General features: G+C 70.8%; 47 protein-coding genes, 2 rRNA genes and 1 riboswitch (2 of these 50 cut by a window edge). Of the genes, 25 read left to right on the top strand and 24 right to left on the bottom strand.

Annotated features, from left to right (window positions below; all coding sequences use genetic code 11):
• Both HS041_RS01760 and rrf read left to right on the top strand, forming a co-directional pair.
• Window positions 1–1,845 (top strand): 23S ribosomal RNA (locus HS041_RS01760); it begins 1,289 nt to the left of the window's first position.
• 90 nt (window positions 1,846–1,935) lie between these two features.
• Window positions 1,936–2,052, top strand: a 5S ribosomal RNA gene (gene rrf, locus HS041_RS01755).
• 295 nt (window positions 2,053–2,347) lie between these two features.
• Here rrf and HS041_RS01750 read toward each other — a convergent pair.
• Window positions 2,348–3,139: a PhzF family phenazine biosynthesis protein gene (locus tag HS041_RS01750; protein WP_196438767.1), complete on the bottom strand. Its 792-nt coding sequence runs from the start codon at window positions 3,137–3,139 to the stop codon at window positions 2,348–2,350.
• Window positions 3,140–3,333: 194 nt separating this feature from the next.
• Here HS041_RS01750 and HS041_RS01745 point away from each other — a divergent pair, with 194 nt between their 5' ends.
• The gene (locus HS041_RS01745; RefSeq protein WP_196438766.1) at window positions 3,334–3,729 is read left to right on the top strand and encodes a cell division protein SepF; all 396 of its coding nucleotides are present in this window, start codon (window positions 3,334–3,336) and stop codon (window positions 3,727–3,729) included.
• 40 nt (window positions 3,730–3,769) lie between these two features.
• On the opposite strand, the gene HS041_RS01740 is transcribed toward HS041_RS01745, so the two are convergent.
• The 4 genes from HS041_RS01740 to HS041_RS01725 all read right to left on the bottom strand — a co-directional run bounded on the left by HS041_RS01740 (window position 3,770) and on the right by HS041_RS01725 (window position 8,873).
• Complete coding sequence (locus HS041_RS01740; RefSeq protein WP_196438765.1) at window positions 3,770–5,131, bottom strand: hypothetical protein; 1,362 nt, start codon at window positions 5,129–5,131, stop codon at window positions 3,770–3,772.
• A gap of 186 nt (window positions 5,132–5,317) precedes the next feature.
• Window positions 5,318–7,051, bottom strand: coding sequence for an arginine--tRNA ligase (argS, locus tag HS041_RS01735; protein WP_196438764.1), 1,734 nt, complete (start codon window positions 7,049–7,051; stop codon window positions 5,318–5,320).
• 67 nt (window positions 7,052–7,118) lie between these two features.
• On the bottom strand, window positions 7,119–8,225 hold the full coding sequence (plsX, locus tag HS041_RS01730) for a phosphate acyltransferase PlsX (protein ID WP_196438763.1): 1,107 nt from the start codon (window positions 8,223–8,225) through the stop codon (window positions 7,119–7,121).
• Window positions 8,226–8,300: 75 nt separating this feature from the next.
• Window positions 8,301–8,873 (bottom strand): DUF1707 SHOCT-like domain-containing protein, encoded by a 573-nt coding sequence (locus HS041_RS01725; RefSeq protein ID WP_196438762.1) that lies wholly within the window; start codon window positions 8,871–8,873, stop codon window positions 8,301–8,303.
• Window positions 8,874–9,058: 185 nt separating this feature from the next.
• On the opposite strand from HS041_RS01725, the gene HS041_RS01720 reads away from it, so the two are divergent.
• Together HS041_RS01720 and HS041_RS01715 are read left to right on the top strand one after the other, a co-directional pair.
• Window positions 9,059–10,381, top strand: coding sequence for a KamA family radical SAM protein (locus HS041_RS01720; protein WP_196438761.1), 1,323 nt, complete (start codon window positions 9,059–9,061; stop codon window positions 10,379–10,381).
• Window positions 10,382–10,823: 442 nt separating this feature from the next.
• The gene (locus HS041_RS01715) at window positions 10,824–11,555 is read left to right on the top strand and encodes a hypothetical protein (protein ID WP_196438760.1); all 732 of its coding nucleotides are present in this window, start codon (window positions 10,824–10,826) and stop codon (window positions 11,553–11,555) included.
• Window positions 11,556–11,671: 116 nt separating this feature from the next.
• On the opposite strand, the gene HS041_RS01710 is transcribed toward HS041_RS01715, so the two are convergent.
• The 4 genes from HS041_RS01710 to HS041_RS01695 all read right to left on the bottom strand — a co-directional run bounded on the left by HS041_RS01710 (window position 11,672) and on the right by HS041_RS01695 (window position 14,420).
• On the bottom strand, window positions 11,672–11,851 hold the full coding sequence (locus HS041_RS01710) for a hypothetical protein (RefSeq protein ID WP_184944489.1): 180 nt from the start codon (window positions 11,849–11,851) through the stop codon (window positions 11,672–11,674).
• A 163-nt stretch (window positions 11,852–12,014) separates the two neighbouring features.
• Window positions 12,015–12,542 (bottom strand): YbhB/YbcL family Raf kinase inhibitor-like protein, encoded by a 528-nt coding sequence (locus HS041_RS01705; protein WP_196438759.1) that lies wholly within the window; start codon window positions 12,540–12,542, stop codon window positions 12,015–12,017.
• Window positions 12,543–12,625: 83 nt separating this feature from the next.
• Complete coding sequence (locus HS041_RS01700) at window positions 12,626–13,480, bottom strand: ABC transporter ATP-binding protein (RefSeq protein ID WP_307845128.1); 855 nt, start codon at window positions 13,478–13,480, stop codon at window positions 12,626–12,628.
• Entirely contained in the window at window positions 13,473–14,420 is a 948-nt protein-coding gene (locus tag HS041_RS01695; protein ID WP_196438758.1) for an ABC transporter permease, read from the bottom strand. Before HS041_RS01695 ends, HS041_RS01700 begins: the two co-directional genes overlap by 8 nt.
• A gap of 542 nt (window positions 14,421–14,962) precedes the next feature.
• On the opposite strand from HS041_RS01695, the gene HS041_RS01690 reads away from it, so the two are divergent.
• From HS041_RS01690 to HS041_RS01670, 5 genes are all read left to right on the top strand, one after another.
• The gene (locus HS041_RS01690; RefSeq protein WP_307845127.1) at window positions 14,963–16,546 is read left to right on the top strand and encodes a peptide ABC transporter substrate-binding protein; all 1,584 of its coding nucleotides are present in this window, start codon (window positions 14,963–14,965) and stop codon (window positions 16,544–16,546) included.
• A gap of 110 nt (window positions 16,547–16,656) precedes the next feature.
• Window positions 16,657–17,598 (top strand): ABC transporter permease, encoded by a 942-nt coding sequence (locus tag HS041_RS01685; protein WP_196438756.1) that lies wholly within the window; start codon window positions 16,657–16,659, stop codon window positions 17,596–17,598.
• Window positions 17,591–18,553: an ABC transporter permease gene (locus HS041_RS01680; protein WP_196438755.1), complete on the top strand. Its 963-nt coding sequence runs from the start codon at window positions 17,591–17,593 to the stop codon at window positions 18,551–18,553. Before HS041_RS01685 ends, HS041_RS01680 begins: the two co-directional genes overlap by 8 nt.
• Window positions 18,554–18,570: 17 nt before the next feature.
• Window positions 18,571–19,608 (top strand): ABC transporter ATP-binding protein, encoded by a 1,038-nt coding sequence (locus HS041_RS01675; RefSeq protein WP_196440720.1) that lies wholly within the window; start codon window positions 18,571–18,573, stop codon window positions 19,606–19,608.
• The gene (locus HS041_RS01670) at window positions 19,592–20,608 is read left to right on the top strand and encodes an ABC transporter ATP-binding protein (RefSeq protein WP_196438754.1); all 1,017 of its coding nucleotides are present in this window, start codon (window positions 19,592–19,594) and stop codon (window positions 20,606–20,608) included. Before HS041_RS01675 ends, HS041_RS01670 begins: the two co-directional genes overlap by 17 nt.
• An 86-nt stretch (window positions 20,609–20,694) precedes the next feature.
• Here the strand turns inward: HS041_RS01670 and HS041_RS01665 are convergent, their stop codons facing one another.
• The 5 genes from HS041_RS01665 to HS041_RS01645 all read right to left on the bottom strand — a co-directional run bounded on the left by HS041_RS01665 (window position 20,695) and on the right by HS041_RS01645 (window position 25,008).
• Window positions 20,695–20,985: a hypothetical protein gene (locus tag HS041_RS01665; RefSeq protein ID WP_196438753.1), complete on the bottom strand. Its 291-nt coding sequence runs from the start codon at window positions 20,983–20,985 to the stop codon at window positions 20,695–20,697.
• Between the two features lie 123 nt (window positions 20,986–21,108).
• Window positions 21,109–22,293, bottom strand: coding sequence for a lipid-transfer protein (locus HS041_RS01660; protein ID WP_196438752.1), 1,185 nt, complete (start codon window positions 22,291–22,293; stop codon window positions 21,109–21,111).
• A 59-nt stretch (window positions 22,294–22,352) separates the two neighbouring features.
• Complete coding sequence (locus HS041_RS01655; protein ID WP_196438751.1) at window positions 22,353–22,760, bottom strand: Zn-ribbon domain-containing OB-fold protein; 408 nt, start codon at window positions 22,758–22,760, stop codon at window positions 22,353–22,355.
• A 24-nt stretch (window positions 22,761–22,784) separates the two neighbouring features.
• Window positions 22,785–24,044, bottom strand: a complete 1,260-nt coding sequence (locus HS041_RS01650; protein WP_230878603.1) for a S8 family peptidase — start codon at window positions 24,042–24,044, stop codon at window positions 22,785–22,787.
• A 157-nt stretch (window positions 24,045–24,201) separates the two neighbouring features.
• Window positions 24,202–25,008, bottom strand: a complete 807-nt coding sequence (locus HS041_RS01645; protein ID WP_196438749.1) for an SAM hydrolase/SAM-dependent halogenase family protein — start codon at window positions 25,006–25,008, stop codon at window positions 24,202–24,204.
• Window positions 25,009–25,126: 118 nt separating this feature from the next.
• Between HS041_RS01645 and HS041_RS01640 the strand changes: the two genes are divergently transcribed.
• From HS041_RS01640 to HS041_RS01630, 3 genes are all read left to right on the top strand, one after another.
• Window positions 25,127–25,429 carry a DUF3263 domain-containing protein gene (locus tag HS041_RS01640; RefSeq protein WP_196438748.1) on the top strand — a complete coding sequence of 101 codons (303 nt, stop codon included), beginning with the start codon at window positions 25,127–25,129 and terminating at the stop codon, window positions 25,427–25,429.
• Window positions 25,430–25,546: 117 nt separating this feature from the next.
• A complete protein-coding gene (otsB, locus tag HS041_RS01635; RefSeq protein WP_196438747.1) occupies window positions 25,547–26,320 on the top strand; it encodes a trehalose-phosphatase in 774 nt (257 codons plus the stop codon).
• A 110-nt stretch (window positions 26,321–26,430) separates the two neighbouring features.
• Window positions 26,431–27,024 carry a hypothetical protein gene (locus tag HS041_RS01630; RefSeq protein ID WP_196438746.1) on the top strand — a complete coding sequence of 198 codons (594 nt, stop codon included), beginning with the start codon at window positions 26,431–26,433 and terminating at the stop codon, window positions 27,022–27,024.
• Window positions 27,025–27,075: 51 nt separating this feature from the next.
• Here the strand turns inward: HS041_RS01630 and HS041_RS01625 are convergent, their stop codons facing one another.
• The gene (locus HS041_RS01625) at window positions 27,076–28,245 is read right to left on the bottom strand and encodes an MFS transporter (protein ID WP_196438745.1); all 1,170 of its coding nucleotides are present in this window, start codon (window positions 28,243–28,245) and stop codon (window positions 27,076–27,078) included.
• Between the two features lie 100 nt (window positions 28,246–28,345).
• Window positions 28,346–29,770, bottom strand: coding sequence for an alpha,alpha-trehalose-phosphate synthase (UDP-forming) (locus tag HS041_RS01620; protein ID WP_196438744.1), 1,425 nt, complete (start codon window positions 29,768–29,770; stop codon window positions 28,346–28,348).
• A gap of 101 nt (window positions 29,771–29,871) precedes the next feature.
• Between HS041_RS01620 and HS041_RS01615 the strand changes: the two genes are divergently transcribed.
• From HS041_RS01615 to groL, 5 genes are all read left to right on the top strand, one after another.
• Window positions 29,872–30,435, top strand: coding sequence for an RNA polymerase sigma factor (locus HS041_RS01615; protein WP_196438743.1), 564 nt, complete (start codon window positions 29,872–29,874; stop codon window positions 30,433–30,435).
• 154 nt (window positions 30,436–30,589) lie between these two features.
• A riboswitch (SAM riboswitch) is annotated at window positions 30,590–30,730 on the top strand.
• A gap of 14 nt (window positions 30,731–30,744) precedes the next feature.
• Window positions 30,745–32,013: a threonine synthase gene (thrC, locus tag HS041_RS01610; protein ID WP_196438742.1), complete on the top strand. Its 1,269-nt coding sequence runs from the start codon at window positions 30,745–30,747 to the stop codon at window positions 32,011–32,013.
• Between the two features lie 23 nt (window positions 32,014–32,036).
• The gene (locus tag HS041_RS01605; protein WP_196438741.1) at window positions 32,037–32,312 is read left to right on the top strand and encodes a MoaD/ThiS family protein; all 276 of its coding nucleotides are present in this window, start codon (window positions 32,037–32,039) and stop codon (window positions 32,310–32,312) included.
• A gap of 391 nt (window positions 32,313–32,703) precedes the next feature.
• On the top strand, window positions 32,704–32,904 hold the full coding sequence (locus tag HS041_RS01600; RefSeq protein WP_012895270.1) for a cold-shock protein: 201 nt from the start codon (window positions 32,704–32,706) through the stop codon (window positions 32,902–32,904).
• Window positions 32,905–33,323: 419 nt separating this feature from the next.
• Window positions 33,324–34,949: a chaperonin GroEL gene (groL, locus tag HS041_RS01595; protein WP_196438740.1), complete on the top strand. Its 1,626-nt coding sequence runs from the start codon at window positions 33,324–33,326 to the stop codon at window positions 34,947–34,949.
• Between the two features lie 113 nt (window positions 34,950–35,062).
• On the opposite strand, the gene HS041_RS01590 is transcribed toward groL, so the two are convergent.
• Window positions 35,063–37,114, bottom strand: a complete 2,052-nt coding sequence (locus HS041_RS01590; protein WP_196438739.1) for a HelD family protein — start codon at window positions 37,112–37,114, stop codon at window positions 35,063–35,065.
• Window positions 37,115–37,250: 136 nt separating this feature from the next.
• Here HS041_RS01590 and HS041_RS01585 point away from each other — a divergent pair, with 136 nt between their 5' ends.
• Complete coding sequence (locus tag HS041_RS01585) at window positions 37,251–37,559, top strand: hypothetical protein (RefSeq protein WP_196438738.1); 309 nt, start codon at window positions 37,251–37,253, stop codon at window positions 37,557–37,559.
• A 186-nt stretch (window positions 37,560–37,745) separates the two neighbouring features.
• Here HS041_RS01585 and HS041_RS01580 read toward each other — a convergent pair whose 3' ends face one another.
• The 4 genes from HS041_RS01580 to HS041_RS01565 all read right to left on the bottom strand — a co-directional run bounded on the left by HS041_RS01580 (window position 37,746) and on the right by HS041_RS01565 (window position 43,983).
• Window positions 37,746–39,392 carry a DNA repair helicase XPB gene (locus tag HS041_RS01580; protein ID WP_196438737.1) on the bottom strand — a complete coding sequence of 549 codons (1,647 nt, stop codon included), beginning with the start codon at window positions 39,390–39,392 and terminating at the stop codon, window positions 37,746–37,748.
• A 70-nt stretch (window positions 39,393–39,462) separates the two neighbouring features.
• On the bottom strand, window positions 39,463–39,855 hold the full coding sequence (locus tag HS041_RS01575; RefSeq protein WP_196438736.1) for a hypothetical protein: 393 nt from the start codon (window positions 39,853–39,855) through the stop codon (window positions 39,463–39,465).
• Between the two features lie 46 nt (window positions 39,856–39,901).
• Window positions 39,902–41,473: an AMP-binding protein gene (locus tag HS041_RS01570; RefSeq protein WP_196438735.1), complete on the bottom strand. Its 1,572-nt coding sequence runs from the start codon at window positions 41,471–41,473 to the stop codon at window positions 39,902–39,904.
• A 98-nt stretch (window positions 41,474–41,571) separates the two neighbouring features.
• Window positions 41,572–43,983: a helicase-associated domain-containing protein gene (locus HS041_RS01565; protein ID WP_196438734.1), complete on the bottom strand. Its 2,412-nt coding sequence runs from the start codon at window positions 43,981–43,983 to the stop codon at window positions 41,572–41,574.
• A 121-nt stretch (window positions 43,984–44,104) separates the two neighbouring features.
• Between HS041_RS01565 and HS041_RS01560 the strand changes: the two genes are divergently transcribed.
• Window positions 44,105–45,133, top strand: coding sequence for a hypothetical protein (locus tag HS041_RS01560; RefSeq protein ID WP_196438733.1), 1,029 nt, complete (start codon window positions 44,105–44,107; stop codon window positions 45,131–45,133).
• 57 nt (window positions 45,134–45,190) lie between these two features.
• Here HS041_RS01560 and HS041_RS01555 read toward each other — a convergent pair whose 3' ends face one another.
• Window positions 45,191–45,814 (bottom strand): TetR/AcrR family transcriptional regulator, encoded by a 624-nt coding sequence (locus HS041_RS01555; RefSeq protein ID WP_196438732.1) that lies wholly within the window; start codon window positions 45,812–45,814, stop codon window positions 45,191–45,193.
• Window positions 45,815–46,045: 231 nt separating this feature from the next.
• On the opposite strand from HS041_RS01555, the gene HS041_RS01550 reads away from it, so the two are divergent.
• Window positions 46,046–46,663, top strand: coding sequence for an HAD family hydrolase (locus HS041_RS01550; protein ID WP_196438731.1), 618 nt, complete (start codon window positions 46,046–46,048; stop codon window positions 46,661–46,663).
• A 121-nt stretch (window positions 46,664–46,784) separates the two neighbouring features.
• Window positions 46,785–47,183, top strand: coding sequence for a cold-shock protein (locus HS041_RS39705; RefSeq protein WP_196438730.1), 399 nt, complete (start codon window positions 46,785–46,787; stop codon window positions 47,181–47,183).
• Window positions 47,184–47,206: 23 nt separating this feature from the next.
• On the opposite strand, the gene HS041_RS38015 is transcribed toward HS041_RS39705, so the two are convergent.
• Window positions 47,207–48,793, bottom strand: a complete 1,587-nt coding sequence (locus HS041_RS38015) for an MFS transporter (RefSeq protein ID WP_307845126.1) — start codon at window positions 48,791–48,793, stop codon at window positions 47,207–47,209.
• A gap of 173 nt (window positions 48,794–48,966) precedes the next feature.
• On the opposite strand from HS041_RS38015, the gene HS041_RS01535 reads away from it, so the two are divergent.
• Together HS041_RS01535 and HS041_RS01530 are read left to right on the top strand one after the other, a co-directional pair.
• Window positions 48,967–49,785, top strand: coding sequence for a DUF3027 domain-containing protein (locus HS041_RS01535; protein WP_196438728.1), 819 nt, complete (start codon window positions 48,967–48,969; stop codon window positions 49,783–49,785).
• Window positions 49,786–50,031: 246 nt separating this feature from the next.
• Window positions 50,032–53,166: a sacsin N-terminal ATP-binding-like domain-containing protein gene (locus HS041_RS01530; protein ID WP_196438727.1), complete on the top strand. Its 3,135-nt coding sequence runs from the start codon at window positions 50,032–50,034 to the stop codon at window positions 53,164–53,166.
• Between the two features lie 18 nt (window positions 53,167–53,184).
• Here the strand turns inward: HS041_RS01530 and HS041_RS01525 are convergent, their stop codons facing one another.
• Complete coding sequence (locus HS041_RS01525; RefSeq protein WP_196438726.1) at window positions 53,185–53,517, bottom strand: DUF2530 domain-containing protein; 333 nt, start codon at window positions 53,515–53,517, stop codon at window positions 53,185–53,187.
• Between the two features lie 131 nt (window positions 53,518–53,648).
• On the opposite strand from HS041_RS01525, the gene HS041_RS01520 reads away from it, so the two are divergent.
• Window positions 53,649–54,918, top strand: the 5' portion of a protein-coding gene (locus HS041_RS01520) for an NCS2 family permease (RefSeq protein WP_196438725.1). Its footprint extends 212 nt past the window's final position; 1,270 of the gene's 1,482 nt are visible here — the first part of the coding sequence; it begins with the start codon at window positions 53,649–53,651; its stop codon lies beyond the right edge, outside the window.

The raw sequence follows: 54,918 nt of genomic DNA, 5'->3' as shown, positions 1-54,918 counted from the left end.
GGTTTCCTGTCTGGGTGTGTGGATGGGTAGGGGAGCGTCGTGCGGCCGGCGAAGCAGCCGAGTGATCGAGTTGTGGAGGCCGTGCGAGTGAGAATGCAGGCATGAGTAGCGAATCAGAAGTGAGAAACTTCTGCGCCGGATGACCAAGGGTTCCTGGGCCAGGCTAATCCGCCCAGGGTAAGTCGGGACCTAAGGCGAGGCCGACAGGCGTAGTCGATGGACAACGGGTTGATATTCCCGTACCCGCTGTGATGCGCCCATATCGAATCCAGTGATACTAAGGGTCCTTAAGCCCCTGACGCCCTTCGGGGTGTGGGTGAGGCTGAACGCCCGGCCTGATCTGGTAGTAGGTAAGCGATGGGGTGACGCAGGAAGGTAGCCCATCCCAGGCGGTGGTTGTCCTGGGGTAAGCATGTAGGGAGAGAGGTAGGCAAATCCGCCTCTCGTGTTCCTGAGATGTGATGCCGAGCCGATTGTGGCGAAGTGGGTGATCCTATGCTGCCGAGAAAAGCCTCTAGTGAGTGTCATGGCGGCCCGTACCCGAAACCGACTCAGGTGGTCAGGTAGAGAATACCAAGGCGATCGGGTGAACTGTGGGTAAGGAACTCGGCAAATTGCCCCCGTAACTTCGGGAGAAGGGGGGCCTTCGCTGGTGACGAACCTTTGCGTTCTGAGCTGGTGGGGGTCGCAGAGGCCAGGGGGAAGCGACTGTTTACTAAAAACACAGGTCCGTGCGAAGTCGTAAGACGATGTATACGGACTGACGCCTGCCCGGTGCTGGAACGTTAAGGGGACCGGTTAGCGGGATCTTCGGATCCTGCGACGCTGAGAACTTAAGCGCCAGTAAACGGCGGTGGTAACTATAACCATCCTAAGGTAGCGAAATTCCTTGTCGGGTAAGTTCCGACCTGCACGAATGGCGTAACGACTTCCCCGCTGTCTCAACCGCAGACCCGGCGAAATTGCACTACGAGTAAAGATGCTCGTTACGCGCAGCAGGACGGAAAGACCCCGGGACCTTCACTACAGCTTGACATTGGCGTTTGGAGCGTCTTGTGTAGGATAGGTGGGAGACGGTGAAGCTCGGACGCTAGTTCGGGTGGAGTCATTGGTGAAATACCACTCTGGTCGTTTTGAACGTCTAACTTCGGTCCGTGATCCGGATCAGGGACAGTGTCTGGTGGGTAGTTTAACTGGGGCGGTTGCCTCCTAAAGAGTAACGGAGGCGCCCAAAGGTTCCCTCAGCCTGGTTGGCAATCAGGTGTCGAGTGTAAGTGCACAAGGGAGCTTGACTGTGAGACCGACGGGTCGAGCAGGAGCGAAAGCTGGGACTAGTGATCCGGCGGTGGCATGTGGAAGCGCCGTCGCTCAACGGCTAAAAGGTACCCCGGGGATAACAGGCTGATCTTCCCCAAGAGTCCATATCGACGGGATGGTTTGGCACCTCGATGTCGGCTCGTCGCATCCTGGGGCTGGAGTAGGTCCCAAGGGTTGGGCTGTTCGCCCATTAAAGCGGTACGCGAGCTGGGTTTAGAACGTCGCGAGACAGTTCGGTCCCTATCCGCTGCGCGCGCAGGAGACTTGAAAGGGGCTGTCCCTAGTACGAGAGGACCGGGACGGACGAACCTCTGGTGTGCCAGTTGTTCCGCCAGGAGCACGGCTGGTTGGCTACGTTCGGAAGGGATAACCGCTGAAAGCATCTAAGCGGGAAGCTCGCCTTGAGATGAGGTCTCCCACCCTGTGAGGGGGTAAGGCTCCCGGTAGACGACCGGGTTGATAGGCCGGAAGTGGAAGCGCAGTAATGTGTGGAGCTGACCGGTACTAATAGGCCGAGGACTTGACCACAAAGCAGACTTTTCTTGCTCGCGTCCACTATGCGATTCTGAAACAGCAAACACCGCGTGTTCGTGTGCGGGTTTGATGGTTTCATAGGGTTACGGCGGTTATGGCGAAGGGGAAACACCCGGTTACATTCCGAACCCGGAAGTTAAGCTCTTCAGCGCCGATGGTACTGCACTCGGGAGGGTGTGGGAGAGTAGGTCGCCGCCGGACAATCTTTCATTGAGGGCCCTCGCCTTTTGGCGGGGGCCTTCGTGTTTTCCCGGGGATGTTTCCGGGCGTGGTCTGCGGGGTGTGGTCTCCCGGCAGGGGCTGTCACCGGCCCTCCTCGGGTATGTTGCCCCTCGGATTTCCCGGCAGCGGTCCTTTGATGACGAACGGCCCCGTTCCCTGTCGTCGCTCAGGGAACGGGGCCGGTGTCGTCGATCGGACGCCGAGGCGGGATTCTCAGGGGTGTCGCGCTTGAAGGTCCGTCTCCGGGGGACGGCCCTTCCGCTCTCCGGTTCTCTCAGACGTGGAGCTCGCCGGAGAGCACGGTCACCGCATGGCCGGCCAGTTCGACCCGGTCACCGCGCACCGTGGTGCGGACCGTACCCCCGCGCTCTGAGCACTGGTAGCCGGTCAGGGCTTCCCTGCCGAGCCTGGCCGTCCAGTAAGGCCCCAGGGCGCAGTGGGCCGAACCGGTCACGGGGTCCTCAGGGACGCCGACCTTGGGCGCGAAGAAGCGGGAGACGTAGTCCGGGCCCTCCCCGGCGGACCGGGCGGTCACGATGACTCCGCGCGCGTCCACGGTCTCCAGGGTGACGAAATCCGGCGAGACGGCACGCACCTGGTCCTCGTGCTCGACCTCGACGAGGTAGTCCCACACGTTCTTGCCCACCCAGACGGGCTCGACTCCGAGTGCCTCGACCAGACCCCGGGGCGGGTCTGCCCTCTCAAGGACTTTCGCCGGGAAATCCATGGTGATCAGCCCGGTGGCGCCGTCCCGGGTCACCGAGAGGATTCCACTCTTCGTCGAGAATTCGAGGGCCCCGGAGGCGGCTCCGGTGGAATAGAGCACGTGTGCCGTCGCCAGCGTCGCATGCCCGCACAGGGCCACTTCGACCGCAGGCGTGAACCACCGCAGCGACCGCGGGCCGCCATCCTCTCCGGGGAGCAGGAAGGCCGTCTCCGAATGTCTCATCTCCGCCGCGAGCGACTGCATCCAGGCATCCGCCATCGGTGCGTCCAGTAGGCACACTGCGGCCGGGTTACCCCGGAAAGAACTGTCGGTGAAGGCGTCTACCGTGAAGATCTGCATGACACGATGCTAGCCATGTCGCCCGCGAGGATTGGAGGCTGAGCACAGGGGCAGGCAACGAAGGACGTTGGTCGCACAAAATGGAAATACATGCTGGGCGTGTCGCACCGTGAACTTCTTGTCGTCGGTTAGCGTCCAATGTTGCAGGGACTGAAAGCCGGGTACGGCGGGGTCCTGAAGGAAAGGACGAGCCGATGGGGGCAGTGCGCAAGGTGGCCACCTACCTTGGCCTGGGCGGGGCAGAGCATTACGACGACTCCTACGACTACGAGGACGACGTCGAGGTCGAGGAGACCGAGGACTGGCAGTCGGCCGCAGAACGTGCGGCCAAGCGCTGGCAGGCGGCGAACGAGCCTTCGCGGATCGTGATGCTGACCCCGAAGAAATACAACGACGCTCCCACCATCGGCCGGCACTTCCGTGAGGGACAGGCCGTCATCATGGACGTCAACGGGATGAGCACCGCCGAGGCGACGCGGATGGTCGACTTCGCGGCCGGCCTGGCCTACGGCTGCGACGGGCGCATCGAGCGGATCGCGGAGAAGGTCTTCCTGCTCGCCCCCTCCGAAGTGGAGATCACCACCGGCTGACGCCCCGGGCCGGCCCACCGGCCGGTCCGGCAGGCGCGGTTTAACCGGCGCGGGGACCCCGGCGGAGCAGGCGGGTCAGCTCGGCCAGATCCGCGGCTGCGGTCTGGGCGCGCTTGTCGGCCTCCCGGGCGTATTCGTGCAGCGCCCACACTGCGCCTTCGGCCAGTTCGCGCAGCTCCACGAGCTGCGAGGTGACATATTCGGCGTCCGCCCGCTCCTGGCGGCGCCGCTGCCGGATCAGATGGGCGCCGGCGCCGGCCAGGACCGCGGCGAGCACCGCGGCCGGGATCGTCGCCGGGGCGAAGAAGGCCGAAGCCAGAGAGGCGACGACCACGAGGATCGCCCCCAGCGCGAGCAGGGCGTAGCCGGGCCACGGTCTGCCGCGTGCGGGCACCCCCTCGGCGACGACACGTTCTTCGGCGGCGGCGAAGGAGGCGGGGTCCGGACCCTCCGGACGGAGCACGACCTGGTGGCCGAGGAGCGAGAGGGTGACGGAGTCGGGGGGAGCGCTCTGGGTGGCCCGGGCGAGGCGCTCGGCGGCGTTCCGTATGGAGGGGGCGGCCACGTGCAGCGCGATCGCCGCGAGGCGGGGATCGGACCCGGGCCGCAGGTCGGCGAGGAGGTGGCCGTCGAGGGAGCTCATCGGCCCCTCGGGACCTCCGAAGCCGGCCAGCCGCCGGAGCACGGCCAGCGGCTCCTCCTCGGCCCATGCGGTGGCCGGGGTGCGCGAGAGGTTCACCAGCTTTCCGTCGCCGTCACGCTCCCGGATCTCTCCGGCCGAGGTGATCTCGACGCAGCGGCTGCGGAGCCGGGCGAGCTGGGCGGCGGCGTGGACCGGCCGGGCCAGCTCGGGGAACTCGGCCAGCTCGGGGAAATCGGTCAGGGACGGCGGCACCACGATCGACGGTTCGTCCGGGGTCAGCGCCCGCAGCCAGCGACCGGGATCGTCCGGCTCCGGGGTGTCCGGGGATCCGGCGGACGCGGAGGCTCCCGCAGCAGGGCTCCGTGGGGAGGCCGCGTCGAGCTTGCGGAGCACGAAGATCTTTCCCGCCGGGCCGTACGCGCCTCTGGCCGCGGCGAGCCAGAGCGCCCGCTGGCCGTGTGTGACGGGCCGGTCGGTCCGGAGCTCGCCGAAGGCGGTGCCGAACCACGAGGCGTGGATGCGGTCGCCCTGCCCGGCGACGGCGAGGGCGAGGCACAGGAAGAGCGCGGTCTTCTGGGCGTCACGTTGGGCGGCGTGGCCGAGGTGCTCCAGCGCGTCCTCACCGCGGATGAGCGCGGTCAGGGCGTTGAGGGCGGGGGACAGCCAGTGGCCGGGCACGTCCGGGACCTCCGGTGGCGTGCCGGTGAGGACACCGCCGGCGGCGAGGTTCGCCAGGAGCGCTTCGGCATGTCGGTGCAACTCCGTCCCGGCGTGAGGATTCGCGCTCAGGTCCATGCTCAAGGGCAGAGAACTCTCTCGACATCGTGGCCGTTGACCGCGCCAGCGTAGTCGGGTCCGGCGGTCACCGTCGGGAGGCGCGCCGGACCCGGCTTTGCCGGATGATCGACCTGATTTGGGGAAACGAGCCGATCATCCGGCATGGGTTTACATGCGCTCGGGAACCGGAACGCCGAGCAGGTCCAGACCTGTCTCGAGCACGCGCAGGGTGAGCGCGCACAGCGCGAGCCGGGAGACGCGCGTGGCCTCCTCGACGTCGGCCTTGAGCACCGGGCAGTTCTCGTAGAACGCGGTGAAGGCGCTCGCGGTGTCGAAGAGGAAGGCGGCCAGCCGGTGCGGGGCCGAGCCCTCCGCCATCTCCTCGACGGCCGCGCCGAAGCCGAGCAGCCGCAGTGCCAGAGCGCGCTCGGCCGGGTGGCCCAGGACGATCGGGCCGGTGCTCTCCGCCGGGACGATGCCGCCCTTGCGGAAGACGGACCGGATGCGGGCCGTGGCGTACTGCAGGTAGGGGCCGGTGTTGCCGGTGAGGGCGAGCATGCGGTCGAAGTCGAAGACGTACTCGCTGTCGTGGCTGACGGAGAGGTCGGCGTACTTGACCGCGCCCATGCCGACCCCGTGCGCGATCTCGGCACGCGTGGCGTCGTCGTAGTCGCGGTCGGCGAGCACGGCGGCGGCACGGACCTCGGCCTCGTCGAGCAGCTCCAGCAGCTTGATCGACTTTCCGCTCCGGGTCTTGAACATCTTGCCGTCGCTGCCCAGCACGCTGCCGATCTGCACGTGCTCGGCGCGGACGTGGTCGGGCAGCCAGCCCGCCATCCTGGCCGAGTCGAACAGCATCGACATGTGCAGGGACTGGGTCGCCCCGATCACGTACAGGATGCGGTCGGCCTTGAGGTCCTGGACCCGGTAGCGGATCGTGGCCATGTCGGTGGTGGCGTAGCCGTACCCGCCGTCACTCTTGCGGATCATGAACGGGAGCGGCTGGTCCTCGCGGCCGGTGTAGCCGGGCGGGAAGACGCAGAGCGCTCCGTCGCTGACCACGGCGATGCCGCGCTCGGCCAGCTCGTCGCAGACCTGGGCGAGCATCGGGTTGTACATGCTCTCACCGGCGATGTCCTCGTCGGTGAGGGTGACGCCGAGGCGGGTGTAGACCTTGTTGAAGTAGCGGACCGTGGCGTTCATGAAGATGTGCCACAGGCGCATGGTCTCCGGCTCCTCAGCCTGGAGGGTCACGACCCGGGCGCGGGCGCGCTTGTTGAACTCCGGGTCGGAGTCGAACTTCACGCGGGCGGCCTGGTAGTACTCGTTGCCCTCGCCGGCTTCGAGCTGGGCGACGGCCGCCTCCTCGCCGATGTCCAGCAGGTGCTCGATGAGCATGCCGAACGGGGTGCCCCAGTCGCCGAGGTGGTTCTGCCGGATGACCCTGTTGCCGAGGTATTCGTGCACGCGCACCAGCGCGTCGCCGACGATGGTCGTGCGCAGGTGGCCGACGTGCATCTCCTTGGCCGCGTTGGGCGCGGAGTAGTCGACCACGACGGTCTGCGGCGCGGACGCCATCGTGACGCCGAGATGCGGGTCGGCCAGGACCTCGGTCGCCTCCCGGGCGATCCAGGGGTCGTCGAGCGTGATGTTGAGGAAGCCGGGGCCGCTGACCTCCACCGTGCCGGGGAAGTCGGCCTCCGTGAGCCGGTCGGCGATCTCCTGGGCGACCTCCCGCGGGGCTCGTCGCAGCCGCTTGCCCAGGCTCATCGCGACGTTCGCCTGGAAGTCGGCGAACTGCGAGGGACGGATCAGCGGGTCTGCGTCGGAGTAGTCCGCACCGAAGGCGGCGGCCAGCGCCTGCTGGACGCGCTCGGTGAGGACGAGCTGCGGATCGGTCATGAGGCAAGGGTATCGGTAGCGCGGCCGCGGCTCCCGTCGATATCCCGCCGCCCACGCATCCGCCCGGTCACCTCTGCGGTCGCTCGTCCTTCGGCCGCTCGTCCGGCCGGGCCGCGTGGGAGGGAGGGCTCCCCGAGGGCCGCCAGAGGCGGTGCGGCCGGTGGGCGGCGGCGAGGCGCTCGCCGATCCGGGCCACCACGCCCTGCCCGGCCAGCTTGGCGGCGAGCACGCAGGCGGCGCTCACGCCCCGGGCGTGGGAGTCGCCGTGCGCGATGACCACGGTGCCGTTCAGCCCGAGCAGTACGGCGCCGCCGTACTGCTCGGGGTCGAGCCGCCGGTGGAGCTCCTTGATGCGCCGCTTCTGCAGCAGTCCGCCGAGCCTTGCCGTACGGCTCTCGCCGATGGCCTCCCGCAGTTCGGCGAAGGCGTAGCGCACGCTTCCCTCGATGGTCTTGAGCGCCACGTTGCCGGTGAAACCGTCGGTGACGACGACGTCGACGGCCCCGGTGAGCAGGTCGTGGCCCTCGATGTTGCCCGCGAAGTCGAGGCCGGGAGCGGCGGAGAGCAACTCGTGCGCCCGCTTGACGAGCTTGTTGCCCTTGCCCGGCTCGCTGCCGATGGTCAGCAGGCCGATGCGGGGCTTGCGGATCTCCAGGGCGGTCTCCGCGTAGGCCGCGCCGAGATGCGCGAACTGGACCAGCATCTCCGGCTTGACCTCGGCGTTCGCCCCGGCGTCCAGCAGCACCGAGGGTTTCGGCCGGGTCGGGAGGGCGACCGCGATCGCGGGCCTGAGCACTCCGGGCTGGCCTTTGAGCCGGAGCTTGCCGGTGGCCACGACCCCGGCGGTGGATCCGGCCGAGACCACGGCGGCGGCGTCGCCGCGCCGTACGAGATGGCAGGCGACGGCGATGCTGGAGCGTGGGCGGCGCAGGCTGGCCAGGGCGCCCTCGTCCATGGACAGGACCTCTTCGGCGCGGACGATCGGGATCTCGGCGGTCGCGTCGTGCCGGGCCAGCGCCTCGTACAGCGGGCGGGGCGCGCCGACGAGCACGACGGGGACCCCGTGTTCCCGCACCGCCTGTACGGCTCCCGCCACGATCTCGTCCGGGGCGTGATCGCCGCCCATGGCGTCCAGCGCGATCGGTACGGCGCCGGGAGCGGCGGTGTCAGGCAATCGGTCACCTCATGCGGAATGGTGTGTCTCCGCATCGTAGGCGCGGTTACCGATGGGTTAAACAGGTGGGGCGGATCAGGGGGCGCCGGGGAGGTTCCAGTCGGTCTTCTCCCGGGAGACGACGACCTTGCCGAAGGTCGTCTTACCGGTCACCCGGATGACGGGGCCGTTCTGGGCGCCCGAGCCACCTGAGATGTGCCGCTTGGCGAACAGCGCGCCCACTTCGTCGATGACGTGGGCGTTGGGCGGGACTCTGACGATCAACTTGGCGAAGGAGGCGCTGACGTCCAGGGTGATCTCCCTGCCGGGCAGGACGGCGTCGGAAAGGTCCACGATCAGCGCGCCGAAGGCGGCGCGAAGAGAGGTGTGCCGGCCGGCGATCCAGCGTCCACCGCGGACGACCTTGCTGAAGACGGCGGCGACCTGCTGGTGGCCGATGTCCGGACCGGTGACCGGGGTCGCGACGTCGGGCAGGTCGCGGGTCAGGGGAACGAGTTCGCCCACGGTCGTCGCCCGGTAGGCGGAGTCGAGCCGGTCGGCGTGCTCCAGGCTGGTCAGGCGGCCGGTGGCGAGAGCCTCGCCCAGCACGGCGGCCACGCGGTCGCGGTCTGCGTCGGACGCGCGTAGTGCGGGGTCGTGAAGGGTCATGGGCGGAGTGTACGCCTTCTCGAGATATATCGCGATCCTCCGGCGATGCCTGTCATAACACGCCGGTTTCGGTCCGGATGGAACCGGCAACGGGGAGGGGCGCGTCCGGTATACAAGCGCTCTAGACGCGTAGCCATGCGAAGAGGTTTACGCGAATCACGACAAAAAACGAAGGGGAAAGCCTAGTGATCTTGAAAGAAGGCTCAGTGCGCGGCTTCCGGGCCTACACCGCGAAGCATCTCGACGACCTTCTGCAACGGGGCGGCTTCTCCGACGAGGAGCGGCTCCGGATCCGGGCGGTGGCGACCGTGCTGCCGTTCCGGACCAACGCCTACGTGGTGGACCAGCTCATCGACTGGTCCGCCGTCCCCGATGACCCGATCTACCGGCTGGTTTTCCCCCAGGCGGACATGCTGCCCGAGGCTGACGTCACCAGACTTGCAGGACTGCTGCGGTCCGGTGCCCCAAATGCCCAGATTCAGGTGGCCGCGAACCAGATCAGGGCACGGCTCAACCCGCACCCCGCCGGGCAGCTCGACCTCAACGTCCCCCGTCTCGGCGCCGAGCCGCTGCCCGGTACGCAGCACAAATATCCCGAGACCGTCCTCTTCTTCCCCAAGCAGGGGCAGACCTGCCATGCCTACTGCACCTACTGCTTCCGGTGGGCGCAGTTCATCGGGGAGCCCGATCTGAAGTTCGCCTCCGACGAGATCGGGGACCTCGTCGGATACCTGAAGGAACATCCTGAGGTGACCAGCGTGCTCCTCACCGGCGGCGATCCCATGATCATGGGTGAACCGGTGCTCCGCCGCTATCTGGAGCCGCTGCTGGAGGTGGAGCAGCTCGAGTCCATCCGCATCGGCAGCAAGTCGCTGGCCTACTGGCCGCAGCGGTTCGTCTCGGATCCGGACGCGAGCGACACGCTCCGCCTGTTCGCCTCCGTGGCGGAGGCCGGCAAGACCCTCGCGTTCATGGCGCACTTCTCCCACCCTCGGGAGATGGAGTCCCCGGTCGTGGAGGAGGCCGTGGCCGGGATCCTCGGCACGGGGGCGGTCATCCGCACTCAGGCGCCGCTGATCAGGTCGATCAACGACGAGCCGGGGCTGTGGGCGTCGATGTGGCGGCGCCACCTCACCATGGGCATGGTGCCCTACTACATGTTCGTCGAGCGGGACACCGGACCCCAGGACTACTTCGCGGTGCCGCTCGCCCGGGCCTACGAGATCTTCAGGGACGCCTACGCGAGTGTCTCGGGACTGTGCCGCACGGTGCGCGGCCCTTCCATGTCGGCCACGCCGGGCAAGGTGTGCGTGGACGGAGTCACGGAGATCGCAGGCCAGAAGGTCTTCGTCCTCCACCTCATCCAGGCGCGCGACCCCGAACTGGTCGGCCGCCCCTTCTTCGCCCGATACGACCCCGAGGCCGTGTGGCTCACCGATCTCCGGCCGGCCTTCGCCGATCGCTTTCCCTTCGAACCCGAGGCGGCCGACCGGCTGCTGTCGGCCTGATGTCCGGGTCAAGCGGGCGTCCTGCGACGGGAAAATCTGACGTCGCGTCCTGCGGTCCGCGCTTTCCCATCCCTTTTCCGTGGCCTTACCGTGCTTATGGCGAGGGGACGCCTCGGACCTCTGCGGTATTTCCGGCATAAGGATTGCCGGACCGTGGTCCTTCGCGCTGCTATTTCCGGTTTCGCGGTCCGCGCCGGACGGCTCCACCGAGCCGCCCGGCGCACCGGTTTCACTGCTCCACCTGCTGTGTCGGCGGGTGGTCTAGTCATCGTAAACAGACCGGGGACCGGCTCGGCCCGGTGATACAACTGCCGGAGCAGCTTCCGGCTGGGGCGTTCTGTGCAATCTTCCAAACCGTGCCCGCCGGTGAAGTGAGTCTTATGGTCTGCTTTTCTTGGCTGTTCCCGGGAAAGCAGGACGATTACGAGCTGGGAAGGCAATCATGAAGCGAGTCATCAAAGCGGCCGTAGCCGTGGCCGCGTTCGGCCTCGCGGCGGCGATCTGCTCGCCCGCCCAGGCGGAGGCGGTGGCGGACGACACCTTCAGCGAGCACGCCGCGGCCGGTACCGTCTCCATGGCGCTCCAGGGGCTCTCCGGTGGCCTCTTCGACAGCGGTGCCGCGCTGAGCGGGCTGGGCAGCGGCCAGAGCACCATGGCCGCCGACGGCGTCTACGCGACGGGTTCGGAGACCATCGGGAGGCTCCTGGGCGTCTCGGCGGACCAGGTCACCTGGGGCACTCCGGCGCGGGGCATCAGTGACGGCACGGGCCCGGTGGGCCAGACCGTCGACACCACCGGGGGCCTCCTCGGCAACACCGCCGACGCGGCGGCGTCCGTCGGGCGCCTGGTGGAGGGCACGCAGAACGCCGGCGAGGCCGTCGAAGGCGTCGGCGACCAGGGGGGTGCGGTCGACGGTCTCGTGCACGGCCTGAACCAGGCGGTGCCGCAGGGACCCGAGCAGCCGGGCAGCGTCTCGCCGCTCGTCAGCGCCGTCACCTCGACGGAGGCGGCCCCGGTCGCCGAGGCCGTCGAGCCGGTGACCCGCTCGGCCTCCGTCGACGAGCTCGCTCCGCTGCTGGGCGACACCGGCGGGCAGGGCGCCCGGACGGCGACCAGGCTCGTCGACTCCATGGGCGAGGCCGTCAGCGAGGCGGCCAGGCGGGCCGCCGAGTAACCGCGGTTCGCGTGATGTGAAGAGACCGGCCGGTGCGCACCGGCCGGTCTCTTCGTGTCACCACCCGGAATCGCGTCCGGGAGTCGTCTCTATGGGCCCTGGCCTGCCTGCCCGGCTCAGAGCCCGTGGATCCGCACGGAGGTGCGGCGGGCGATCTGAGCCTGGAGCCTGGCCATCTGCCAGTGCAGCTCGATGAGCTGCTCGGCGAGCTGGAGACGGGAAATCTCGGCTGGATCCTCTGCGGCCAGGTGGTCGATCGCGGTCGACAGCTCTCGCATCGCGCGCCCCCACTCCATGACGCTTCCTAGGGTCGAACCCCCTGCTCGAAACAACGTTCGAATCATAGCCGAACACTGATCCCGATGTCAGTCGATTGCCCCACGACTCGCCGTGCGGCGGAGCCGGCGGGGCGCGCGTGCGGCCACGCCGGCCCGGCACCGCCGGGAGAGGCGGCCACGCTCAGCCGGAGACGCCGTACTCGGCGACGACGTAACCGCGGGCCAGGGTGGCGGCGGTGATGTTGAAACCCACCACGGCGGGCGGGGCGTCGGCGTCCACGCCGAGTTTCTCCGCGCCCAGGGCGTGGACGGCGAAGATGTAGCGGTGCGGGGCGCCGGGCGGCGGGGCGGCGCCGCCGTACTCCTTGATGCCGTAGTCGTTGCGGCCGTGCACGCCGAAGGTGGTGCCGGCGGCGCCCGCGCCCGGGGGCAGCTCGGTGACGCCGGCGGGGATGTCGTACAGGAGCCAGTGCCAGAACCCGCTGCCGGTGGGGGCGTCGGGGTCGAAGCAGGTCACCGCGTAGCTCCGGGTGCCCTCGGGCGCGCCGGCCCAGCGCAGGTGCGGGGAGACGTTCTGGCCGGTCATGCCCCAGTCGTTGAAGACGTGGGCCTCGGCCAGGGTCTCACCGTCGCGGACGTCGTCGCTCCCGACGGCCAGCGCGGGGACCTGGGGCAGGAAGTCGTACGGGATCGGCGGGCGTGAGGGCACGGGTCACCTCCGGTGGAAGCGGCTTGTCGGTCGCTCTCATCTTGCCCGCGATCCGGCCCGGCCGTCAGGCCTCGCCCGAGTCGTCAGACCTTGTTGTAGGCGGCGAGCACCGTCTCCGGGTCACCGTCCATCTTGATCTTCCCCTTGTGCAGCCAGATGACCCGGTTGCAGGTCTCCTCGATCACGTCGAGATTGTGGGCGACCAGGAAGACCGTGCCGGCCTCGTCGCGCATCTGCTTGATGCGCTGCTGGCTCTTGCGCTTGAACTCGCGGTCGCCGGTGGCCAGGGCCTCGTCGATGAGCAGCACGTCGTGGGCCTTGGCCGAGGCGATGGCGAAGCGGAGCCGGGCGCCCATGCCGGAGGAGTAGGTCGACATGGGGAACTGCACGAACTCCCCGATGCCGGAGAAGTCGACGATGTCGTCGAACTTCTCCCTGACCTGTGTGGGGTTCATGCCCATGGCGTAGCAGCCGAGCACGATGTTGCGCTCGCCGGTGAGCTCGCGCATCAGGGCGGCGTTGACGCCGAGCAGGGAGGGCTGGCCGTCGGTGTAGACCGCGCCGGAGTGCGGGGGCAGCAGGCCCGCGATGGCGCGCAGCAGGGTCGACTTGCCGGAGCCGTTGCGGCCGATGATGCCGATCGCGTCGCCGTGGTGGGCCACGAAGGAGACGCCCCGGACGGCGTGGACCTCCTTCATCTGGGGCCGCCCCTGCCGCTTGAGCAGGCGCAGGAGGGCGTTGGCGGCGTTGCCCTTCTCCGCCTCGGTGGCGGCGCCGTACACCCGGTAGATGATGTGCAGGTCGTCGACGATCACCGTCGGAGTGCCCGTGCGGGAAGCAGGGGAGGGCTCGGGGTTCGGGTGCACTCTGACGTCCCTGCTGGGGACGCCGGGCTCCTCGGCCTTCACTCGGGACAGCTCCTCGGTCAACTCAGCCACGGCCGTACTTCTCCTCGGCTCGCCAGAAGTACCAGAAGCCACCGATCAGGGCGAACAATGCCCAGAATACGCAGACGAGCCAGATGTATGGTCGGGTCTCATGCTGGGCGATGAGAAGCTCGCGCATGAGTTCGATGTAGGCGGCGGCGGGGTTGAAGTACATCACGTCCGCGACCCACTGCGGGAGTCCTGCCCCGCTGGGGCTGGAGACCTTGTCCCCGATCGAGAAGAAGACCCCGGAGGCGTAGAGCCAGGTGCGCATGATGAACGGCAGGAGCTGGTTCAGGTCGCGGGCGGTGGAGCCGATGCGGGCCAGGGCCAGGCTGGCGCCGATGTTGAACATGGTCTGCAGCAGCAGGGCGACCGGGATGAGCAGCCAGAACCAGGTGACCGACTCGCCGGTGGCGAGCACCAGCGCGACCAGCACGCCCATGGAGATCAGGAGCTGCTGGAACTCCTGGATCGTGTAGGCGAGCGGGAGCGCCGCGCGCGGGAAGTGCAGGGCGCGGATCAGCGACAGGTTGCCGGAGATCGACTTCGCGCCGCCGCTCACCGCGCGCTGGGTGTAGGTGAAGACGAACATCCCCGTGATCAGGAACGCGGGGTAGTACTCGCTCACGCTTCCCTTGTTGGCGCCGAGGATCACACCGAACATCAGCCAGTAGATCGCGGCGTTGAGCATGGGCGTGAGGACCTGCCAGAGCTGGCCCAGGGCTGAGTTGCTGTACTTCGAGACGTTGCGGGAGGTCGCATACGTCATGACGAAGTGCCGTCGTTCCCACAGTTGACGCAGGTAGACGGGGAGACTCGGGCGTGCGATGGCACGCCGAAGTCCGTAACGCTCGGCGAGCTTGGCCAGCGGCTCCTGCCCCGTGGTGGGGGTGCCGACACTCGGGCCGCCCGCCTGGGCGTCCGCGGTGGCGGATTCCGGCTGGCTCATGGCAAGGACTCTATTGGATGCGGGTGGATGACATGCCTGCGGCGGTGCTCCGCCGCACATTGGACGGAGCGTCGGGATGGGCGGTTCCACGGCAATTGTGCGGATCGCCTCCCCGTCCCCCGGCCCCGTGACCCGGTCAACGGTAGCCCAGGAGGGGGCCGTATGGGAGCAATGGCGTGGCCACTCTGACCGGGGAGGTATGTTGGCGTGACCATTCCTGTGCTACATGTGCACCAATATCCGCTTTGTGCGGTTTGGGGATCTTGTGGCGGGTGGGCTGGTCATCGTGTGACGCCGAATTGGCACACGCGTAACCGAACTGCAACATCCCGGAGACGACTCGGTGTGTGGCTGTGCGGGATAGTCGCGTCCGACTGGTGTGGCGTCAGCGTGCTGGCCGGGTCAGTGGGAACCGGGGGCCGCCAGATCCCCCGACGGGCTGCCTCGGCCGGCGGAGATCAGTGTCGGCGCTCACCTGTATAGGAGAGGATTTACCACAAATGCGTGTCACTAAGGGCGCAAAGATTATCGCCGGTACAGCGGTGCTCGCTCTGGGGCTCGTCGCCTGTGGCAGCGCGACTTCCACCGGTGAGACGTCCGCCGCCGGGGCCGTGCGGATGAAGATCGGCGAGCCGCAGAAGCTGTTCTACCCCGGTGAGACGGTGGAGTCCGAAGGGGTCGAGGTCCTGGCCGCGATCTTCGCCCCGCTCGTGAAGTACGACGAGGACAAGAAGCTCGTCGAGTACATCGCCGACTCGATCAAGACCTCCGACAACCGGGTCTGGACGATCAAGATCAAGTCAGGCTTCACGTGGCACAACGGTGACCCGCTGACCGCGCAGAACTACGTGGACGCGTGGAACTACTCGGCCAACCAGGAGAACGCGCAGAGCGCCAACTACTTCTTCGCCCGGATCCAGGGCTATGAGGACCTCAACCCCGGCGAGGGCAAGACTCCCACCGCCAAGGGCATGAGCGGCCTCAAGGTCATCGACGAGGAGACCTTCCAGGTCACCCTCACCCAGCCGTTCTCGCAGTTCAGCACCATGCTGGGCTACACCGCGTTCTATCCCCTGCCCGAGGTGGCCTTCGGCGACGACGGGAAGATCACCGAGGAGTACGCCAAGAAGCCGATCGGCCAGGGGCTCTTCAAGATCGACGCTCCCTACAACAAGGGCAGCGACCAGGCGATCAGCCTGACGCGCTACGAGGGCTTCAAGGGCGAGCAGCCGAAGTTCGACAAGCTGCAGTTCAAGATCTACAACAGTGCCGAGACCGCCTGGAACGACCTGCAGGGCGGCAACATCGACATCCAGGAGCAGCTGCCCCCTTCGGCGATCTCGACGGCCAAGGCGGAGCTGGGCGACCGCTACATCGACCAGGAGGACGCCGGCATCGGCTACATCGGCTTCCCCCTGATCTCGACCGACCAGTACAAGGACGTGCGGATCCGCAGGGCCATCTCGATGGCCATCGACCGCAAGACCATCACCGAGACGGTCTTCTCCGGCACCCGCGCCCCGGCCGACGACTTCATCAACCCGCTGCTCGAGGGCTACCGCCCCGGCGCCTGCACGGCCTGCGTCTACGACCCGGCCGCGGCCAAGGAGCTCTACGTCGAGGCGGGCGGGCCGCGGACGCTGGAGCTCGGCTCCAACATGGACAACGGCCACAAGGAGTGGATCGAGGCCGTCGCCAACAACCTCCGCTCCAACCTCGGCATCGAGGTCAAGGTCTCGCCGTACGAGAAGTTCCAGCAGATCCTCGACGAGCTGGACGCCAAGACGTACACCGGCATGTTCCGCAGCGGCTGGATCATCGACTACCCGTCCGCGGAGAACTACCTGACGCCGATCTTCTCCACCGGCGCCATCAAGACCGGCTCGAACTACGCGGGGTACTCCAACCCCGACTTCGACCGGCTCGTGGCCAAGGGAGACTCCGCGTCCTCGGCGGAGCAGAGCCTGAAGTTCTACAAGAAGGCCGACGACCTGCTCCTGCGCGACCTGCCGATGATCCCGGTCTTCTACTACCGGATGAACGCGGCCTTCTCCGAGCACGTCAAGGGCGTCAAGATCAATCTGCTCAACCAGGTCGAGTGGGTCTCGGTCGAGAAGGCGGTCTGACGGTTTCCCCCGGGCCGGGCGGGTGACGCCCGGCCCCCATCAGGTTCTGCTCCGCCGCGGTCCCTCCCGTGATCCGGGAGACGCCGGCGGAGCTGTACGAGAGGCTTGTCTTGGGCCGCTACATCATCAGGCGCCTGCTCCAGGCCATCCCCGTGCTGCTGGGCGCCACGCTGCTCATCTACGCCGTCGTCTTCGCGCTGCCGGGTGACCCGATCGCGTCGATGTACGGCGAGAAACGGATGGATCCTGACATCGTCGCGATCGTCCGCGAGCAGTACCACCTGAACGACCCCTTCATCGTCCAGTACTGGTACTACATCTCCGGGGTGTTCCAGGGGAACCTCGGCATCACGTTCTCGAACGTCCCCGTCTCCGAGATCATCGCGGGCAAGTTCCAGGTCACGCTGAACCTCGCCTTCACCGCCCTGGTCATGGAGGCCGTCATCGGCGTGGGACTCGGGTTCTACGCGGCGCTGCGCCGCGGCAGGGCGCAGGACACGATGATCCTCGCCTCCACGCTCGTGCTGATCTCGATCCCCACGCTGGTCACCGGCTTCGTGCTCCAGCTCGTGCTCGGCGTCAAGCTCAAGCAGAGCACCGGGATCGAGGTCTTCCCCATCGCCGGCGTCTCGGACGGGTGGCGCAGCTACCTGCTGCCCGCCTTCGTGCTGGCCGGAACCTCGATCGCGTACCTCACCCGGCTCACCAGGACCAGCCTCGCCGAGATCCTGCGCGCCGACTACATCCGCACCGCGGTGGCCAAGGGCATGCCGCGGCGCCGGGTCGTCGGGCGGCACGCCCTGCGCAACGCGCTCATCCCGCTGGTCACCTACCTCGGCGCCGACCTCGGCACGCTGATGGGCGGGGCGGTCATCACCGAGACGATCTTCAACCTGCCGGGCATCGGGCAGGAGCTGTTCCGCTCGGTCTACGAGCGCCAGCAGCCCGTGGTCGTGGGCATCGTGACGCTCCTGGTCCTCGTCTACATCCTGGCCAATCTGATCGTCGACCTGCTCTACGCCGTGCTCGACCCGAGGATCCGCTATGAGTGACACCGTGACCCCCAGGTCCAGGCGCGCCAGGCACGCCAAGTCCCCCCTCCGGTCTCCCGGCGGTCCCTCCCGGGGCGGGCCGGCGGCCGGTACGGCGGGCAGGCCCGCCAGCCTGTGGAACGACGCCTGGCACGACCTGCGCCGCCGCCCGCTCTTCATCGCCGCGGCCGTGCTGATCGGGGTGATCCTGCTCATGGCCGCGGTGCCCCAGCTGTTCACGTCGGTGGATCCGTACGACGCCACGAGCTGCCGGCTGGGCGACGCCCGCCAGGCGCCGAGCGCCGCGCACTGGTTCGGCACCGACAACCAGGGGTGCGACACCCTCGCCCGCACGGTCTACGGGGCGCGCAACTCCCTGCTGGTGGGCCTGAGCACCACCGTCGTCACCGTCCTCGTCGGCGGCCTCCTCGGGCTGGTCGCCGGGTTCCGCGGCGGGCTGCCGGACGCGCTGCTCTCGCGGGTGACCGAGATCTTCTTCGCCATTCCCTCGGTCCTCGGCGCGCTGCTGATCCTGGCGGTCTTCCGCACCGGCACGGTGTGGACCGTCATGCTCGCGCTGGCCGTACTGGCCTGGCCGATGACCTTCCGCATCATGCGGGCCGCGGTGATCACCGCCAAGGGCCAGGACTACGTGGTCGCGGCCAGGGCGCTCGGCGCCTCCGGCCGGAGGCTCATGTTCCGGCACATCCTGCCCAACGCGATCACCTCGGTGATCGTGGTGGCCACGGTCAACCTCGGCGTGTTCATCGCCGCCGAGGCGGGTCTGTCCTTCCTGGGCGTCGGCATCCAGTCTCCGGAGATCTCCTGGGGCCTCATGATCGCCGATGCCCGGCCGCGCTTCCTGGAGGCGGCGAGCCCGCTGCTGTTCCCGGCGGCGTTCCTCAGCCTCACCGTGCTGGCCTTCATCATGCTGGGCGACGCCGTGCGCGACGCCCTCGACCCGAAGCTGCGGTAGGGGAGCCTGACGTGAACATGACCTCAACGCCGCCACTGCCGGCCTGGGGGGCGGGCGGCCCGGGGAGCGAGCCGCTGCTCGCCGTCGAGGACCTGCACGTGGAGTTCGCCACCCGGCAGGGGACCGTGAAGGCGGTCAACGGGGTCAGCTACTCGCTGTATCCCGGGGAGACGCTGGCCGTGCTCGGCGAGTCCGGCTCGGGCAAGTCGGTGACGGCGCAGGCGATCATGGGCATCCTCGACATGCCGCCGGCCCGCATCTCCCGGGGCCGGATCCGCTTCCGGGGCACCGACCTGCTCGGGCTCTCGGAGGACGCGCGCTCCCAGGTGCGCGGCCGCCGGATCGCCATGATCTTCCAGGACGCGCTCTCCGCGCTGAACCCGGTGTTCACCGTGGGCTCGCAGATCGGCGAGATGTTCCGGGTGCACCAGGGCATGTCCCGGCGGGATGCCGAGCGCAGGGCCGTCGAGCTGATGGACCGGGTCCGCATCCCGGGTGCCCGGCAGCGGCTGCACGACTACCCGCACCAGTTCTCCGGCGGCATGCGCCAGCGCATCATGATCGCGATGGCGATCGCGCTCGACCCGGAGGTGCTGATCGCGGACGAGCCGACCACCGCGCTCGACGTGACGGTCCAGGCGCAGATCATGGAGCTGCTCGCCGAGCTCAAGCGCGAGAGCGACATGGGCATGATCCTGATCACCCACGACCTCGGAGTGGTGGCCGACGTCGCCGACAAGATCGCGGTGATGTACGGCGGGCGGATCGTCGAGAACGCCCCCGTGCACGATCTCTACCGGGCTCCGGCCCACCCCTACACCAAGGGTCTGCTGGAGTCGATCCCCAGGGTCGACCGCAAGGGCCGGGAGCTGTACGCCATCGCGGGCATGCCGCCGGACCTGCTCGACATGCCGCCGGGGTGCGCCTTCGCCCCCCGCTGCCCCTACCGCCAGGACAACTGCGTCACCGAGGCGCCGCCGCTCTACCGGATCGGCCCGACGCGCGGCGGCGCCTGCCACTACTGGAGGGAGGTCCTCGATGGCAGCCACGGGTGATGCGATCCTCGAGGTCCGCGACCTGGTCAAGCACTTCCCGCTCACTCAGGGCGTGCTCGTGCGCAAGCAGATCGGCGCGATCAAAGCCGTGGACGGGGTCTCCTTCGACCTGCGCCGCGGCGAGACGCTCGGCATCGTGGGAGAGTCGGGCTGCGGCAAGTCCACGCTGGCCAAGCTGCTGATGGGGCTGGAGCGGCCGACCCGCGGCTCGGTCCGGATCAACGGCAGGGAGATCGCGGGGGCCCGGGGAGCCGAGCTCAAGCAGGTCCGCCGCAACATCCAGCTGGTGATGCAGGACCCCTACACCTCGCTGAACCCGCGGATGACGGTCGGCGACATCGTCGGCGAGCCGTACGAGATCCACCCGGAGGCGGCGCCCAGGGGCGACCGCCGCCGCAGGGTCCAGGCGCTCCTGGAACTGGTCGGGCTCAACCCCGACCACATCAACCGCTACCCGCACCAGTTCTCCGGCGGACAGCGCCAGCGCATCGGCATCGCCCGCGGCCTGGCGCTCCAGCCGGAGATCATCGTCTGCGACGAGCCGGTCTCCGCGCTCGACGTCTCGATCCAGGCCCAGGTGATCAACCTGCTGGCGCGGCTGCAACGGGATCTCGGCCTGTCCTACGTCTTCATCGCCCACGATCTGTCGGTGGTCCGCCACATCTCCGACCGGGTCGGTGTGATGTACCTGGGCAAGCTGGTCGAACTCGGCAGGGACTCCGAGATCTACGGCCAGCCGGCGCACCCCTACACCCAGGCGCTGCTCTCGGCCGTCCCGGTCCCCAACCCGGAAGGGCGCGCGCGGCGTGAGCGGATCGTCCTGCAGGGCGACCCGCCTTCCCCGGCCGACCCGCCCTCGGGCTGCCGGTTCCGCACGCGGTGCTGGAAGGCGCAGGACGTCTGCGCCCAGCAGGAGCCTCCGCTGCAGCTGCGGCCGGGCACCTGGCACGAGAGCGCCTGCCACTTCCCGCAGGTCCACCAGGTGATCCGCGCCTTCTGAGCTCATGGAACAGGGCCCTTCCCGTAGCCGGGAAGGGCCCTGTTCCATGAGCGGGACGGCGGCCGGGTGCTGTGGCCGCCCGCGGCCTAGCCGCGCAGGCCGTTGAGCAGGCTGCCGAGGATGCCGCTGAGCGGGCCGCCGCCGCTGCCGCCGCCGAGCAGGCTGCCGAGCTGGCCGCCCAGCGGGCTGCCGCCGGACCGGGACTCGGTGTCGTGCTCCTGCTGCGGGCCGGGCTGCGGGCCGTGCTCCTGGTGCGGAGCGTACTCCTGGTGCGGGCCGTTCTCCGGCTGGGGCCAAGGGTCGGCGGAGGCGAGGGTGGCCGTGCCCACGACGGCGAGGCAGGCGATGGCGGAGGCGGCGATGATGCGACGGACCATGATGTTTCCCCCGAAGGAATCCCGGGCAGGACACGCGGGGCTGGCCGCGTTCCGTGCCCATCTGATTACGCGTTGGCGCCTAGCAGTATTGGGCCCGTGTCCGCCGCGACGCACGGGGGCGCGTCACGTTACGGCGATGATGGCCGACCCATGACCGAACAGACCCTGATTCGCGGCCAGAGCTGCCCTGGCGTTGACCACCTGGCGGGATCCCGCCGTACCGCGCAGTTGCCGGGTGAGCTCGCACACCTGGGCGATCGCCTGCGCCGGAATGGCCTCGCCGAAGGAGGCGAGGCCCCCGGAGGGGTTGACCGGGATCCGGCCGCCGAGTGCGGTGTCGCCGGCGCGCAGGAGCTTGCCGGCCTCGCCCGGCGGGGCCAGCCCGACGTCCTCGGCCCAGTCGAGCTCCAGCGCGGTGGACAGGTCGTAGACCTCGGCGAACGACAGGTCCTGCGGGCCGAGCCCGGCCTCCTCGTAGGCGGCGTGGGCGATGGAGGCGCGGAAGGTCCGTTCGGGGGGAGGCACGGCCGCGGTCGAGTCGGTGGCGAAGCAGGGCAGTTCGAGCACGGTGTTGGGGAAGGACGGGGTGACGGTGGAGACGGCGGCGATCCGCACCGCCGTGCTCAGACCGCGGCGGCGGGCGTAGCCCTCCGATGCGAGGACCAGCGCGGCGCCGCCGTCGGAGGTGGCGCAGATGTCCATCAGCCGGAGCGGGTCGGCCACCATCGGAGAGGCGAGGACCTCCTCGGCGGTCACGGTCTTGCGATAGCGGGCGTTCTCGTTGAGGGAACCGGCCTGCGCGTTCTTGACCTTGACCGCGGCGAAGTCCTCCGGGGTGTCGCCGTACAGCGCCATCCGCCGCCGCGCGTAGAGCGCGAAGTACGCCGGGTTGGTGGCGCCGAGCAGCCGGAACCTGAGCCAGTCGGGGTCGTCGGGCCGGTCGCCGCCGACCGGGGTGAAGAAGCCCTTGGGGGTGGAGTCGGCTCCGACGACCAGCGCCACGTCGCACAGGCCTGCGAGGATGCGGGTGCGGGCGATGTCGATCGCCTGCGCGCCCGAGGCGCACGCCGCGTAACAGGAGGCGATCCGCGCGCCCGTCCAGCCGAGCGCCTGGGCGAAGGTGGCGCCGGCGATGAAACCGGGGTAGCCGTTCCTGATCGTGTCGGCTCCCACCACGTACTGGACCTCGGTCCAGTCCAGGCCCGCGTCCCGCAGCGCGGCCCGGGCGGCGGCCACGCCGTACTCGACGAAGGATCGCCCCCACTTGCCCCACGGGTGCATCCCCGTGCCCGCGATGACGACGTCCACGCGCTACCCCATCCTCGTGACGGTTCTCGTTGTCCGGTCCCGGAGCCGCGGGAGGGCGTTCACGCCCTGCCCCACATCCAGACCAGCGGGCCGTCCGCCAGGGCGCCCGAGGTCAGCTCCAGCTCCATGCCGACGTGCAGGTCGTCCACGGTCAGGTCCTTGACCTGCCCGAGCACGACGATCCCCTCCTCGGCGAGCTCCACCGCCGCCAGGGTCACCGGCGTGTACGGCTCCGCCGCCGCGAACGGGGCGGGCGGCGGGTAGCAGGCGTTGGTGTAGGACCACACGGTGCCCCGACGGGAGAGGCGGGCGGGCGTCAGATCCTCGCCCGCGCAGTGCGGGTTGCGGCAGAACCCCGTCTGGGGCGGGAAGTAGACGGTCCGGCAGCCGGCGCAGCGGGTGCCGAGCAGGTGCACGGCGCCGTCGTCGTCGGTGACGAACCAGCCGTCGATCGCGGGTGCGGCCATGCGCCGATATTACACAAGCGCTTGCTAGGTAGCATCTCCTCGGGCGGGAGGAGTTCCGCCGGGGGCGTCCGGACCGCCGGCCGGAGGCAGGTACGTGCGGCGGCGTTCGAGCAGCCGGCGGGCCGCCAGGGCGAGGGCGAACAGGATCAGCACGGCGCAGACGAGCCGGCGCGCGTCCGTCCTGGTGTCGCGCCCGGCGAGGGCGCTCCCGGAGGCCGCGGCGGGGGCCGTGCCCGCGGTCGGGTCCCCGGTGGGGGTGTCGTGCGGCAGGGCGCGCGCCCGGAGCGGCTGCTGCCCGGCCTCGGCCGCCTGCTCCAGCGCGCGGGCGGCGTTGACCACGCCGTGGCCGTAGGCGGGATCGTGGCCCCCGGCCGGTGGGCGGGTGGCGCCGCGTTCGATGGCCCGGCGGACCTGTGCCGGGCTCAGCCGGGGGAACTCCGACCTGACCAGCGCCGCGACCCCGGCGACCAGGGCGGCGGCCGAGCTCGTGCCGTTCGCGACCACATACGTGCCGGACTGTCCCGCGGTGACGATCCGGGTGCCCGGCGCGACCACCGAGAGGTTGGCCTGACGGTTGGAGAACGGCGCCACCCGCATCGCCTCGTCCACCGCGCCCACGGAGATCACGCCCGGGTAGGCGGCAGGGAAGTTCTTGCGGCCCGGGCCCGTGCCGTCGTTGCCGGAGGATGCCACCAGCACCACGCCCCGGCCGAGTGCGTACCGCACCGCCCGCTGCTCGGCCGCCGATCCCTCCCACACCCCGTTGCCGCATCCCAGCGACATGCTGATCACCTGGGCGCCGTGGTCCACGGCGTACCGGATGCCCCGGGCGAGGGCGTTCCCGCCCCGCCTGCGGGCCTGGTCGCGCCGGGGGTCGTCGTTCTCGAGCGCGACCCGTACCGAGAGGACCATCGCGCCGGGCGCGATCCCCCGCACTCCGGAGAAGCGGTCTCCGCCGCGCCCGCGCCCGGCGATGAGGCTGGCCATGGCCGTGCCGTGGCGGCCCCACAGGGACTTCCGCCGCGCCGTTCCCGTCAGGTCGGGCCCCTCGATCACCGCACCCGTCAGGTCGGGGTGGCGGGGGTCGACCCCCGTGTCGAGCACCGCGACGACCACGCCCTCGCCGCGGGTCGTCCGCCAGACGTCCGGCGCGCCCAGCGGGGCCAGCGCCCATTGCCGGGCCCGCTGGTGCACCGGGACCGGAGGGTCGTCCGGGCCGCGGGGCGAGGGCCGGGCGGAGGCGACCAGGGCGATCGTGGTCAGGGCCACGCCGAGCGCGTGCATACGGGACACGGCGACCTCGTCGGGAGGGGGAGACACGTCAGTTGGGGATTCTGACATGCGGTCCTACACCCAATCCGGTGCTTTCAGTAAACAGACCGATACGGGCTGTTAATTACTTTGGCGGCGATAGTCCCTATATGCGTGAAGTGCCCGGTTGTTACGGCGCCGGCGAGAGCCGCACATGGGCGCCCGGGGGCAGCCCGAGACGCTGCGAGGCGTCGCCGGAGTTGATGGCCAGCGCGATCAACCCGGCCGAGTCGGTGAAGGCGACGACCTCGCCCGGCGGGACCGCGGCGAAGGTCTCCCTGAACGGGACGGAGAGCTGCCGCCTGCCCAGCCGTACCGCCAGGATGCTCCCCGGCCGGGCGCCCAGGCTGGCCAGGTCGCCCGCGCCGATCGAGAGCTGGACGTTGCCGTAGTGGTCCACCGAGAGGACCTCGCCCTCCACCACGCCCCCGCGCACCAGGGAGGTCGGCGCGGGGAAGCTGACCAGCCGGTCCAGGGGGACCGCAGGCCCCAGCCCGGCCGGTTCCCGTCCCGCAGCCAGGCGGGCGGCGACCGGCGCGAAGACGTCGCGCCCCAGGAACGTCGGGGAGACCGGTTTCAGGAACAGCTCCTCGTCGGTGAGCTCGTAGGCCGCCCTGGCGCCGCCGACGGCCCGGGCCGCCCACGAGAGCACCCCATTGTCCGGCCCGAGGAGGACGTGGTCGCCGGCCTCGAGCGCCACCACCCGGCGCGAGCCGCCGCCGTCGGGGTCGATCACCGCGACGTGCACGCCCGCGGGGAGGTAGGGGATCGTCTGCGCCAGGATCGCCGCGCCACGCCGTACGTCGCCGGAGGGGACCAGGTGGCAGACGTCGATGATCCGCGCCTGCGGCGCGATCCGGGCGATCACGCCGTGGCACGCGGCGACGTAGCCGTCTTCCAGCCCGTAGTCGGTGAGGAGGGTGATGACAGAGGTCACATCTGGTGACTGTACGTCTCCACATCCGTCATGAACAGCCGGAAATTCCCGACTATCCTGGCTTCGGGCCGCGTGCGCGCGGTGGGATCACCGTGTGCCCGACCGAGGAGGACCGCCCATGGACACTGCGCCGATTCCCGGTGACAGTGCTGCCCCGAAACCACCCTTGCGGGCTCTCACGGAGAGGGAGAGGGACCTGCTCGCCTTCGAACGCCAGTGGTGGCGTTACGCGGGAGCCAAGGAGCAGGCCATCCGCGAGGCGTTCGACGTCTCCGCCACCCGTTACTACCAGTTGCTCGGCGAGCTCATCGACAGACCGGAGGCCCTCGCCCACGATCCGATGCTGGTCAAGCGCCTGCGCCGGCTCCGTGACGCCCGCAGGCGCGACCGCGCCGCCCGGAGGCTCGGCCTACGTCCCTGATATCCGGGTACGGCCGGAAAGCGCCTTGTGCACCCCGCCCCGCCCCGCCACGGTGGGGCGAGGCGCCGGCCGGGCGATGGCAGGGACGGAAGATTCCGAAGGACGAGGCCGCGACGCATGACTGAAGGACTGGAAGCGATCCTGGCCGATCCCGCCGGAGCGGTGATCGGCCTCGACTTCGACGGCACGCTCGCCCCGATCGTGCCCGATCCCGAGGCGGCCAGGATCCACCCGGCCGGTCCCGGGGTGCTGGCCAGGCTCGGTGACCTGGTCGGCTCCCTGGTGATCGTCACCGGGCGCCCCGCCGGCACGGCCGTGGAGTACGGCTCGCTGGCCGGGGTGCCGGGACTGGTCGTGCTCGGCCACTACGGGCTCGAACGCTGGGAGGCGGGCCGGCTCACCGCCCCGCCCGCCCACCCCGGCCTGGCCCGCGTCAGGGCCGAGCTTCCCCGGATCGTCGCCGGGTTCGACGGGGTCAGGATCGAGGACAAGGACCGGGCGGTGGCCGTGCACACGCGGCGGGCCGCCCATCCGCAGGCCGCGCTCGACGCGCTGCGCGGGCCGGTCGCGGAGCTGGCCGCCGGGACGGGGCTGGCTGTCGAGCCGGGCAAGTTCGTGCTGGAGCTCCGCCCGCCGGGAACGGACAAGGGAGTCGCGCTCGGCGCCTTCCTGCGGGAGCGTTCGGCGCGCTCGGTGCTGTTCGCCGGGGACGACCTGGGCGACCTGGCGGCGTTCGCGGCCGTGCGGGCGTCCGGGCTGCCCGGCGTGACGGTGTTCAGCGGCTCGGCCGAGCTCAGTGTGGAGGCCGACATCGTGGTGGACGGGCCCACCGGGGTGGTCGAGCTCCTCGGCTCGATCGCCGACGCGCTCTCGGTGTCGCGGTCCGCGTAGCGCGGAAGGCGCGCTCCGGCGGCCCGAGCCGCTCACCGGCCCCGAGCCGCGGCGTCGCGATCAGGGCGGCGTCAAGTGAACGGCAAGTGGAGGCCGATAGCTTTCCCGGCATGAGAAAGCGCTCCATCGTCCTCGCCGCCATGGCAGGCGCCGCCGTCCTCGCCGCTCCCGCGGCGGCCTCCGCGTCCACGGCCGGCCCGGCCTCCGAAGTCTCCTCCGGCGTGAAGACCGTGTCCTTCCGCGGCATGCACCTGAAGGTGCCCTCCGGCTGGCAGGTGCACCGCGACGGCGACTGGATGCTGGTGCAGACCGGCGCGTGCGAGACACCGGCCTATTTCGCCCCCAAGTGCAGGGGCTTCTGGATCCTCGGCCCGAAGGCGATCAAGTACGGCAAGGAGGGTTTCGGCCCCTACACCGGCGAGCAGCCGTTCTACCCGGCCAGCGACGTGCAGCGCTGCCCGTTCAACGGCAAGCACGGCCAGGTGATCGGCAAGCCCACCGCCCTCGGCCTGCGCCAGGTCGGCCGCGGGCACAAGGCCAAGTACGTCTCCTGGTTCGGCCGGTGCGTGAAGTACGGCAACGGCGAGCAGACGGCCACCTTCGACCAGCGCGAATGGTTCCTGCCCACCTCGAAGGTCCTCGTGGTGGACGTGTGGAAGACCCCGGGGCTGTCGAACATCCTCAAGCACGCCACCTGGAGCTGAGCCGGACCGGCGGGCGGCGGGGGCGCGTCTCCGGCCCTCGTCCGGGCGGTGTCACCGGCCGGCCGTCAGCACCCCGCCGACGGCCAGGCCGATGAGGGCGGGGACGAGGAGGAACGCCTGCCGGGTACCGAACCCGTCGGCCAGCGCGCCGAGCAGGAACGGCCCGGCGCCGACCGCGAGGCCGGAGAAGACCGAGGCCGCGGCCGACGCCCGGTCCGGCCGGCCGCCGGAGGCGTCCAGCACGCGGGCCAGCGCCAGCGGGAAGTGCAGCGAGACGCCCAGCCCGGACAGCGCCACGCCCAGGTAGGACAGGACCGGGTTCCCGCTCGCCCACAGGAGCGCCCAGCCCCCGCAGGTGAGGGCGAGCGCGCCCACCAGCAGGGGAGCCGGCGAGATCCGCAGGGCCAGCCGGGCCCCGCCCCAGCGCCCGGCCGCGATGCCCGCGGTGAACGCGGTCAGCGCGGTCGCCGCCGCGGCGGCCGAGAGCCCGGTCTGGGCGGAGACCAGCTCGGCCGCCCAGAGATTGAAGGAGAACTCCAGCGCGACGCAGCAGAACAGCACCGCGCCGGCCAGGTAGAAGCGCCCCCCGAAGCGCCCCTTCTCCGCCGGGCCGGCGGTGACCTCGAAAGCGGCCCCGGCGGTCTCCTTCGGGGGAATCCAGACACGGCCCATGACGAGGGCGAGCAGGACGGTCACGATCGGGGTCATCAGCAGCGCCACCCGCCATCCCAGCGCGCTCTGCGCGGCGAAGCTGACCACGAACGGCACCGCGATGCCGATGGTCACGCCGACGGCGTTGGCCTCGCTGATCGCCGCGGCGCCCGCCGGGCCGTGATGGTCGCTGAGCGCGGCCATGCCCGCGTAGAGGGTGATCGAGGCCATCCCGCTGGCGATGCCGTACCCGAGGAGGGTGACCGGCAGGGCCTCGCCGGCGGCCACCAGCAGAACTCCGGCGTTCATCCCCGCCAGGCCGGTCCAGGTGACGGCCCGGCGGCCGATCCTGCGGGTCAGCCAGGGGAGGGCCAGGCCGGTGAGGACGGCGCCGGCGGCCATCGCGGTGCCGTGCAGCCCGGCGACCGCCTGGGTGACGCCCTGGTCGATGCGGAGAAGCGGCAGGGCCGCGCTGAGGCCGTACAGGTAGGTGGCGAAGGCGGCGAGCTGAAGATAGATGAGCCAGGTGGCACGATCACGGGTCAGCCGGACATGCGTGATCGTGGTCACTGCGTCTCCCCCGAGCGGACGAAAGTTGAAATGTCCACGAAAACTATCTCACTGGGGTAGGAATCTCGGCGAGCGGCCGGTCACCCGGAGGGCGGGGAGGTCACTGCAGGGCGGTGAGCTGCTCGGAGAACCAGCGGTGCGGGGGGAGCGCGGTGGCCGCGGCGGTCAGCCGGGCACCGCGGCGCGCGCGTTCCTCCTCGGGCATGACCAGCCCCTGGTGCAGGGCCGCGGCCGTGGCCGAGACGTCGTAGGGATTGATCACCAGCGCGTGCTCGCCCAGCTCCGCGGCGGCCCCCGCCTCACGGGACAGGACCAGCGCGCTGCCCGGGGAGAGGATCGGCCCCTCCTTCGCCACCAGGTTCATGCCGTCGCGGATCGGGTTGACCAGCAGCACGTCGGCCAGGCGGTAGGCGGCCAGGGAGCGCGGGTAGTCGTCGTTGACGTTGAGGATCAGGGGATCCCAGTCCTCGGTGGCGTACTCGTCCTCGATCTCCTTGGCGCAGCGCTGCACCGCCGCGGTGTACTCGCGGTATTCGGGCAGGTCGTGCCGGGACGGGTAGGCGAAGGCCAGGTGGACCACGCGGCCGTGCCACTCCGGATGCGCGCCGAGGAACTCCCGATAGGCGCTCAGTCCCCGGACGATGTTCTTGGACAGCTCGGTCCGGTCGATCCTGACGATCAGTTTCCGGTCGCCGACCTGGTCGCGCAGGGCCGCCATGTGCGACTCGACGTCGGGCTCGCTCGCCCGCGCCCAGAGCGCCTCGCCGTCCACGCCCAGCCCGTGCACGCCGATCCGGGTGGTCCGCCCGGCGTGGGAGACCGTACGGCTCACGCGGTCGACCGCGGCGCCGAGCAGCCGCTCGCAGCAATCCATGAAGGCGCCCGCCCAGCGCGCGGTCAGGAAGCCCGCGTGGTCGGCGCCCAGCACGCCTTCGAGAACCTCGACCGCCACGTCGTCGGGAAGCAGGGCGAAGTACTCCGGAGGAGCCCACGGAGTGTGCGAGAAGTGCGAGATCCGCAGGTCGGGGCGCTCGACCCGGAGCATGGCCGGGGTGAGGGTCAGATGGTAGTCCTGCACCATGATCCGGGCACCGTGCCCGGCCTCCTCGGCCAGCGCCAGTGCGAACGCCGCGTTGTAGGACTGGTAGGACTCCCACTCGCGGCGGAAGCGCGCGTCGAAGTGCGGCGTGTTGGGCGTGTCGTAGAGCAGGTGGTTGACGAACCAGAGGGTGGAGTTGGCCACCGCGTTGTAGGCCCGGTGGAAGGTGGCCGGGGGGATGTCGAGCATCCGCAGGGCGCCGGTGTCGTAGCCCGCGTGGTCGAGGCGGCCGCCGGGCGCCTGCCGTACGGCGGCGCGGTCGCCGTCGGAGAGGGCGGCGCAGACCCACAGCACCTTCAGGTCCCTGGCCACCTCCGACAGGCCGGAGACCAGCCCGCCGCCGCCCCTGCGCATGGTCAGCGAGCCGTCCTCGGACGTGGTGAATGAGAAGGGGCCACGGTTGGAGGCCACCAGGATCGCGTTCATGGGCTTCCTTAGCCGGCGGACATGCTTGCCACGAAGGTTAACCTTCCATGACCTGCGACCGTAGGATGTGCAGCGACTGTGACCGCTGATGGGGGCTCGTGATGGCGCTGGACGAGACGACCGAGGAACTGGCCCGTACGGCCGCCCGCGGCGACCACCGTGCCCTGGGAGAGCTGCTCAAACGGATCGAGCCCGACGTGCTGCGGCACTGCGGCCGGATCCTGCCCTACCGGCAGGACGCCGAGGAGGCGAGCCAGGACACCCTCCTGGCGGTGGCCCGCAACATCGGCCGCTTCGAGGGCCGGGCCAGGTTCAGCACCTGGCTGCACATCGTGACCGCCAACTGCGCCAGGACCACCTACCGCTCGCTGAAGCGCCGGGCCGCCGAGCAGAGCTCCGACGAGCTGCCGCTGCAGAAGCCCGACGTCGCCCGGGTGAGCGTGATCGCGGGCTCCCGCCTGGACCTGCTCGACGCGATGGAGGCCCTGGAGGCCGACAAGCCCGAGCTGGCCCAGGCGCTGGTGCTGCGCGACATCTGCCAGCTCGACTACAACGAGGTGGCCGAGCAGCTCGGCATCCCCCTCGGCACCGCCAAGTCCCGCATCCACCAGGCCCGCAAGTACGTGCAGGGGGCCCTGGGCGACGCCTACGGGTTCCGCGCCTGAGAACCGGCGCGGACCGCCCCCGGGGACCTCGGACCGACCGGCGTCGTCCATCAGGTAACACATCGCGTCTCGCCAAGTGAGATGGGGGGCCGAGAAGCGGAACGGGCGAGGTAGAGTGAATGCGACCTGCTCGCCAGGTCGATAACTTCATATGTGCTCATCCAGAGGGGTGGAGGGACCGGCCCTGCGAAGCCCCGGCAACCCTCCCGGTTCAAGACTCGTGATCTGACGAGGTCGGCCGGGACAGGTGCCAATTCCGGTCTGCGACCAAGGTGGCCGCAGACGAAGATGAGGGAAAGGCCTCGCTTCATGGCGCTCACGACCGCTGAAACCTCCTCCGCTCTCGCCCTGGACTTCGGTCCCGCCGTCGCACTGTCCTGCCGGGAGTGCGGAGCCCGCTACGACCTCGGCCCCAGCTTCGCCTGTGCCGAGTGTTTCGGTCCTCTCGAAATCGCCTACGAGTTCCCGAAGGTCACCCGCGAGCAGATCGCCGCGGGGCCGACCAACATCTGGCGCTACCGCTCGCTGCTCCCGGTCCCGGTGGACGTGACGGCCAAGCCCAACATGGCCCCCGGCTGGACCAAGCTGGTCAAGGCCGACAACCTCGCCCGGGAGCTGGGCCTGCGCTCCCTGCACGTGAAGGACGACTCCGGCAACCCCACGCACTCCTTCAAGGACCGCGTGGTGGCCATCGCCGTCGAGGCGGCCCGCAACTTCGGCTTCCACACCCTGTCCTGCTCCTCCACCGGCAACCTCGCCGGGGCGGTCACCGCCGCCGCCGCCCGCGCCGGCCTGGACGCCTGCGTGTTCATCCCCGCCGACCTGGAGCAGGCCAAGATCGTCATGGCCTCGGTGTACGGCGGGCGGCTCGTCGGCATCGACGGCACCTACGACGACGTGAACCGCTTCTGCTCCGAGCTCATCGGCGACGAGCTGGGCGACAAGTGGGGCTTCGTCAACGTCAACCTCCGCCCGTACTACGCGGAGGGCTCCAAGACGCTGGCCTATGAGATCGCCGAGCAGCTCGGCTGGCGGATCCCGGACCAGATCGTCATCCCGGTGGCCTCCGGCTCCCAGCTCACGAAGATCGACAAGGGGTTCAAGGAGCTGATCGCCCTCGGCCTCGTCGAGGAGAAGCCATACAAGATCTTCGCCGCCCAGGCCGAGGGGTGCTCCCCGGTCTCGGCCGCGTACAAGGCGGGCCACGACGTGATCCGGCCGGTGAGGCCGGACACGATCGCCAAGTCGCTGGCGATCGGCAACCCGGCGGACGGTCCCTACGTCCTGGACATCGCCCGGCGCACCGGTGGCGCGGTGGAGGACGTCACGGACTCCGAGATCGTCGAGGCGATCCGGCTGCTGGCCAGGACCGAGGGCATCTTCGCGGAGACCGCGGGCGGCGTCACCGTCGGCGTGCTGCGCAAGCTGGCCGCCGAGGGCAGGCTCGACCCCGACGCCGAGACGGTGGTCCTCAACACCGGGGACGGCCTGAAGACCCTCGACGCGGTGGCCGACCAGGCGCGGCCCACGGCGGTCATTCGCCCGTCCCTTGACGCATTCCGTACGGCTTTCGCATAAGAACTCCTGAAAGGTCCGCTGCCATGACTGTTTCTGTACGGATTCCGACGATTCTGCGCACATATACCAACGGCTCCGCAGAAGTGAGCGGGCAGGGCGCCACCCTCCGCGAGGTCCTGCAGAAGCTCGACGCCGACTTCCCCGGCATCGGCGCGCGCATTCTTGATGAAACGGGCAAGATTCGTCGTTTCGTCAACGTCTATGTCGGTGAAGAGGACGTCCGTTTCGCGGACAATCTCGACACCGCCACACCGGACGGCGTCCAGATCTCCATCATCCCGGCGGTCGCCGGGGGTTAGTCCCGACGCCCAGGGCGCCCCTCCCGCGCCCCCTGCAGAGCGCCTCCACAGGCGTCCCGCAGAGTCCTCATGGCGCTGCCGTGGCGCTTCCGCGGCGCTTACCGACACCCGCACCGGCCCGGCCGCGTGCGGGTGTCGTGCTTTGTGGCGGCAGGTCACCGGTGTGGCCAATGAAATAATACAAAATTGAACTAACTAATCGTGATAGCAAAACTCTGTTACGTATGAAAATGGCTTCTAAAGCATTAGTCAGTGATTGACTCTGTTGCCCCACGGTGTCTCACAGGTATGGTCGAGAACGATCGACGCGGGCGGTGTCTCCGCCTCGGAGGTCGAGGGCTGCGCGAGTGGAATGGGCGTGGTTCTCAAAGTCCGGTAAGAGGAGTCGGAAGTGGCGCAAGGCACCGTCAAATGGTTCAACGCGGACAAGGGCTACGGCTTCATCGCGGTAGACGGTGGTAAGGATGTGTTCGTCCATTACTCCGCGATCATGATGGATGGCTACCGTGCGCTCGAGCAGGGCCAGCGGGTCGAGTTCGAGATCACTCAGGGTCAGAAGGGTCCCCAGGCGGAGTCCGTCCGGGCCGTCTGAGGCGGTCATCCGCCGCAGCGTGGAGAACTGCCGGTGGATCCCCGCGGCAGCGCAGTCCGCGTGGGTCTCCGCACATGTCGGCCCGGCCCGCCATCTCGCGGCGGGCCGGGCCCTCGCATTCCCGGGGTTGTTTCCTGCTCGCTTTCGCTGATTGCCGGGTTCCGTCGCCCGATCACATCCCTGTTTCCGGCCGGGTCCGCTGCCGCCCGCTTCGCTCTGAGCTGAGTGCAGGTCAGGATGGTCGACGCTTGCACTCGGCAGGGTAGAGTGCTAAACAGTTCGTTGGCACTCTCTGTTCGAGAGTGCCAAATCTGGATCGAGGCGATGGGGCCCGCCGAACGGAGTCGCGGGTCCACATGCCGTCGCGGGCGTCGGCTCGATCCGGTGCACGCCACCCCGTGTTTGGGAGGTCTAGCCGTATGGCAGCCAAGATGATCGCGTTTGACGAGGACGCCCGGCGCGGTCTCGAGCGCGGTATGAACCAGCTCGCGGACGCCGTCAAGGTGACCCTCGGCCCCAAGGGCCGTAACGTCGTGCTGGAGAAGAAGTGGGGCGCCCCCACGATCACCAACGACGGTGTCTCCATCGCCAAGGAGATCGAGCTCGAGGACCCGTGGGAGAAGATCGGGGCCGAGCTCGTCAAGGAAGTCGCCAAGAAGACCGACGACGTCGCGGGCGACGGCACCACCACCGCCACCGTGCTCGCTCAGGCGCTGGTCCGTGAGGGCCTTCGCAACGTCGCCGCCGGCGCCAACCCCATGTCCCTGAAGAAGGGCATCGAGGCCGCCGTCGAGCGCGTCTCCGAGGAGCTCTCGAAGCTGGCCAAGGACGTGGAGACGAAGGCGCAGATCGCCTCCACTGCCTCCATCTCCGCGGGCGACGCCCAGATCGGCGAGATGATCGCCGAGGCGATGGACAAGGTCGGCAAGGAAGGCGTCATCACCGTCGAGGAGAGCAACACCTTCGGCCTCGAGCTCGAGCTCACCGAGGGCATGCGCTTCGACAAGGGTCTCACCTCGATGTACTTCGTGACCGACCCCGAGCGCATGGAGGCCGTCCTCGAGGACCCGTACATCCTGGTCGTCAACTCGAAGGTCTCCGCCAACAAGGACCTGCTCCCGGTTCTCGACAAGGTCGTGCAGGCCGGCAAGCCGCTGCTGATCATCGCCGAGGACGTCGAGGGCGAGGCCCTGGCCACCCTGGTCGTCAACAAGATCCGCGGCCTGTTCCGCTCGGTCGCCGTCAAGGCCCCGGGCTTCGGTGACCGCCGCAAGGCCATGCTGGGCGACATCGGCATCCTGACCGGCGCCCAGGTCATCAGCGAGGACCTCGGCCTCAAGCTGGAGTCCACCACGCTGGACCAGCTCGGCCGCGCCCGCCAGGTCATCGTCACCAAGGACGAGACCACCATCGTCGACGGTGCCGGCGACGCCGAGCAGATCGCCGGCCGGGTCAACCAGATCCGCGCCGAGATCGAGAACACCGACTCCGACTACGACCGCGAGAAGCTCCAGGAGCGTCTCGCCAAGCTGGCCGGCGGCGTCGCCGTCATCAAGGCCGGCGCGGCGACCGAGGTCGAGCTCAAGGAGCGCAAGCACCGCATCGAGGACGCCGTCCGCAACGCCAAGGCGGCCGTCGAGGAGGGCATCGTCCCCGGCGGTGGCGTGGCCCTGCTGCAGGCCGGCGCCAAGGCCTTCGACAAGCTGGAGCTCTCCGGCGACGAGGCCACCGGTGCCGCGATCGTCCGCAAGGCGCTCGAGGAGCCGCTGAAGCAGATCGCCGTCAACGCCGGCCTCGAGGGCGGCGTCGTGGTGGAGAAGGTGCGCAACCTCACCCCGGGTGAGGGCCTCAACGCCGCCACCGGCGAGTACGTCAACATGTTCGAGTCGGGCATCATCGACCCGGCCAAGGTGACCCGTTCCGCTCTGCAGAACGCGGCGTCCATCGCGGCGCTGTTCCTCACCACCGAGGCCGTCATCGCCGAGAAGCCCGAGAAGGCCTCTGCCGCCCCCGCCATGCCGGGCGGCGGCGACATGGACTTCTAAGTCCGGCGCCAGCTCAGAGAAGAGGCCGGTCCCGCCACGGGACCGGCCCTTTCTTTTTCCCCGGTGCGGCACGCCGCACCGGGGGATGGCGACAACCGGGCCGGTACGGCGGCTCAGCCGGCCAGCTCGGCCGGCAGCTCCTTGGCGTGCAGCACGGTCAGGGACGTGACCGCACGGGTGAGCACCACGTACAGCCGGGCCAGGCCCCGGGGTTCGGCCGCCACGATGTCGGCGGGCTCGACCACGATGACGTGGTCGTACTCCAGACCTTTGGCCAGGGTGGCGGGCACGACCAGCAGCCGGTGCTCCTCGACCGAGTCAGGGGAGAGCACGCGGTGGTCGAGGTGGGCGAGCATCCCGGCGACGGCCTGCACCGAGGCGTCGGGGACGATGACGCCGATCGAGCCCTCCCGGGACAGGGCCCGGCCCGCGGCCTCGGCCAGGGCGGCGGCCAGGTCGGGTGCGGGCCGCACGGACAGCGAGCCCGCGCCGGGGCGGAGCGACCGGGGCGCGGCCAGGTCCGGGGCGACGGCGGGCAGCAGCCGGGCGGCGTAGTCGAGGATCTCGCGGGGGACGCGGAAGCCGAGGGTCAGCTCGGTGACCGCGCCGTCGGCGAAGCCCAGGTGGGCGAGGACCTCCGTCCAGGAGCGGGCCGACCAGGGAGTGGTGCCCTGGGCGATGTCGCCCAGCACGGTCGCCGAGCCGGTACGGCACCGCCGCCCGAGCGCGCGCAGCTGCATCACCGAGAGGTCCTGGGCCTCGTCCACGACCAGGTGGCCGAGGACCGGAGTCCGCTCGATCATGTCCCCGAGCTCGTCCATCAGCGCGCCGTCGGCCGCCGACCACTTCGCCGAGCGGAACGACTTGGCCGGTTTGGCCCAGATCAGGGCGGCCCGCTCGTCGGCGGTGAGGTCGTGCCTCGCCGCCGCGGCGAGGAACTCCGCATCGCTGAAGAGCCGGTACAGCACCTGGGCGGGGGTGAGCTTGGGCCAGACCGCGTCCACCACCTGACGGACCGGCTTGGAGCGGGCGACCGCGTCCTGCACGCGGTCGTCGGGGGACTCGCCGCGCTGCTCCATCCGGACGAGGATCTGGTGGGCCAGCCGCTGCGCGAGGGCCGCGCGGCCGGGGCCGTACCGGGTGGTGCCGCGCAGCGAGGCGACGATCTCGCGGACCTCGTGGTCGGCGACCCGGTAGCGGTTGACCCCCTTGGTGAACAGCACGCCCTCGGCCGGCTTGACGATGTGCATCCAGAGCGCGCGCTCCAGTACCGGCACGATCCTCGCGTCGCCCTTGATCGCGGAGACCGCCGGGTCCTCGGGTGCGGAGTGCTCGCCGAGGATGCCCGCGACCGTGGTCTGGTCGACCTTGACCTCGCCCAGCGCGGGGAGCACCGAGGAGATGTAGGACAGGAAGGCCCGGTTGGGCCCGACGATCATCACGCCGGAGCGGGCGAGCTTCTCCCGGTGGGTGAAGAGCAGATAGGCGGCCCGGTGCAGGCCGACGGCGGTCTTGCCGGTGCCCGGCGCGCCCTGCACGCACACCGTCTGCCCCAGCTCGGCGCGCACGATCTCGTCCTGGTCGGGCTGGATGGTCGCGACGATGTCGCGCATCGGGCCGGAGCGGGGGCGCTCGATCTCCTCGGTGAGGATCTTCGACTGCTGGAGGGCCTCGCCCTGGCCGAGGTGCTCGTCCTCGAAGGCGGTCAGCTCGCCCCCGTGGTAACCGAACCGGCGGCGGCGCGAGACGCCCATCGGATCCGACGGGCTGGCCTGGTAGAACGCCCGGGAGACCGGGGCGCGCCAGTCGATGACCAGGGGGCGGCTGCGGTCGTCGTGGACGTGCCTGCGTCCGACGTAGATGGTGGAGGGCAGGTCGTCGTCGGCCGAGCGGTCGAGGCGGCCGAAGAAGAGCGGCGTGCCCGCATGATCGGCGAGCGCCGCCACCCGCTGGTCCAGCAGCGCCTGCAGGATCTGCTGGGAGACCCAGTCGCCGGCGGCGTCGGAGGAGAGGGACTGGGCGTGTTCGCGCATCGCGCGCAGGGCGGCCCTGGAGACGGCCAGATGATCGCGTTCGGCGGCGAGGGCCGCCGCGGGGTCGGCCCCGGCTTCGGGCGCCGGAGACGGGGCGGGGTCTATGTCGGGGGCCAGCTGGTCTGCGGGCATGCGAAAGCGCCTCCCATTCGGTAAACGGAGGTGGTGGTCATCAGGCAGCGAATTGACCAGCTTACCGAGGGCCCTCACCGGTCTCAAAAGGATTAACCCGGAGTGAGGAGCGGGCCCCGGGGGTATCTCCGAGGCCGTGCGGATCTCCATCGTGATACCGACCGTGGCCAATGCGCTGCTCGCGACGCTCTGGATCCTGTCGGTCTTCGCGGGCTGGGGGACGAAGGCCTTCTGCTCCGACGAGGGCTGCGCCGGCCGGATGAACGGGGTCGCACTGTTCTCGGGCCTGTTCGCCGCCACCGCGGCCGGCTGTACGGCGGCCGCCTGGCTGCCCCCGGGAGCCCGCCGCGACGAGAGACGCCTGATGAGACTCACGGGGGCCGCCCTGATCGCCTGGACGGCCGCCGAGGGCACGTTGTTCGCCGGAGGGATGATCGTTAAGTAGCCACCCCATAACTGTCGGTCATTCTTCATGAAACAGCGAAAAAGGCGGGCATACCCGGTGAAATGCGCGGATCATAGGGTATGCCGCCACAGGTCATCACGACCCAGCGAGGGGGTGGTTTGTTTGTCGAGGACCCGCGGTATCTCGTGGATCTGATTCGGACGATCGATGTGCTCGTCCCGCGGCCTAGTCGCCGGCGAGCACGTCGTCCGCATCGATGATCTGGTACGCGTATCCCTGCTCGGCCAGGAACCGCTGCCGGTGCGCGGCGAACTCCTGGTCGACGGTGTCCCTGCTCACCACGGAGTAGAACCGGGCCCCGCCCCCGCCGGACTTGGGGCGCAGCACCCGGCCCAGCCGCTGGGCCTCCTCCTGCCGTGACCCGAAGGTGCCGGAGACCTGGACGGCCACCGACGCCTCCGGCAGGTCGATGGAGAAGTTGGCCACCTTCGAGACGACCAGGACCTGGATCTCCTTGTCGCGGAAGGCCTGGAAGAGCCGTTCGCGCTCCTTGACCTTGGTCTCCCCCTTGATCACCGGTGCGCCCAGGTGCTCGCCCAGCTCGTCGAGCTGGTCGATGTACTGGCCGATGACCAGCACCTGCTCGTCCGGGTGCCGCCTGACCAGGGCCTCGGTGACCCGCGTCTTGGACGGCGTGGTCGCGCAGAACCGGTAGCGCTCCTCGGAGTCGGCCATCGCGTAGGCGAGCCGCTCCTCGTCGCTGAGCGTGACCCGCACCTCGACGCAGTCGGCCGGGGCGATCCAGCCCTGGTTCTCCATCTCCTTCCACGGGGCGTCGTAGCGCTTGGGGCCGATCAGCGAGAACACGTCGCCCTCCCGGCCGTCCTCGCGCACCAGCGTCGCGGTCAGCCCGACCCGCCTCCTGGCCTGCAGGTCGGCGGTCATCCGGAAGATCGGCGCGGGCAGCAGGTGCACCTCGTCGTAGATGATCAGGCCCCAGTCGCGCGCGTCGAACAGCTCCAGGTGCCGGTAGACGCCCTGCCGCCGCGTCGTCATGACCTGGTAGGTGGCGATGGTGACGGGCCGGATCTCCTTCTTGGTTCCGGTGTACTCGCCGATCTCGTCCTCGGTCAGGGAGGTCCGCCGGAGCAGCTCCTGCTTCCACTGGTGCGCCGAGACCGTGTTCGTCACCAGGATCAGCGTGGTGGCCCTGGCGTGCGCCATCGTCGCCGCGCCCACGATCGTCTTGCCCGCCCCGCAGGGGAGCACGACCACGCCCGAACCGCCGTGCCAGAACGCCTCGGCCGCCTCGCGCTGGTAGGAGCGCAGCTCCCAGCCGTCCTCGGCCAGCTCGATCGGGTGGGCCTCGCCGTCGACGTAGCCGGCCAGGTCCTCGGCGGGCCAGCCCAGCTTGAGCAGGAGCTGCTTGATGTTGCCGCGCTCGCTCGGATGGACCGCCACCGCGTCGCCGTCCAGCCGCTCGCCCAGCAGCGGCTGGATCTTCTTCGAGCGCAGCACCTCCTCCAGCACGGCCCGGTCGGTGCTGGTCAGCACCAGCCCGTGGACGGGGTGCTTCTCCAGCCGGAGCCTGCCGTACCGCGCCATGGTCTCGGCGATGTCCACCAGCAGGGCGTGCGGCACCGGGTAGCGGCTGTAGCCGATCAGCGCGTCGATCACCTGCTCGGCATCATGCCCCGCGGCCCGCGCGTTCCACAGCGCCAGCGGGGTCACCCGGTAGGTGTGCACGTGCTCGGGCGCGCGCTCCAGCTCGGCGAAGGGCGCGATCGTCTTACGGCACTCATCGGCCTGCTCGTGGTCGACCTCGAGCAGGAGGGTCTTGTCGGACTGCACGATCAACGGGCCATCGGCCACGGAATCTCTCCCTCGTGTACGGCTACCGCATATCCAACAAGCCGACGCGCCCCGGAAGTCCCGGACGGGCTCAGGAACCGAAGGCGTTGCTGAGCCCCGCGACGAGGAAGGTGGTGGTGGCCAGGGCGATCAGCCCCAGGTTGACGCCGATGCCGATCCAGACCCACCTGATCAGGCCCCGGGCCCGCGCGGGCTCGGTCTCGACCTTGCCGAGCGCGATCCCGGACAGGATGGTCCCGACGATGCCGCCGAGACTGACGAAACAGCTCAGCGCCAGCGTGATGCTGACCACCATCGCGACGATCGCGTGGGTCCTGACCCCCTCGACGTCGTGGTAGGGCCCGGCCGCGTAGCCGTACCCCTGCCCGTAGGAGCTGTGGGATCCGTAGGGGTCGTAGGCGCCGTAGGGGCTCTTCCCGCCATCCGGACTCGTGCTGGGGCCTTCGGGGGTGCCACTGATCACTGGAAAACCCGTCTCGCTTCTGCGGAACCGTGCAGCTCAACAGATATCACGGCGACGAGGGATCGGACCCGGGGATGCCGAGACGGGCACGCAGGGCCTTGCGGTCGAGCTTGAGGATGCTGGTGACCGGGATCGAGTCGGTGAAGTGCAGTTCGCGGGGGTACTTCACCCGGCCGACCCGGACACGGGCCCAGGCGATGAGCTCCTCGGCCGTGGCCGCGGCGTCCGGCCGGAGCTGGACGAAGGCCACCACCTCCTCTCCGTGGACCGGGTCGGGGCGGCCGACCACACCGGACATCAGCACGCCGGGGTGCTCGTTCAGGGCGTCCTCGACGTCACGGGGGAAGACGTTGAACCCGCCCCTGATGATCAGGTCCTTCTTCCGGTCCACGATGTGCAGGTAGCCGTCGTCGTCCAGGCAGCCGATGTCGCCGGTGTAGAGCTCGTCGCCGACCAGCGCCGTCGAGGACGGGACCGGCGCCGTGTCGGGGGCGGCGACGCCGGGGTCGCCGGTCCAGTACCCCCGCATCAGCGCCTCGCCGCGGACGCAGATCTCGCCCACGTCACCGATCTCCAGCTCCTCGCCGTCGTCGTCCCTGACAGTGATCGTGTAGCCGGGGAGCGGCAGGCCCACGCTGCCGACCTTGCGCCTGCCGGGCGGGTTGAAGGTGGTGACCGCGCTGGTCTCGGTCAGGCCGTATCCCTCCAGGATCTGCACGCCCGGCACCCGCCGCTCGAACTCCTCCAGCACCTCCCGGCCCAGCGGCGCCGCCCCGCAGGTCAGATAGCGCAGCTCGGGCAGGCTGACCTCCTCCAGCGGCTCGGCCAGCAGCATCTGGAGCATCGACGGCACCACCGCGCCGTACTGCGCCCGCTGCTCGGCGGCCAGGTGCAGGAAGGCCTTGGGGTCGAACCAGCGCATGAGCACGGCCTGCGGCGGCTCGACGGCGTGCATGCCCGCGATGGTGACGATCAGGCCGTAGGCGTGCGAGAGCGGCACCGGGACGATCATCCGGTTCATGCCGGGCAGGCGGGACATCTCCCAGGCGGCCCGTGCGACGTGCCAGAGTCCGCCGTGGGTGAGCATGACGCCTTTGGCCCGGCCCGTCGTGCCGCCGGTGTACATGAGCGCGGCGAGGTCGGCCGGGTCGCGCGCGACCGGGCCCCGCTCTCCCGCGGACTCGATCTCGGAGAACGGCGTCGTGCCCGCCGGGGCCTCGCCCACCACGACCACGGGAGTCTCCCCGGGCAGTCCCGAGACGGCGGCCCGTACGGTCCCCAGCAGCTCGGGGGAGGTCACCACCGCCGCGGCGCCGCTGTCGGAGAGGATGTGCCGCAGCTCGTCGGCCCCGACGAGGAAGACCACCGGTGTGACCACGGCCCCGGCCGCCCAGAGCGCCTGGTAGACGATCGTCACCTCGGGACAGGTGGCCATCATGACCACCACCCGCTCGCCGGGCCCGATCCCGAACTCCGCGAAGCCGCCCGCGGAGCGCCGCGCGCGCTCGGCGAGCGCCTCCGCGCGGTGCCAGGTCCCCTCGTAGTACAGCGAGTCGAAGTCATCGAACCTGGTCCACGACTCCTCCGCCAGCCGGCCCAGGGTGTGCTCAGCGCTCATGACGCCAACGTGATCCGCTACGGCCGTGCCGTCAAGCCCGTGCGCCGGGCCCGGCGCACGGGCTTGACGGCACGGCCCTCCGGGCGGACGGCGCCGGCCTATGCCTGGATCTCGGCCACCCCGGTGATGCGGTGCAGGGCGAAGCGGTGCACCGCGGCGCGCGTCTCGTCGTAGGCGGTGAGATAGCCGCCCTCCATCCGGGCGGGCTCCAGGATGCGGCTGGTGGCGTTGCCCTGGGAGTCGAGGTAGCCGATCCAGACCTGGGAACCCTGCCGGATGGCCTCACGCAGCGCACCGATCGTGGCGGTCGCGGGGGAGCGCGGCACCTGCCCCTCGGGTGCGTCCACCGGCCTGCGCCGGGACCGGTGCGCGGCGTCCCCGGCGCGCACGGCGCGCACGGCGGCGGTGATCACCTCGGCGTCCAGGCCGGTGAACGCGGCCGGCGCGCGCAGTTGCGGGGGGCCCTCGGTCCTGCGCACGTCGAGCTGGGTGACGATGACGTCGCCGTCGAGGGACTCGGCCACCGGGGCGTAGCCCATCGCGCGCAACGAGTCGACCAGGGTCGCCCGGGAGGTCTTGGAGGCGATCACGGTGGGGGCCAGGCGGCGCAGCCGGAGCGGGATCGCCCGCCGGTCGGCCATCACCTCGTCGAGCACCGTGGGGTCGTCGCAGCGAACGTAGGCGCTGGCGGTGCCGATCCGCATGCGGCCGTGGCGGCGGGCCACGTCGGTCACCAGGTAGCCGAGCGGCTGCGGGACCGGGGTCGTGGAGTGCCGCTCCAGCATCGCCAGCATCTCGTCGGCGCCCTGCCCGGCGTCCAGCGCCCGCCGGATCGAGCTCTCGCAGAACCGGTAGACCGTCGCGCCGCCGGTGGACTCCACGTCGGCGGCGAGCGCCAGCCAGCGGCCCAGCTCACCGGTGAGCGGGCCCGGGGCCACGGCGGTCAGGTCGGCCTGGAGCAGCACGTGGTCGAGAGGCTCGGGCAGCAGCGGGGCCAGCAGCTCCGCGGCGGACGCCGTACGGCTCCCGCCCTCGGATCCGGACGCCAGGGGAGAGGCCGAGGGCAGCAGCGCCCGCCCGTGACCGGAGAGCGCGCCCAGGCCGGTGACCCCGATCTGCTCGGCCTCCCGCAGGGCGAACTCCACCAGGCGGTCGCGGTCGGTGATCCGGCGGCGCGGCTGCTCCCAGGCCAGGCGCTCGCGGACCGCCTCCAGGGACGGGGCCAGGGGGGCGTCCGGCCCGCCCGCCACCGCCAGCATGCCCAGCGTGGTGGCGCGGATCTCCGGCGCGGCCGCGCGGCGCAGGTCGGGGTGGAGAGCGCTGCGCAGCCGGTCGCGCTCGTCACGTTCGCCGATCATGCCCGGCACCCGGTCCATGGTGAGCCAGGTCGTGGCCAGCGTCACCCAGCGCTCCTCGGTGGCGCGCACCTTCCAGGCGTCGTAGACGGGGGTGGGCATCCAGTCGCCGTCGACCGAGCCGCTCGCGGCCACCAGCCCCGCCGCGTGCGCCACCTCGATGACCAGGGCGGCCACCCATTCGGGCACGTCGAGCAGGGTCGCGGCGCGTTTCAGGTCGCGCACGGCCAGGCCGCCGCCGCGGAGCACGCCGGGCGGGTCGGCGCTCCACCGCTCACACAGCTCCTCCACCGCGCGGGTGAACGTGAACGCCTGCCCGGCCGCGGTGCGGTCGGCCAGCACGCGGTCGCGGGCGGTGCCGTCGAGCGGGGGAGGGACCGGCGCCAGGTCGCGGTGGATCCGGCCGTCGCGCAGGAACAGCCCGACCTCGCGGGGCAGGACGACGGACTCCTCGCCGGTCGCGGCCAGCAGCGCGCGGGCCAGGAGCTGCTCGATCGGCGAGCGGGCGGTGTCCACCCGCACCTCCCGGCGCGCGTTGGGCACCCGCCCGCCGGCAGGCCCCCAGGTCAGCTCGTCGAGGGCCGAGCGGGCCTGCGGCGAGACCTCCTCGACCAGCCGCGCGACGGTCTCCCGGTCGGCCAGCAGCGCGGCGAGCTCCTCCTTGGCCCCGCCGCCGCCCCCGCCGAGATCCTCGACGAGCTCGGCCAGGCGCTCCCGGTGGTAGTGGCGGAACACCTCCACCGCGGGCGGGCCGAGGCCCGCGGGGGCGTCGAGCACCTCCCGCACGCCGGGGGCCGGGACGAGGGCCCGGTCGGTCCCGTGGACCAGGGCCAGGGAGCGGAGCCGGTCGACCGTCTCCCTGAAGCGGGCCTCGAACACCGAGTCGGCGGGCCCGCGCAGCCCGCGGGCCACCTGAGCGCGGAGCGGCCGGTAGGCCACCGGGGAGGCGAGAACGGCGAGCGTCTCCAGGACCGCGAAGGTGAACCGGTCGAGGCGGTCGAGCACCCGGCCGATCGCCGAGGGGCTGCTCGCCCTGCCGGCCAGCCCCTCGACGTGGGCGGGCACCGGGGTGATGAGCTCCGGACGCAGTGCGACGAGCTCCCTCAGCTGCTCGTCGCTCCGGCCGCGCAGCCACTCCGCGAACTCCGTGCTCATTCCGACAATGGTAGGCCGATCGGCCGACAATGTGCCGTAGGCAAATGTCCGCGAGCACCTGATCGGTACGGAACGGGGGAAAGGGTCGCCCGGCGGGAGCCGCTGAGGGAGGATGACAAGGGTGATCGAGCATGCCGACCAGCTCGTCCTGGAGTACGTCAGCCGGGCGGCGGACGCCGCCCACGGCGTGCTGCGCCCGGAGCAGCGGATCGACTTCGTCCACCGGCTACGCGAGCGGATCGACGCGGAGCGGAGGGGATCGGAGAGCGCCGCCGTCGTGGAGAAGGTCCTCGCCCGCTTCGGCGACCCCGTGGTCCTGGTGGAGCGGGAGGTCATGCGCCTGGCGGGGGAGCGGGCCCGGCAGAGACCGGCGGAGGCGGCCGGCCGTACGGGCCCGGTGATCCGCCCGTCCGGGGTCGTGCCCCGTCCGGCCCCGCCTCCGGACGACCCTCCGACGCTCGTCACCTCCGTGGAGCCCGTCACCCAGGAGCTCCCGGCGGTGGAGGAACGGTCGCCGGACGCGGCGCCGGCCTCCCGGCCGCCGGGGCCAGGAACGTCCCAGGGGATGCCGCCGGGCATGGCCAGGTCGATCGAGGAGGCCAGGAGGGCGCTGGCCGGGGAGCGGTCCGGCACCGGTCCCGTCCGGCGCCGGCGAGGGGCCGGGCGGGACGGCGGGGAGCGGCCCCCCGGGCGCCGGGACCGCTGGAGGCGGCCAGGCGGGCGGGAGCGCCGCCCGGGAGGCGGGCGGGACGCCGCCGACGCGGTCTCGATCCTGTCGGAGCGTCCGCGGGAGGTGGCCGGGATGGTGCTGCTCGCCCTGGCCGCGGTCCTCGTCCCGCTCCCGCTGGCGCCGGTCGCGGTCTTCCCGATCCCGTTCGTGGTGTGGGCGGTCGGGACGGCGGTCGTGCTGTCCTGTCCGGGCTGGGAGGTCGGTGACAAGACGCTCGGCGTGGCCGTTCCGCTGCTCGCCTACTCCGTCGGCGGCGCGGCGGCGGCGTTCATCCGCACCGGAGGCGCGATCGAGAGGATGGTCGACGACTTCTTCCGGGTGAGCGGGCTGATCTTCGTGATCGGCACGGCGGTGGGCGTCCTCTGGCTGGCCTACCGCCTGGTCAACCCGCCCGCCCCGCTCACGGGCAGATCGCGGTAGTCCCGCCGGGCGTTCGGCCCCGGCGCGGGTCTCAGCCCACCGCCTGCACCGCGGGTCTCAGCCCACCGCCTGCACCGCGGGACGGGGCAGCAGGCCGAGCGCGAGCTGGACCCAGGCGGCCACGAAACGGTCGCGCTCCGCGCGGCCGGGGGGCTCTCCCACCGTCTCCTGGAACAGCCGGTAGTGGACCACCGCGCCGCCGAGCACGGCGCCGATCGCGGCCCAGTCGACGTCGGCCTCGGCGTATTCGGGCTGGGCGCGGAACCACGTGGTGATCGCGTCGAACATGGGCTGCAGCAGTCCTTCGCGCACGGTCGCCACCAGCTCGGGGAACTGGCTCAGGTCGCGGAAGAAGACGCGCGTCAGCTCGCTCTCCTCGCGGACCTTGGCCAGCCCGGCCCGGCACAGGTGGGCCAGGCGGTTCTCGATGTCGAGGGAGGCGTCGACGGCGTTCATCTCGGCCAGGGTCTCGGCGATCTGCGCCCGGGTGCGGGACGCGTGCTCGTTCATCGCGGCGGCCAGCACCTCGTACTTCGACTTGAAATGCCGGTAGAGCCCGCCCGCGCCGGGGGAGAGCCCGGAAGCGGCCTCGATCTCGGCCACCGAGGTCGCCGAGTAGCCCCGCTCGGCGAAGAGCCGCAGGGCCTCGTCGATGATCCGCTCGCGCGTCGATCTGGTCATTTCGCTGCCGACACCTCCGTGATGACCTTATCCAGTGGGGAATCCGCCGGGACACGGATCGCCCCGCCGTCACCTGTGGCGATGACCACTCCCCTCCCGGTAAGTGATTCCTTTCCCGAAGGGTTCCACAGTGCCGCCACCGCGTACAGCGCTCTCGCGGAGCCGCGTCGACGATCAACGGAAGAAATTTTGGATTACCCGGTTATGTCCTTATTTGACATCCTTCGGGGTATGCATTCAGTGGGGTTCGATCTCGACATGACGCTCGCGGACACGCGCGCGGGCATCGCCGCCGTCTACGACGAGCTGTCACTGCGCATCGGAGTGGCGATCGACAGCGCGGCCGTGGTGGCCCGGCTGGGCCCGCCGCTGGAGTGGGAACTGGCCAACTGGCTCCCCGCGGAGGAGATCCCCGCGGCCGCCGCGATCTTCCGGTCCCTGTACCCGTCGCTGGCCGTACCCGTCACCACCCTCATGGCCGGAGCGCGCGAAGCCGTGGAGACGGTACGGCAGGCCGGCGGCAGGGTCATCGTGGTCACCGGCAAGAACTCCCGCGACGCGCTGAGCACGGTGGAATTCCTCGGATTGGACGTGGACGAGGTCGCGGGATCGGTCTTCGGAGCGGACAAGGGCCCGGCTCTCGCGACTTTCGGCGCGGCGGCCTATGTTGGAGATCACGTCGCCGACATCGAGGCGGCGCGCGCGGGAGGCGCCGTCAGCGTGGCGGTGGCGACTGGTCTCTATCCGGTAGGAGAGCTGCGTGATCACGGAGCCGATGTTGTGCTGGAGGACCTGACCGAGTTCGCCGGATGGTTCGACGGGTGGCGAACCCCGGCCGCGCTCGTTTAGGGACGTCCGCGAGACATCCCGATCGGGCACCCTCCTACCCGATTCACCCGGTCGCCCTCGGCCTTCCGTGGGCATAACCTGTTCCCATCCCTTTCACGAGAGTCTGAACGAGGTCACCCCTGTGCCGAGTGGCAAGGTCAAGTGGTACGACGCCGACAAGGGTTTCGGCTTCCTCACCCGCGACGACGGCGGTGAGGTCTTCGTGCATTCGTCCGCGCTGCCCGGCGGCGTGGACTCCCTCAAGCCGGGCCAGAAGGTCGAGTTCGGCGTGGCCGAAGGGCGCCGCGGCCAGCAGGCGCTCTCGGTCCGCGTGATCGACCAGCCCCCTACCCTCGCCAAGGCCGCCAAGCCGAAGGGCAAGCGCAAGAAGCCCGACGAGATGGTCGTCATCGTGGAGGACCTGATCAAGCTCCTGGACACGGTCTCCATGTCCTACCAGAAGGGCAAGCACCCGGAGGCCGCGCACGCCAAGAAGATCGCCACCGTGCTCCGCGCGGTCGCCGACGACCTGGACGCCTGACCGCCCCGTCCGCCCGCCCCGCCTCAGCCGTGCGGGTTGGTCAGCGGCTTGGTCCGGTTCTCCGCGGGGGGATCATCACGCCGTACGACGGTGGTGGTGGTCCCCCCGCTCCGGTTTCCGGGGGCCGGCGCCGAGGACCCGGCCTTCCGGGCCGCTGCGGGAGCCTCCGCCGGGGCGGCGGCCCTGGCGGCCGCGATCCGGGCGTCTCTCGCCCGGATCCGCCTGCGCCGCTGCAGCAGAAGCCAGCCGAGCGATCCCGCCAGGACCACGGTCATCACCGCGAGCCCGGCGGGCCCGTCGGCGAACAGCGAGAGCAGCAGCCCGACCAGCCCGCCGCCCACCCAGGCGATCTGCAGGAACGCCTCGACCACGCCGAACGTGGACGAGCGCACCTCCTCGCCGATCTCGCGCTGCACGATCGCGTCCAGCGCCAGCTTGCCCAGCCCCTGGGCGAACGCGGCCACCAGGGCGACGGCCACCGCCGTCCACAGGGAGAACACCACGACCGCCACGATCGTGGCCACCCCCGACAGCGCGAGCGTGGCCAGCACGATCACCTGAGGCGAGTGGTTGCGCACCCATGAGGCCACACCCGCCCCGGCCAGGCCGCCGGCCCCGGCGGCCAGCGCCAGCACGCCGATCGTGACCGTCACCGGCAGGCCGGGCACCTTCTTCTCCTGCACCAGGAAGAGCAGGTAGAACAGCAGGAACCCGGAGTAGAGGCGGATGGCGACGTTGGCCAGCATCGACTCGGCGACCACCGGGCCCACGTTGAGCATGGTGCGCCAGCGGGGCGGGCGCTCGGGGTCCTCCTGGAGCTCCTCCAGGTCGGGGGAGTCCACGTGGCGCGGGAGCCGTACGGCCAGCACGCCCTGCAGCAGGAAGAGCAGCATCGCCGCGCGCAGCACCCACTCGGCGCCGAGCCAGGCGCTGACGCCCGCCCCGGCGGACACCGCGATCCCGGCCGAGACCAGCGCGAACAGCGCGACCCTGGCATTGGCGGTGACCAGCGCGATGTCGGCGGGCAGCACGCTGGGCATGATCGCGGCCCGGGAGACGTTGTAGGCCTTCGACAGCACCAGCACGGCCAGCGCCGCGGGGAAGATGGTGAAGGCGTCCTCCGAGACGACCGCCGCCGCCATCGCGAAGCAGAGCAGTCCACGGCCGAACAGGGTGCCGGCCATGACGAAGCGGCGGCCCGAGCGGAACCGGTCGAGGACCGGGCCGACGAACGGCGCGACGACCACGAACGGGATCATCGTGATCAGCAGGTAGAGCGCGACCTGTCCCCGGGCCTCGTTGACCGGCAGTTTGAACAGCGTCCCGGCCAGCGCGGCGGTGACCAGCGCGTCGCCCGCGCTGTGCGCGGCGGTCAGCTCGATCAGCTGGCCCAGCCCGGTCCGGCCCGCGCCCTGGGCGTGGGTCAGCCGCCGCGCGGCCCGGCCTGCTCCCCGGGTGGCGTCCGCCACGCCACGCCCGGCCCGCGCGGCCGCCCGTCCGGTGCTCCTACCGGCCCGCGCGCCCGCCCGCCCCGCCCCGGCGGCCGCACGGCCGAACCGGCGGGAGGCCTCCGTCGCCGTCCGCCACGCTCTCTCCCAGCCACCTGCCACGCATCCAGTCTTACCCAAAGGACACATGTCGTGCCCGGTGTGACCGGTCACTTGCCGGGTGATGGGTGGTTACCGGTGCCGTTCGCTCCGGGCATAGGCGAGAATGAGACCGTGAACGAGCGAGGTAATGGAGACGGCGCCCCTCGGGTTACGAGGATGACGGAGGAGGACTCGTGACCCGTACCCGATCTCGTGCCGCAGCCCTCGACCAGGCGTGCGCCGCCGCGGTCGACCTGGCCCGTTCCGCGGTCGAGGAGGACGTCAGACCGGAGCAGATCGGCGAGCACCTGGGCGCCGAGGGCGAGGGCGACCGGATCGTCACCCACTACTTCGCCTGCCTGGACCGCGCCTACCGCGGGTGGCGCTGGGCCGTCACCGTCACGCGGGCCTCCCGTGCGCGCAACGTCACGGTGAGCGAGGTCGTGCTGCTGCCCGGCGCCGGCGCGCTCCTGGCGCCCCCGTGGGTGCCGTGGAGCGAGCGGCTGCGCCCCGGCGACCTCGGCGTGGGCGACCTGCTGCCGACCACCGAGGACGACGACCGGCTCGCGCCCGGTTTCACCGACACGGACGACGAGACCGACCGTCAGATGATCTTCGAGTACGGTCTCGGCCGGGCCCGGGTGCTGTCCCCGATCGGCCGCGACCTCGCCGTGCGGCGCTGGCACGCAGGCGAGGCCGGCCCGCATACCCCGATCGCGCACGCCGCTCCGGCCCAGTGCTCCACCTGCGGGTTCTACTGGCCGCTCGCGGGCGCGCTGCGCACCGGCTTCGGCGTCTGCGCCAACGAGTACGCCCCCGACGACGGCAAGGTGGTCGCCGCCGACCACGGCTGCGGCGCGCACTCCGAGGCCGCCGTGGTGCCGCACCAGGTGGAGCCGACCCTCCCGATCCTCGACGACCACGCCTACGACCTGGAGGAGGAGCCCTCCGAAGCGGAGCTGGCCGGCTCCGTGGACGACGTCTCCTCCGACGAGCCGCTGGGCCACTCCTGACCCGGCGGCGCTTTCCCTGACCGAACCCCGGCCCGGCCGGTCCGGGCCGAAGACCGCCCGGACCGGCCGGGTCCGTCATCCGGATGCGCACGCTCCGGGGCCGTCACACCGGCCGGGAGCGGTCCGCGACCTCGTCCGGACCGTCCGGACCGGGAGCGGCCCCGGGCTGTCATCCGGATCACCTCCGGTCCCGGCCCGGCGACCGTGCGACGCCGTCCGCGGGCCCCGACGTTTGGACTCATCGCTGTGACTGACACCTTCGGCACCGACCGCTTGCGCTCCGCCGTGCTCACGGCGTGGACCGCCTCGCCCGCGCGTTTCCGCGAGGACGCCAACGCGGAGGAGGACTTCGCGCTCGGCGGCTACCGCGACCGGCTGATCGTCGAGCTCGCGCAGAACGCCGCCGACGCCGCCCTGCGCGCCGGGGTCCCCGGCCGCCTGCGACTCTCGCTGCGCGAGGGCGTGCTCTCGGCCGCCAACACCGGCGCCCCGATCGACGCCGCCGGGATCGAGAGCCTGTCCACGCTGCGCGTCTCCGCCAAGCGCGACGAGGCCGGGGCGACGGGCCGGTTCGGGGTCGGCTTCGCGGCCGTGGTCTCGGTCTGCGACGAGCCGGTGATCGGCTCGCTCGGCTCCGGGGTGGTCCGCTGGTCCCGTGACCAGACCGCCGCGCTGGTGGCGGCCGAACCGGTCCTGGCTCAGGAGCTCGCCGAGCGCGGCGGGCACGTGCCCCTGCTGCGCCTGCCGTTCCCCGCAGGCCCCCTGGAGATCCCACCGGGGTTCGACACGCTGGTACGGCTCCCGCTGCGCGACGAGGCGGCGGTGGAGGCCGTCCGGCGGATGCTGGCCGAGGCCGGTCCCGCACTGCTGCTCGGAATGCCGGCCCTGGAGTCGATCGAGATCGACGTGGACGGCGAGACCCGGACCGTCGTCACCGACGGCTGGCAGGTCGTCTCGGCCTCCGGGAGCTTCTCCCCCGACCAGGTGTCCGAGCTGTTCGCCGACCGCCCGACCGAGGAACGCGCGCGGCCGTACTGGCAGGTCCGCTGGGCCGTGCCCGTCGCCCCGGGCGCGGCCGAGGCGGGGGGCGGCGAGCCGCTGCCGCTGCCCGCGAGGGTGCCGGCCGTGGTGCACGCGCCCACCCCGAGCGACGAGCCGCTCGACCTGCCCGCGCTCCTGATCGCCTCCTTCCCGCTGGCCACCGACCGTCGGCACGTCGCGATGGGCCCCCTCACCGACTTCCTGGTCGAGCGCGCCGCCGAGGCCTACCTGGAGCTGCTCTCCGGGCTGCCGCGCACCCCGAAGCTGCTCGACCTCGTGCCCGGCATGATGGGCAAGGGCGAGCTCGACGCCCGCATCCGCAGGGCGATCCTGCGGCGGCTCCCCGACACCCCGCTCCTGCCCGCGCTCTCCCCGCCCGCCGACCGGGCACCCGCCGACGCGCTGCTGGGCGGCCCGCCCGCCGGTGCCGCACCCGCCGGCGCGGAGCCCCGAAGCGGCGGGGACCCGGTCGTGTCCGGGCGGCAGGCCTCCGTCGTGGCGGCCCCCGGCGCGCTGCTGGAGAAGATCGCCGCGATGGTGCCCGGCCTGCTGCCCGCCGGATGGCCGTCCCGGCACCCCGCGATCGTCGCGCTCGGCGTGAAGCGGGTGGAACTGGCCGAGGTCGTGGACATGCTCTCCGGCGACCTCTCCGGCGGCGCGGAGGAGAGCCGGGAACCGGCCTGGTGGCGCTCGCTGTACGAGGTCCTGCCCGCCGACGACCCCGAGGCGCTCGGCGCGCTGCCGGTCCCGCTGGCCGACGGCCGCCTGGTCCGGGGGCCGCGCGGCACACTCGTGCTGACCGAGGGCGGTTCCCTGGACCTGGCCGTGCTCGCCCCGCTCGGGCTCCGCGTGGTGCACCCCGAGGCCGCCCACCCGCTCCTGCTGCGGCTGGGCGCGGCCGAGGCGACGCCCCGCACCGTCCTGGAAGACCCGCTCACCCGGGCGGCCGTCTCCGAGTCCCTGGAGAGCGCCGACCCCGAGCCGGTGGCCCAGGCCGTGCTCGCGCTGGTCGACGCGGCCGGGCTGACCGCGGGGGAGGCCCCGTGGCTGGCCGACCTGGCGCTGCGCGGCGCCGACGGCGAGCTCTACCCGGCGGGCGAGCTGCTCCTGGCCGAGGGCGCGCTGGCCGGCCTGCTGGACTCCGAGACCCACTTCGGCACCGCCGCGCCCGAGCTGGTGGAGCGGTACGGCTCGCGGGTGCTGGCCGCGGCCGGGGTGCTCGACGGCTTCGCCGTGGTGAACGACTCCGACGTCATGATCGACCCGGACGAGTGCGACCACGACCTGGACCGCGAGGACGAATGGCTGGAGCACGTGCTCGACCTCCTGCCCGAACTGGACGTGCCTCCGGTGGCACGCGAGTTCTCCGCCGTCCGGGACCTGGAGTACGTCGCCGACTGGCCCGCCGCCCTCGCCCTGCTCTCCCGGCCGCCGCTGCGTTCGGTCCTGCACCCGCTGCGCGTCCTGGCGGCGGGGGAGGTCGTGGAAGTGCCGTCCTACACCTCGTGGTGGCTCTCCACCCACCCGGTGCTCGGCGGCAGGCGCCCCACGGAGCTGCGCCTGGCCACCGGCGACCCGCTGCTGTTCGGCCTGTACGGCGAGGCCCCGGCCGCCGCCGACGAGGCCGCCCTGGCGATGATCGGCGTGCGGACCACCCTGGCCGACCTGCTCGCCTCGCACGGCGGCCCCGACGAGCTCCTCGACCTGCTCGCCGACCCCTCCGTCGAGGTCGACCGGGCCCAGCTGCGGGCCCTGTGGGTGGCGCTCGCCGCGGTCGACCCGGCCCGGGTCGCGCCCCCGCGCGCGGTCCGCGCCGTCCTCGGCGGTGAGATCGTCGTCGCCGGCGTCGAGGACGGGCACCTGCTCTCCGGCAGCGGACACGGCTCGGGCGCCGGGGCGGGCGAGCCGGTCGTGGTGGAGGCGCCGGACCTGCTCCCGCTGGTGGCGGACCGGCCGCTGATCCTTGCCCCGTTCGACCTGGCCGAGGCGCTGTCGGAGCTGCTCGACCTGCCGCTCGCCGGGGAGGAGGCGGCCGGCGAGGTGACCTCCCTGGGGGAGATGCGGGAAGTCCCGCCCGCCGTGCGGTCCCTGCTGCCGACCACGCCCACGACCTATCTGGAGCACGAGAAGCTGCTGGTGGACGGCGTCCCGGTCACCTGGCGGTTCGATGAGGGCACGGTGCACGCCTCCGGGGTGGAGGGACTGGCCCGGGGGCTCGCGTGGGCGTCGGGGCAGTGGGGCGACCGGCTCGCCGTCGCCGCGCTGCTGCACGACCCCGCCGCGGTGCCGCTGCTGCTCGCCGAGGCCGACCTGGACAGCTGGACCGACTCGACCGGCTGACGCCCGGCACGGGCGCCGTCAGGTGACCGGCCGCCCGCTGCTGTCGCCGAGGGTCCCGGACCCGTCCGTCCCGGGCGCGGGCGAGGCGGGCGGGATCGCCGTCGCGGGCTCGACCGGCTCCTCCGAGAGAGGCGGCGGGCCCCGGCGGTCGCGCCGCCGGACGTACCAGAGACCGAAGAGTCCGCCGCACAGGCCCGACACGCACGTCCAGATCCACCACTGGTGCTCGGGGCCGGGCCGGAGCACCACGAGCACGACGAGGGCGATCGTCCACAGGCCCATGCCCGCGAGGATCGTCGCCGTGTCGTTGGTCTTCAGCGGCTGGAGATCCTGGCGGCGAGGCTCGTTCACACGATCCAGCGTAGGCGACGAAATCTCACTACTCGCAAAACGGGAAGAGTGAGGGCGCGGATCGGTTGCGATCCCATCACCATCGTGAACTGGGCCTTCCGGGAGCAGGTGCTTGCTGCCAATCTGCGTCCGTGAGTGACGCTAAGACAGTCCATGATGCTAAAACACCCCCAAAAAGTTCACTTGACCGTTTCTTCCACATCTCTGAACGTGGTTCGTCAGTGGGCAGGGAGGTTCGCGGCGGCTTCGCGACCTTCTTCACGATGGCCTACATCGTGGTGCTCAACCCCCTGATCATCGCCACGGCCAAGGACGTCGAGGGCCAGTACATCGCCGACGCGACCTCGGCGCCCATCCCCCTGGTCGCCGCGGGCACCGCCTTCGTCGCCGGGGTGCTCAGCATCCTGATGGGCGTCATCGGCAGGGTCCCGTTCGCGATGGCCGCGGGCCTGGGCCTCAACGCCTTCGTCACCTTCGGCATCGCCACGCAGATGTCCTGGGAGTCGGCCATGGGCCTGGTCTTCCTGGAAGGCGTGATCATCGCCCTCCTGGTGCTGACCGGGTTCCGCACCGCGGTGTTCAACGCCATCCCGGCCCAGCTCAAGACTGCGATCAGCGTCGGCATCGGCCTGTTCATCGCGCTGATCGGCTTCGTGGACGCCGGTTTCGTCCGCAAGGCGCCCGCCGTACCGCTGGAGCTCGGCATCGAAGGCGGCCTGACGAGCTGGCCGCTGCTCGTGTTCGTGGTCGGCCTGCTGCTGACCGCCCTGCTGGTGGCCCGCAAGGTGAAGGGCGCCATCCTGATCGGCATCGTCGCCACCACGGTCCTCGCGATCGTCGTCGAGGCGGTGGCCAAGGTCGGCGGCCCGGGGACGCCCGACAATCCCAACCCGTTCGGCTTCCGGCTCGTCGTCCCCGGGCTGCCCGACAACATCTTCGGGTTCAGCAACCCGCTGGTGCTGTTCAGGGAGTTCGATCCCGTAGGCGCGTTCAGCTCCGTCTCGGTCATCATGGTCCTGCTGCTCGTCTTCACCCTGCTGATCACCGACTTCTTCGACACCATGGGCACGATCGTCGGCGTCGGCGGCCAGGCCGGGCTGATCAAGGAAGACGGCACGCTGCCCAGGACACGCGAGATCCTGCTCGTCGACTCGATCGGCGCGGCGGCCGGTGGCGCGGGCTCGGTCTCCTCCAACACGACCTACATCGAGTCGGCCGCGGGCGTCGGCGAGGGTGCGCGCACCGGTCTGGCCAGCGTGGTCACCGGCGTGCTGTTCCTGCTGGCGATCTTCATCTCACCGCTGGTCGGCATCGTCCCCCACGAGGCCGCCGCCCCGGCGCTGGTCGTGGTGGGCTTCCTGATGATGACCTCCATCCGTGACATCGACTTCACCGACTACG

It is taken from the genome of Planomonospora sp. ID67723 (genome assembly GCF_015711605.1).
Lineage (GTDB): Bacteria > Actinomycetota > Actinomycetes > Streptosporangiales > Streptosporangiaceae > Planomonospora_A.
The sequence above is the reverse complement of the archived record's forward strand: the minus strand, read 5'-3'. Positions and strand labels throughout refer to the sequence as shown.

Bases quoted from the DNA above. Each gene is read 5' to 3' on its own strand.
- HS041_RS01750 (WP_196438767.1), bottom strand. From the start codon at position 3,139: ATGCAGATCTTCACGGTAGACGCCTTCACCGACAGTTCTTTCCGGGGT.
- HS041_RS01745 (WP_196438766.1), top strand. From the start codon at position 3,334: ATGGGGGCAGTGCGCAAGGTGGCCACCTACCTTGGCCTGGGCGGGGCA.
- argS (WP_196438764.1), bottom strand. From the start codon at position 7,051: ATGACCGATCCGCAGCTCGTCCTCACCGAGCGCGTCCAGCAGGCGCTG.
- HS041_RS01725 (WP_196438762.1), bottom strand. From the start codon at position 8,873: ATGACCCTTCACGACCCCGCACTACGCGCGTCCGACGCAGACCGCGAC.
- HS041_RS01715 (WP_196438760.1), top strand. From the start codon at position 10,824: ATGAAGCGAGTCATCAAAGCGGCCGTAGCCGTGGCCGCGTTCGGCCTC.
- HS041_RS01710 (WP_184944489.1), bottom strand. From the start codon at position 11,851: ATGGAGTGGGGGCGCGCGATGCGAGAGCTGTCGACCGCGATCGACCAC.
- HS041_RS01695 (WP_196438758.1), bottom strand. From the start codon at position 14,420: ATGAGCCAGCCGGAATCCGCCACCGCGGACGCCCAGGCGGGCGGCCCG.
- HS041_RS01680 (WP_196438755.1), top strand. From the start codon at position 17,591: ATGAGTGACACCGTGACCCCCAGGTCCAGGCGCGCCAGGCACGCCAAG.
- HS041_RS01675 (WP_196440720.1), top strand. From the start codon at position 18,571: ATGACCTCAACGCCGCCACTGCCGGCCTGGGGGGCGGGCGGCCCGGGG.
- HS041_RS01670 (WP_196438754.1), top strand. From the start codon at position 19,592: ATGGCAGCCACGGGTGATGCGATCCTCGAGGTCCGCGACCTGGTCAAG.
- HS041_RS01665 (WP_196438753.1), bottom strand. From the start codon at position 20,985: ATGGTCCGTCGCATCATCGCCGCCTCCGCCATCGCCTGCCTCGCCGTC.
- HS041_RS01655 (WP_196438751.1), bottom strand. From the start codon at position 22,760: ATGGCCGCACCCGCGATCGACGGCTGGTTCGTCACCGACGACGACGGC.
- HS041_RS01650 (WP_230878603.1), bottom strand. From the start codon at position 24,044: ATGCACGCGCTCGGCGTGGCCCTGACCACGATCGCCCTGGTCGCCTCC.
- HS041_RS01640 (WP_196438748.1), top strand. From the start codon at position 25,127: ATGGACACTGCGCCGATTCCCGGTGACAGTGCTGCCCCGAAACCACCC.
- otsB (WP_196438747.1), top strand. From the start codon at position 25,547: ATGACTGAAGGACTGGAAGCGATCCTGGCCGATCCCGCCGGAGCGGTG.
- HS041_RS01630 (WP_196438746.1), top strand. From the start codon at position 26,431: ATGAGAAAGCGCTCCATCGTCCTCGCCGCCATGGCAGGCGCCGCCGTC.
- HS041_RS01620 (WP_196438744.1), bottom strand. From the start codon at position 29,770: ATGAACGCGATCCTGGTGGCCTCCAACCGTGGCCCCTTCTCATTCACC.
- HS041_RS01615 (WP_196438743.1), top strand. From the start codon at position 29,872: ATGGCGCTGGACGAGACGACCGAGGAACTGGCCCGTACGGCCGCCCGC.
- thrC (WP_196438742.1), top strand. From the start codon at position 30,745: ATGGCGCTCACGACCGCTGAAACCTCCTCCGCTCTCGCCCTGGACTTC.
- HS041_RS01605 (WP_196438741.1), top strand. From the start codon at position 32,037: ATGACTGTTTCTGTACGGATTCCGACGATTCTGCGCACATATACCAAC.
- groL (WP_196438740.1), top strand. From the start codon at position 33,324: ATGGCAGCCAAGATGATCGCGTTTGACGAGGACGCCCGGCGCGGTCTC.
- HS041_RS01590 (WP_196438739.1), bottom strand. From the start codon at position 37,114: ATGCCCGCAGACCAGCTGGCCCCCGACATAGACCCCGCCCCGTCTCCG.
- HS041_RS01570 (WP_196438735.1), bottom strand. From the start codon at position 41,473: ATGAGCGCTGAGCACACCCTGGGCCGGCTGGCGGAGGAGTCGTGGACC.
- HS041_RS01565 (WP_196438734.1), bottom strand. From the start codon at position 43,983: ATGAGCACGGAGTTCGCGGAGTGGCTGCGCGGCCGGAGCGACGAGCAG.
- HS041_RS01555 (WP_196438732.1), bottom strand. From the start codon at position 45,814: ATGACCAGATCGACGCGCGAGCGGATCATCGACGAGGCCCTGCGGCTC.
- HS041_RS01550 (WP_196438731.1), top strand. From the start codon at position 46,046: ATGCATTCAGTGGGGTTCGATCTCGACATGACGCTCGCGGACACGCGC.